Source organism: Agrococcus sp. KRD186 (genome assembly GCF_017168255.1).
GTDB lineage: Bacteria > Actinomycetota > Actinomycetes > Actinomycetales > Microbacteriaceae > Agrococcus.
In genome coordinates this window covers 1,526,152-1,581,590 of record NZ_JABFAP010000001.1, presented here as the reverse complement: position 1 = coordinate 1,581,590, position 55,439 = coordinate 1,526,152, and the positions used below count along the sequence as shown (strand labels likewise).

Annotated in this window: 48 protein-coding genes, 1 tRNA gene and 1 pseudogene; 33 read left to right on the top strand and 17 right to left on the bottom strand. The window is 71.7% G+C overall.

Annotated elements, in window-relative coordinates:
* Positions 1-153: 153 nt before the first annotated feature.
* From J1M46_RS07590 to J1M46_RS07580, 3 genes are all read right to left on the bottom strand, one after another.
* A complete protein-coding gene (locus tag J1M46_RS07590) occupies positions 154-1,377 on the bottom strand; it encodes a pyridoxal phosphate-dependent aminotransferase (protein WP_274606913.1) in 1,224 nt (407 codons plus the stop codon).
* 79 nt (positions 1,378-1,456) lie between these two features.
* Positions 1,457-2,320 carry a PfkB family carbohydrate kinase gene (locus tag J1M46_RS07585; protein ID WP_206447261.1) on the bottom strand — a complete coding sequence of 288 codons (864 nt, stop codon included), beginning with the start codon at positions 2,318-2,320 and terminating at the stop codon, positions 1,457-1,459.
* Positions 2,321-2,360: 40 nt separating this feature from the next.
* On the bottom strand, positions 2,361-2,585 hold the full coding sequence (locus J1M46_RS07580) for a hypothetical protein (protein WP_206447260.1): 225 nt from the start codon (positions 2,583-2,585) through the stop codon (positions 2,361-2,363).
* A gap of 206 nt (positions 2,586-2,791) precedes the next feature.
* On the opposite strand from J1M46_RS07580, the gene J1M46_RS07575 reads away from it, so the two are divergent.
* The 7 genes from J1M46_RS07575 (at position 2,792) to J1M46_RS07545 (ending at position 13,595) form a co-directional block, all read left to right on the top strand.
* Complete coding sequence (locus tag J1M46_RS07575; RefSeq protein ID WP_206447259.1) at positions 2,792-3,376, top strand: TetR family transcriptional regulator; 585 nt, start codon at positions 2,792-2,794, stop codon at positions 3,374-3,376.
* Entirely contained in the window at positions 3,376-6,354 is a 2,979-nt protein-coding gene (locus J1M46_RS07570) for an MMPL family transporter (protein ID WP_206447258.1), read from the top strand. Before J1M46_RS07575 ends, J1M46_RS07570 begins: the two co-directional genes overlap by 1 nt.
* Complete coding sequence (locus J1M46_RS07565) at positions 6,351-8,564, top strand: YhgE/Pip family protein (RefSeq protein ID WP_206447257.1); 2,214 nt, start codon at positions 6,351-6,353, stop codon at positions 8,562-8,564. Before J1M46_RS07570 ends, J1M46_RS07565 begins: the two co-directional genes overlap by 4 nt.
* 310 nt (positions 8,565-8,874) lie before the next feature.
* Positions 8,875-9,957 carry a 3-oxoacyl-[acyl-carrier-protein] synthase III C-terminal domain-containing protein gene (locus tag J1M46_RS15340; protein WP_206447256.1) on the top strand — a complete coding sequence of 361 codons (1,083 nt, stop codon included), beginning with the start codon at positions 8,875-8,877 and terminating at the stop codon, positions 9,955-9,957.
* Positions 9,954-10,802, top strand: coding sequence for a glycosyltransferase family 2 protein (locus J1M46_RS07555; RefSeq protein WP_342384315.1), 849 nt, complete (start codon positions 9,954-9,956; stop codon positions 10,800-10,802). Before J1M46_RS15340 ends, J1M46_RS07555 begins: the two co-directional genes overlap by 4 nt.
* Positions 10,803-10,815: 13 nt before the next feature.
* Positions 10,816-12,024, top strand: a complete 1,209-nt coding sequence (locus tag J1M46_RS07550) for a cytochrome P450 (protein WP_241249056.1) — start codon at positions 10,816-10,818, stop codon at positions 12,022-12,024.
* A gap of 2 nt (positions 12,025-12,026) precedes the next feature.
* Positions 12,027-13,595, top strand: coding sequence for a class I adenylate-forming enzyme family protein (locus J1M46_RS07545; RefSeq protein ID WP_206447255.1), 1,569 nt, complete (start codon positions 12,027-12,029; stop codon positions 13,593-13,595).
* A gap of 107 nt (positions 13,596-13,702) precedes the next feature.
* Here the strand turns inward: J1M46_RS07545 and J1M46_RS07540 are convergent, their stop codons facing one another.
* On the bottom strand, positions 13,703-14,545 hold the full coding sequence (locus J1M46_RS07540; protein ID WP_206447254.1) for a sugar phosphate isomerase/epimerase family protein: 843 nt from the start codon (positions 14,543-14,545) through the stop codon (positions 13,703-13,705).
* A gap of 100 nt (positions 14,546-14,645) precedes the next feature.
* Between J1M46_RS07540 and ilvD the strand changes: the two genes are divergently transcribed.
* The 6 genes from ilvD (at position 14,646) to J1M46_RS07510 (ending at position 22,381) form a co-directional block, all read left to right on the top strand.
* Entirely contained in the window at positions 14,646-16,343 is a 1,698-nt protein-coding gene (gene ilvD / locus J1M46_RS07535; protein ID WP_206447253.1) for a dihydroxy-acid dehydratase, read from the top strand.
* A 29-nt stretch (positions 16,344-16,372) separates the two neighbouring features.
* A complete protein-coding gene (locus J1M46_RS07530; RefSeq protein WP_206447252.1) occupies positions 16,373-18,160 on the top strand; it encodes an acetolactate synthase large subunit in 1,788 nt (595 codons plus the stop codon).
* Positions 18,160-18,678, top strand: a complete 519-nt coding sequence (ilvN, locus tag J1M46_RS07525) for an acetolactate synthase small subunit (protein ID WP_206447251.1) — start codon at positions 18,160-18,162, stop codon at positions 18,676-18,678. Before J1M46_RS07530 ends, ilvN begins: the two co-directional genes overlap by 1 nt.
* 75 nt (positions 18,679-18,753) lie before the next feature.
* Positions 18,754-19,779, top strand: coding sequence for a ketol-acid reductoisomerase (gene ilvC, locus J1M46_RS07520; protein WP_206447250.1), 1,026 nt, complete (start codon positions 18,754-18,756; stop codon positions 19,777-19,779).
* A gap of 81 nt (positions 19,780-19,860) precedes the next feature.
* Positions 19,861-21,327: an FAD-dependent oxidoreductase gene (locus J1M46_RS07515; RefSeq protein WP_206447249.1), complete on the top strand. Its 1,467-nt coding sequence runs from the start codon at positions 19,861-19,863 to the stop codon at positions 21,325-21,327.
* Positions 21,328-21,391: 64 nt separating this feature from the next.
* Positions 21,392-22,381, top strand: a complete 990-nt coding sequence (locus tag J1M46_RS07510; RefSeq protein WP_206447248.1) for a DUF2332 family protein — start codon at positions 21,392-21,394, stop codon at positions 22,379-22,381.
* A 91-nt stretch (positions 22,382-22,472) separates the two neighbouring features.
* Here the strand turns inward: J1M46_RS07510 and J1M46_RS07505 are convergent, their stop codons facing one another.
* Genes J1M46_RS07505 through J1M46_RS07495 form a run of 3 tightly spaced genes read right to left on the bottom strand, consistent with a single transcriptional unit; the run spans position 22,473 to position 26,133 of the window.
* Positions 22,473-23,507: an ABC transporter ATP-binding protein gene (locus J1M46_RS07505; protein ID WP_206447247.1), complete on the bottom strand. Its 1,035-nt coding sequence runs from the start codon at positions 23,505-23,507 to the stop codon at positions 22,473-22,475.
* Entirely contained in the window at positions 23,504-25,045 is a 1,542-nt protein-coding gene (locus tag J1M46_RS15760; RefSeq protein WP_206447246.1) for an ABC transporter permease subunit, read from the bottom strand. The genes J1M46_RS07505 and J1M46_RS15760 overlap by 4 nt, the downstream gene beginning before the upstream one ends.
* Before the next feature lie 35 nt (positions 25,046-25,080).
* Positions 25,081-26,133 carry an extracellular solute-binding protein gene (locus J1M46_RS07495; RefSeq protein ID WP_241249055.1) on the bottom strand — a complete coding sequence of 351 codons (1,053 nt, stop codon included), beginning with the start codon at positions 26,131-26,133 and terminating at the stop codon, positions 25,081-25,083.
* A gap of 118 nt (positions 26,134-26,251) precedes the next feature.
* Between J1M46_RS07495 and J1M46_RS15330 the strand changes: the two genes are divergently transcribed.
* Entirely contained in the window at positions 26,252-26,656 is a 405-nt protein-coding gene (locus J1M46_RS15330; protein ID WP_241249054.1) for a hypothetical protein, read from the top strand.
* A complete protein-coding gene (locus J1M46_RS07485; protein WP_206447243.1) occupies positions 26,653-27,027 on the top strand; it encodes a hypothetical protein in 375 nt (124 codons plus the stop codon). Before J1M46_RS15330 ends, J1M46_RS07485 begins: the two co-directional genes overlap by 4 nt.
* 30 nt (positions 27,028-27,057) lie before the next feature.
* Here J1M46_RS07485 and J1M46_RS07480 read toward each other — a convergent pair whose 3' ends face one another.
* A complete protein-coding gene (locus J1M46_RS07480; protein WP_241249053.1) occupies positions 27,058-27,453 on the bottom strand; it encodes a DoxX family membrane protein in 396 nt (131 codons plus the stop codon).
* A gap of 66 nt (positions 27,454-27,519) precedes the next feature.
* Positions 27,520-28,005 carry a YbjQ family protein gene (locus tag J1M46_RS07475; protein ID WP_206447241.1) on the bottom strand — a complete coding sequence of 162 codons (486 nt, stop codon included), beginning with the start codon at positions 28,003-28,005 and terminating at the stop codon, positions 27,520-27,522.
* 122 nt (positions 28,006-28,127) lie between these two features.
* Here J1M46_RS07475 and serA point away from each other — a divergent pair, with 122 nt between their 5' ends.
* Entirely contained in the window at positions 28,128-29,720 is a 1,593-nt protein-coding gene (gene serA, locus J1M46_RS07470) for a phosphoglycerate dehydrogenase (protein ID WP_206447240.1), read from the top strand.
* Positions 29,721-29,733: 13 nt separating this feature from the next.
* Here the strand turns inward: serA and J1M46_RS07465 are convergent, their stop codons facing one another.
* On the bottom strand, positions 29,734-30,279 hold the full coding sequence (locus J1M46_RS07465; protein WP_206447239.1) for a TetR/AcrR family transcriptional regulator: 546 nt from the start codon (positions 30,277-30,279) through the stop codon (positions 29,734-29,736).
* A 61-nt stretch (positions 30,280-30,340) separates the two neighbouring features.
* Between J1M46_RS07465 and J1M46_RS07460 the strand changes: the two genes are divergently transcribed.
* Both J1M46_RS07460 and J1M46_RS07455 read left to right on the top strand, forming a co-directional pair.
* Positions 30,341-31,861, top strand: a complete 1,521-nt coding sequence (locus tag J1M46_RS07460; protein WP_206448631.1) for an MFS transporter — start codon at positions 30,341-30,343, stop codon at positions 31,859-31,861.
* A gap of 56 nt (positions 31,862-31,917) precedes the next feature.
* Positions 31,918-32,634 (top strand): alpha/beta fold hydrolase, encoded by a 717-nt coding sequence (locus J1M46_RS07455; RefSeq protein WP_206447238.1) that lies wholly within the window; start codon positions 31,918-31,920, stop codon positions 32,632-32,634.
* A gap of 26 nt (positions 32,635-32,660) precedes the next feature.
* Here J1M46_RS07455 and J1M46_RS07450 read toward each other — a convergent pair whose 3' ends face one another.
* Positions 32,661-34,583, bottom strand: a complete 1,923-nt coding sequence (locus J1M46_RS07450; protein WP_206447237.1) for an amidase — start codon at positions 34,581-34,583, stop codon at positions 32,661-32,663.
* Complete coding sequence (locus tag J1M46_RS07445) at positions 34,580-35,605, bottom strand: agmatine deiminase family protein (RefSeq protein WP_206447236.1); 1,026 nt, start codon at positions 35,603-35,605, stop codon at positions 34,580-34,582. The genes J1M46_RS07450 and J1M46_RS07445 overlap by 4 nt, the downstream gene beginning before the upstream one ends.
* An 86-nt stretch (positions 35,606-35,691) precedes the next feature.
* Here J1M46_RS07445 and J1M46_RS07440 point away from each other — a divergent pair, with 86 nt between their 5' ends.
* The 3 genes from J1M46_RS07440 to J1M46_RS07430 all read left to right on the top strand — a co-directional run bounded on the left by J1M46_RS07440 (position 35,692) and on the right by J1M46_RS07430 (position 39,341).
* On the top strand, positions 35,692-36,315 hold the full coding sequence (locus tag J1M46_RS07440; RefSeq protein ID WP_206447235.1) for a TetR/AcrR family transcriptional regulator: 624 nt from the start codon (positions 35,692-35,694) through the stop codon (positions 36,313-36,315).
* Between the two features lie 80 nt (positions 36,316-36,395).
* The gene (locus J1M46_RS07435; RefSeq protein ID WP_206447234.1) at positions 36,396-37,757 is read left to right on the top strand and encodes a flavin monoamine oxidase family protein; all 1,362 of its coding nucleotides are present in this window, start codon (positions 36,396-36,398) and stop codon (positions 37,755-37,757) included.
* A 27-nt stretch (positions 37,758-37,784) separates the two neighbouring features.
* Complete coding sequence (locus J1M46_RS07430; RefSeq protein ID WP_206447233.1) at positions 37,785-39,341, top strand: APC family permease; 1,557 nt, start codon at positions 37,785-37,787, stop codon at positions 39,339-39,341.
* A gap of 89 nt (positions 39,342-39,430) precedes the next feature.
* Here J1M46_RS07430 and J1M46_RS07425 read toward each other — a convergent pair whose 3' ends face one another.
* Positions 39,431-39,688: a DUF6458 family protein gene (locus J1M46_RS07425; protein WP_206447232.1), complete on the bottom strand. Its 258-nt coding sequence runs from the start codon at positions 39,686-39,688 to the stop codon at positions 39,431-39,433.
* 173 nt (positions 39,689-39,861) lie between these two features.
* On the opposite strand from J1M46_RS07425, the gene J1M46_RS07420 reads away from it, so the two are divergent.
* The 5 genes from J1M46_RS07420 to J1M46_RS07400 are packed head-to-tail and all read left to right on the top strand — an operon-like array spanning position 39,862 to position 43,901.
* Positions 39,862-40,920 (top strand): 3-isopropylmalate dehydrogenase, encoded by a 1,059-nt coding sequence (locus J1M46_RS07420; RefSeq protein ID WP_206447231.1) that lies wholly within the window; start codon positions 39,862-39,864, stop codon positions 40,918-40,920.
* Positions 40,917-42,005 (top strand): branched-chain amino acid aminotransferase, encoded by a 1,089-nt coding sequence (locus J1M46_RS07415; protein WP_206447230.1) that lies wholly within the window; start codon positions 40,917-40,919, stop codon positions 42,003-42,005. Before J1M46_RS07420 ends, J1M46_RS07415 begins: the two co-directional genes overlap by 4 nt.
* Positions 42,005-42,778 (top strand): fumarylacetoacetate hydrolase family protein, encoded by a 774-nt coding sequence (locus J1M46_RS07410; RefSeq protein ID WP_206447229.1) that lies wholly within the window; start codon positions 42,005-42,007, stop codon positions 42,776-42,778. The genes J1M46_RS07415 and J1M46_RS07410 overlap by 1 nt, the downstream gene beginning before the upstream one ends.
* A 53-nt stretch (positions 42,779-42,831) precedes the next feature.
* Complete coding sequence (locus J1M46_RS07405; RefSeq protein WP_206447228.1) at positions 42,832-43,524, top strand: DUF937 domain-containing protein; 693 nt, start codon at positions 42,832-42,834, stop codon at positions 43,522-43,524.
* 50 nt (positions 43,525-43,574) lie between these two features.
* Positions 43,575-43,901 carry a helix-turn-helix transcriptional regulator gene (locus J1M46_RS07400; protein WP_206447227.1) on the top strand — a complete coding sequence of 109 codons (327 nt, stop codon included), beginning with the start codon at positions 43,575-43,577 and terminating at the stop codon, positions 43,899-43,901.
* Here J1M46_RS07400 and J1M46_RS07395 read toward each other — a convergent pair.
* Positions 43,870-44,577, bottom strand: coding sequence for a permease prefix domain 1-containing protein (locus J1M46_RS07395; protein ID WP_206447226.1), 708 nt, complete (start codon positions 44,575-44,577; stop codon positions 43,870-43,872). The two genes, J1M46_RS07400 and J1M46_RS07395, sit on opposite strands and share 32 nt — an antisense overlap.
* Before the next feature lie 18 nt (positions 44,578-44,595).
* Here J1M46_RS07395 and gltX point away from each other — a divergent pair, with 18 nt between their 5' ends.
* From gltX to J1M46_RS07375, 4 genes and pseudogenes are all read left to right on the top strand, one after another.
* A complete protein-coding gene (gene gltX, locus J1M46_RS07390) occupies positions 44,596-46,086 on the top strand; it encodes a glutamate--tRNA ligase (RefSeq protein ID WP_206447225.1) in 1,491 nt (496 codons plus the stop codon).
* Positions 46,086-46,997 (top strand): NAD(P)/FAD-dependent oxidoreductase, encoded by a 912-nt coding sequence (locus tag J1M46_RS07385; protein WP_206447224.1) that lies wholly within the window; start codon positions 46,086-46,088, stop codon positions 46,995-46,997. Before gltX ends, J1M46_RS07385 begins: the two co-directional genes overlap by 1 nt.
* Positions 46,998-47,114: 117 nt before the next feature.
* Positions 47,115-47,189 (top strand) — tRNA-Gln (locus J1M46_RS07380).
* 524 nt (positions 47,190-47,713) lie between these two features.
* Positions 47,714-48,941: pseudogene (locus J1M46_RS07375) on the top strand (IS256 family transposase).
* A 501-nt stretch (positions 48,942-49,442) separates the two neighbouring features.
* On the opposite strand, the gene J1M46_RS07370 reads toward J1M46_RS07375, so the two are convergent.
* Both J1M46_RS07370 and J1M46_RS07365 read right to left on the bottom strand, forming a co-directional pair.
* The gene (locus J1M46_RS07370) at positions 49,443-50,792 is read right to left on the bottom strand and encodes an APC family permease (protein WP_206447223.1); all 1,350 of its coding nucleotides are present in this window, start codon (positions 50,790-50,792) and stop codon (positions 49,443-49,445) included.
* A 23-nt stretch (positions 50,793-50,815) separates the two neighbouring features.
* Positions 50,816-52,189: an ISL3 family transposase gene (locus J1M46_RS07365; protein WP_206447222.1), complete on the bottom strand. Its 1,374-nt coding sequence runs from the start codon at positions 52,187-52,189 to the stop codon at positions 50,816-50,818.
* A gap of 503 nt (positions 52,190-52,692) precedes the next feature.
* Between J1M46_RS07365 and J1M46_RS07360 the strand changes: the two genes are divergently transcribed.
* Genes J1M46_RS07360 through J1M46_RS07350 form a run of 3 tightly spaced genes read left to right on the top strand, consistent with a single transcriptional unit; the run spans position 52,693 to position 53,975 of the window.
* Positions 52,693-53,277, top strand: coding sequence for a hypothetical protein (locus J1M46_RS07360; protein ID WP_206447221.1), 585 nt, complete (start codon positions 52,693-52,695; stop codon positions 53,275-53,277).
* A gap of 9 nt (positions 53,278-53,286) precedes the next feature.
* A complete protein-coding gene (locus tag J1M46_RS07355; RefSeq protein ID WP_206447220.1) occupies positions 53,287-53,658 on the top strand; it encodes a hypothetical protein in 372 nt (123 codons plus the stop codon).
* Positions 53,658-53,975: a hypothetical protein gene (locus tag J1M46_RS07350; protein WP_206447219.1), complete on the top strand. Its 318-nt coding sequence runs from the start codon at positions 53,658-53,660 to the stop codon at positions 53,973-53,975. Before J1M46_RS07355 ends, J1M46_RS07350 begins: the two co-directional genes overlap by 1 nt.
* A 202-nt stretch (positions 53,976-54,177) precedes the next feature.
* Here the strand turns inward: J1M46_RS07350 and J1M46_RS07345 are convergent.
* A protein-coding gene (locus tag J1M46_RS07345) for an IS3 family transposase (RefSeq protein ID WP_206447218.1) occupies positions 54,178-55,370 on the bottom strand; the annotation gives its coding sequence in 2 pieces (ribosomal slippage) (positions 54,178-55,083 and positions 55,086-55,370; 1,191 coding nt in all).
* Positions 55,371-55,439 lie beyond the last annotated feature (69 nt).

The following is a 55,439-nucleotide window of genomic DNA, read 5'->3' as shown; positions in this document are numbered from 1 at the left end:
GGCCAGGGGCATCCCGCAGGAGGGCAGTTCACGAACGAGCCCCGCCCGCCCGCTGCGTGAGATCCCCAAGCCTCCTGAGTCCTCCCCGTGCGCACAGCGGGGTACTTGACGACGGGGATGAGTGCGGCGCTGTGCGGCAGGCTCGGTCAAGGGCTACTGCCGGTAGGAGGCCAGGAAATTGCCGATGCGCTCGACCGCGTCCTCGAGGTCGCGCTTCCACGGCAGCGTCACGATGCGGAAGTGGTCGGGGGAAGGCCAGTTGAAGCCGGTGCCGTGCGTGACGAGGATCTTCTCCTCGCGCAGCAGGTCGAGCGCGAACTGCCGGTCGTCGTGGATCTCGTGCACCTCGGGCTCCAGCCGCGGGAAGAGGTAGAGCGCGCCCTTCGGGTTGACGACGCTCACGCCCGGGATGCGCCGCAGCCCCTGCACCGCCGCGTCGCGCTGCTCGAGCAGCCGCCCGCCGGGCAGGATGAGCTCCTCGATCGACTGGTGGCCGCCGAGGGCCACCTGGATGCCGTACTGCGCCGGCACGTTCGGGCACAGGCGCGTCGAGGCCATCAGCATCAGCCCCTCGAGGAAGCCGGCTGCGTGCGCCTTCGGGCCCGTGATCGCCAGCCAGCCGGCGCGGAAGCCCGCGGCGCGGTAGGTCTTCGACAGCCCGTTGTACGTCAGCGTCAGCAGGTCGGGCGCGAGCGTCGCGATCGAGATGTGCTCGGCATCGTCGTAGAGGATGCGGTCGTAGATCTCGTCGGCGAGGATCAGCAGCGAGTGCTTCCGGGCCAGGTCGACGATGCCCTGCAGCGACTCGCGCGTGTAGACGGCGCCCGTCGGGTTGTTGGGGTTGATGACGACGATCGCCTTCGTGCGGGGCGTGATCTTGGCCTCGATGTCGGCCAGATCCGGCACCCAGCCGTTCGCCTCATCCGTCAGGTAGTGCACGGGCGTGCCGCCGCCGAGCGAGGTCATCGCGGTCCAGAGCGGGTAGTCCGGCGCGGGGATGAGCACCTCGTCGCCGGCATCCAGCAGCGCCTGCATCGTCATCGTGATGAGCTCCGAGACGCCGTTGCCGAGGAAGACGTCGTCGACGCTCAACGGCGGGAAGCCCGCGACACCCTCGTAGCGCGTCACGACCGCGCGGCGGGCGGAGAGGATGCCCTTCGAGTCGGAGTAGCCCTCGGCGAGCGGCAGGTTGGCGATCATGTCCTGCACGATCGTGTCGGGCGTCTCGAAGCCGAACGGCGCGGGATTGCCGATGTTGAGCTTCAGGATGCGATGCCCCTCGGCCTCGAGTCGCGCGGCCTCGGCGGCCACCGGGCCGCGGATCTCGTAGAGGACGTGCTTGAGCTTCGAGGACTGATCGAGCGACTTCAGGGCCATCACCCCATGCTAGGCGCGCCGGGCGTGCCACTCCGGCGTACGTGGCTCCGCGCGCCGGGGCGGTCGGCGCTGCGCCCGGTCAGGCGGGCAGTTGCAGCAGCCCGCCGGCCGCGCGCGTGGTGGCGGCCGCGACGGCCATCGCCCGCCCGAGCGGGCCAGCCCATCCGCCTTCGTGGTCTCCTGTGATGACGGATGCGGTGAGGGAGGCGAGCACGCTGTCACCGGCGCCGATGGTGTCGACGATGGGCGCCGCCAGCTCGGGCACGAACGCGGAGACGTAGGTCTCCGGCGTCGTGATGAGCGCACCGTCTGGGCCGCGGGTGATCGCGACCGCGCGGGCGCCGGCGTCGAGCCAGCGGGAGGCGGTCTCGCTCGCGTCCTCGCCGTAGACCAGCTCGGTATCCTCGTCGCTCACCTTCACCAGCAGCGCCCGGGCAGCCAGCCGGTCGAGGCCGGCGGCGAAGCGCTCGCGCGCGCCCTCGGCCTGCAGGTAGCCGGGCCTGGCATTCGGGTCGATCAGCAGCCGCTGGCGAGAGTGCGACAGCCCCAGCAGCGGCGCGATCTGCGCTGGGTGCTCGAGCGCCAGGCAGGAGACCACCACGAGCGGCGCCGCCTCGAGCAGGTGCTCGAGCCCGGCCAGCTCGACGAAGCGCGCGGTGCCCGCCGGGTTGAACTCGTAGTGCATGGTGCCACCGACGCGCGCGGCGCTCGCCACCGCGGTGCCGTGCGGCGCATCCGTCGCCAGCAGCTCGACGCCGTGCGCGGCGCAGTGCTCGCGCACCAGCCGGCCGGGGGCGTCGTCGCCGACCATGGCGATCAGCCGCGCGGGCACGCCCAGTCGGGCGAGCCCGACCGCCACGTTGAGCGCCGCGCCGCCGACGATCGACGCGCCGTCGACCTCGTCGACCAGCGCGTCGCCGATCACGACGACGGCCTCGGTCACGGGCAGCCGGCCGAGCGGGCGGCCGCGAGGGGTCTGCGGCTCACTTGCCCTTGGCAGCCTTGCGCAGCTCGCGCTCGAGCTCGTCCTGACGGATGCCCTCCTCGCGCTGCTTCACCGCGCCGAGCGCGAGCGCCACGCCGATGCCCCAGCTCGCCCACAGCAGCGCCAGCCGCCAGTCGCGCGGGCCCGATCGGGTCGCCTTGACGACGGCCATGCCGCTCGTGATCGAGCTCAGCACTCCGGCGTTGAACAGGTACTTGCGCATCTCGCCTCCTCGTCGCGACCAAACCTACTGGCGCTGGCTGAGCGCCGCACGCGGGCGGTGGAGCTCTTCGCTCGAGATCCTTTCGGATCTCGAGCGCGACCCCAGCGCCGATGCCCGTCTCGGGCATCGGGCCGACCCTGCGCATCCGCATCGCATCCTGACCGATCGGTCGACTTCTGACCGATCGGTCAGTACAGTGGTGTCACGTGACCACTCGCGATGAGATCCTCCAGGCCGCGCTCGAGCGCTTCGCCCGCTACGGCTACCTCGGCAGCTCGATCCAGCAGATCGCCGACGATGTCGGCACCTCGAAGTCGTCGGTGCTCTACCACTTCGACTCGAAGGAAGCGCTGCTCGAGGCTGCGATCTCACCCGCTATCGACGCGCTCGAGGGGCTGCTGCAGCAGGTGCCGACCCGCGACCAGCACGCCGCGTTCCGTCGCGACGACCTGGTCGCGATGGTGACGGCGTTCATCGACCTGCTGCTCGCTCACGCGCGCGCCGTCGCGATCTTCGTCAGCCAGCGCGGCGCCCTGCTCGAGGTACCGGTCATCGCCCGCGCGAACGCGCTCGTCGCCCGCTTGGCGGCTGTGCTCATGGCCGAGGCACCCGCGACGCCCGAGATCATGCGACTGTCGATCGGCCTGGCCGGCGCCGCGTTCCTGATCGGCGACAGCGACCGCGACGACCTGCCCGAGTTCGACCGCGAGCTCACGCGCCGCGTGCTGATCGACACGATCGTCGACCTCTGCCCGCCGCTGCCCGCCGAGCGCAACGGGAAGGGCGCCTGATGGCCACCTGGCTCTCCCGCGTCGGCGCCGCATCCATGCGCCGCGCCTGGTTCGTCATCATCGCGTGGGTGGTCGCCCTCGGCGGCGTGCTCGGCGGCGCGGTCGCGCTGGGCCCGAACATGCAGGAGTCGTTCGACATCCCCGGCACCGAGTCGCAGGAGGCGCTCGACCACCTCGGCAGCGTCTTCCCGCAGGTCGCGGGCAGCTCGGTGCAGGTCGTGCTCTCCGCCGAGGGCGGCATCGAGGCGCACCGCGACGCCATCGAGCGGCAGGCCGAGGCGATCGGCGACATCTCCCTGGTGGCGCAGGCGGTCGACCCGTGGAGCGAGTTCGCGAACGACCAGATCTCCGCCGACGGCACGGTCGCCTACACGCTCGTGCAGTTCGAGCCCACCGACGGCGCGAAGCCGACGACCCTCGACGAGGTGGTGGCGACGGCGGATGCGCTGCGCGCGTCGGGCGTGCAGGTCGAGTTCGGGGGTCAGGTCTTCCAGTCGCAGTCGGTCGGCGTCACCATCGTCGAGGTGTTCGGCGTGGTCTTCGCCGGCATGGTGCTGTTCGTCACGTTCTGGTCGCTGCTGACCGCCGGCATGCCGCTGCTGACGGCGCTCGTCGGCGTCGGCATCACCATGGGCGGCGTACTGGGCGCCTCGGCGCTCGTCACCGTCTCGAACTCCGCGCCGCTGATGGCGCTGATGATCGGCCTCGCGGTCGGCATCGACTACGCGCTGTTCATCCTCTCCCGCCACCGATCGCAGCTGGCGCGCGGCATGGGCGTGATCGCGTCGGGCTCGCTCGCCGTCGGCACATCGGGCACGGCGGTGGTCTTCGCGGGCATCACGGTGATCGTGGCGCTCGTGGGCCTGCTGATCGTGAACATCCCGTTCCTGTCGGTGATGGCGATCGGCGCCGCCGGCTCGGTGGCGGTCGCCATCGCCGCGGCCACCACCCTGCTGCCAGCCATCATGGCGCTCGCCGGCGAGCGGCTGCGGCCGAAGACGGGCAGTCGCGCGCACCGGCTGGCGCTGCGCGACGTCGACGCGCAGCCGACGCTCGGCATGCGCTGGGTCACCGCCATCTCGAAGCGCCCGCTGCTGGCCATCCTGGGCGTCGTCGCGGTGACCGTCGTGGCGGCGCTGCCGGTCGCCTCGCTGCAGCTGGCGCTGCCCGACAACGGCCGCGAGGCAGCCGGCAGCACGCAGCGCATCGCGAACGACACGCTGCAGGAGGCCTTCGGCGACGGCACCACCGGGCCCTTGGTGGTGATGCTCGACATCACGCAGGTCACCGACGTCATGGGCACGATCGACGCGGTCGCCGACGAGCTCGAGCAGGTGCCGGGCGTCGACCGCATCGCCGGCGCCTTCCCCGACGCGACCGTCGACACGGCCATCATCCAGGTGATCCCGACGACCGGTCCTGCCGATCCCGCGACGGTCGAGGTGGTGCACGCGCTGCGCGAGCTCGCGCCAGCGATCGAGGCCGAGCACGGCACGCCGATGGCGGTCACCGGCATGACCGCCGTGCAGATCGACCTCTCGCAGCGCCTCGCCGACGCGCTCGTGCCCTTCGGCGCCGTGGTCGTCTCGCTCTCGGTGCTGATCCTGCTGCTGGTGTTCCGCTCGATCCTGGTGCCGCTCACGGCGGCGCTCGGCTTCGTGCTCTCGGTGCTGGCCGCCTTCGGCGCGACCGTGGCGATCTTCCAGTGGGGCTGGGCCGCCGAGCTGCTGCACTTCGAGGCCGGTCCGATCCTGTCGTTCATGCCGGTGCTGACGATGTCGGTGCTGTTCGGGCTGGCGATGGACTACCAGATGTTCCTCGTCAGCGGCATGCGCGAGGCCTACGCCCACGGGCACCCGTCCGATCCCGACAGGGCGAGGAGCGCCGTGCGGCACGGCTTCGCCGCCAACGCCCGCGTCGTCACCGCGGCGGCGCTGATCATGTTCTTCGTCTTCTTCGCGTTCGTGCCGGAGGGCATGGCGATGATCAAGGCCATCGCGTTCGGGCTCGCATTCGGCGTCGCCATCGACGCCTTCCTCGTGCGCATGACGCTCGTGCCGGCGCTCATGACCCTGATGGGCGAGCGCGCCTGGTGGCTGCCGAGGTGGCTCGACCGCATCTTGCCGAACATGGATGTCGAGGGCGAGAGCCTCGGCCGGCACCGCGCGGCATTGGCCTGGGCGGCGGATGCGGGCGGTCACCTCGCGCTCGAGCGCCTGCGACCGGAGCTGGGGCACGACCTGCCGGGCGAGCAGTCCTGGACGCTCACGGCCCCGCGCGGCGCGGTCGTGCGCCTCGGCGGCTCCTTCGCCGAGCGGCAGCGGCTCGCACACGCGCTGCTGAGCGACATCGGCGCGACCGGCAGTGCCCACCTCGGCGGCGCCGCCCTGCCCGGTGACGCGGCGACGATCCGGCAGCGGATGGCGCTGGTCGATCTCGACCTGGCGGGTACCGGCAGCCACCAGGAATCTGCCCACCAGGCCGCGCGGGCAGCGCTCGCGCTGCGCTCGCCCTTCGCGATCGGCACGGTGCTCGACCGCCGGGCGAGCACCCTTGTCGAGCGCGCCGGCATCGCGGCGGGCACGCCCATCGACGCCGCGGCGCCCATGGCGCGCCTCGCGCCGCTCGCGCGCGCCGCCGTGCTGCTGGCCATCGCGATGGAGCGCACGCCGAGCCTGCTCTGGATCGACGCCGCCGGCGGCGCGCCCACCGGCGCCGCCGCGATCGCAGCGCGGCTGGGCGGTGACGACGTGACGATCGTGACCAGCGAGGCATCGCCGGAGGCGCACGGCCGGGCGGCGATCGAGCTCGCGCCGGCCAGTGCTGCAGCTGAAGACCGTGCTGCAGCGCAGGACCGCCTGGACGAGCAGCGCGTGGCCGAGGCCGCCCACCCACCGACCGAAGCCGCATCCGCCCACCCACCGACCGACAGCGACGCCTCCGCGGGCGATCTCGCGACCACGGGAGCAGACCGATGAGCGCAGTGTCCACTTCCTTCGGGTTCACGCCCTCTGGGCTGAAGAAGGCCGTCGCGCTGACCGCGGCAGCCGCCACCCCCTTCGCGATCGCGGCCTTCGCGGCCTGGTCGTTCGGCCCCGCCGCCGACGGCGAGCGCGACGTGCCGGCCGCCGTCGTGAACCTCGACGAGATGCTCACGACCACCGGCGCCGACGGCACGGAGTCGACCATGTTCGCCGGGCGCCAGGTGGTCACCGACCTGGTCGCCGACGAGGACGACGGCTTCGCCATCCGCATCCTGAACGAGGAGGATGCCGCCGAGGCGCTCGCGGCCGGCGAGGTGCAGGCGGTCGTCACGATCCCCGCCGACTTCTCGCAGCGGGTGCTGAGCCTGCAGGGCGACCAGCCGCAGCAGGCGGGCATCCGCATCGTCACCGACGCGAGCTCGAGCGGGCTCGCGACCAGCCTCGCGACCGAGACCGGCGAGGCGATCATGGCCTCCTTCGGCGATGTCGTCACGACCGGCTTCATCTCGGGCATCTACGGCGGCATGGGCACGATGGCCGAGCAGCTCGGCGGCGCGGCGGAGGGTGCGGATGCGCTGGGCGCGGGAGGCGCGGAGCTCGCCTCGGGCCTCGGCGAGCTCGCCGGCGGCATCGATCAGCTCGCCGACGGCGCCGGCCAGTCGCAGGAGGGCGCCGCGCAGCTCGCGGACGGCGGGCAGCAGCTCGCCGTCGGCCTCGGCACCGCGCAGGACGGCATCGGGCAGCTCGCCGACGGCTCGGCGCAGCTGCGCGACGGCGTCGCCCAGTACACCGGCGGCGTCGACCAGCTCGCCGGCGGCGCCGCGCAGCTGAGCGACGGCGTCGACCAGTACACCGCGGGCGTCGACCAGTTCGCCGGCGGCGTGCAGCAGGCGAGCGCGCAGCTCGGCGCGGGGCTCGACCAAGCGATCGAGGCCGGCGGCATCCAGCAGCTCGAGACCGCCATCGGGCAGTCGAGCACGGGCGCGGCGCAGCTGCTCGCGGCGCTCGAGGCCGACCCCGCCACCGACCCGCAGGCGTTGGAGGCCGCGCGGCAGCTGGCCGGCGGGCTCGAGCGGCTGGATCAGCAGGACCTCGCCGGGCAGCTCACCGCCGGCCTGGGGGAGGCCACCGCCGGCCTCGACCAGCTCGACGCCGGCGCGACGCAGCTGATCGCCGGCGGCGCTGGCCTCCGCGACGGCGCATCGCAGCTCGCCGACGGCGCGGCGCAGGCCTCGGCGGGCTCGCCGGCGCTGCGCGAGGGCGCATCGCAGCTCGCCGACGGCCTCGGCCAGCTCGACGGGCAGTTCGGCGCCTCCGTCTCCGGGGCGCAGCAGCTCGCCGACGGCACCGGCGAGCTCGCCGGCGGCCTCGGCCAGCTGGAATCGGGCGCCGTGCAGCTCGCCGCGGGCGCGCGCTCGGCCCAGAACGGCGCCGTGCAGCTCGGTGACGGCGGCACCGAGCTCGCCGACGGGCTGCGGGAGGGCATCGCGCAGATGCCGCAGCTCAGCGACGCCGAGCTCGAGCAGCTCTCCGACGTCGCGACGAACCCGGTCGGCTTCGACCTCGCCCAGCAGCACACCGTGCCCACCGGCGAGGCGCGCGTGGCGACGATCGCCGTGCCGATCGGCCTGTGGCTCGGCGCGCTGGCGCTCGTGCTCGTGCTGCTGCGCGCTGCCCGGCGCACGCTCGCCTCGGCGGAGTCCGACGGCCGCGTGCTCACGACGCTGCTGATCCGCTCCGCGTGGGTGGTCGGCTTGCAGGCGGTGCTCGCGACGCTCGTCGTGCACGCGATCGGCGGGGTGGCCTGGGCCTCAGCGCCGGCGACGCTCGGCATCGCGCTGCTGTTCGCGGCGGTCGCGACGCTGCTGCACGTTGCCCTGGTCGCCTGGTGGGGGCCGGTCGGTGCGGTCGTCTCGCTCGTGCTGCTCGCGCTGCAGACGGTCGCCGCGGGCGGCCTGGTGCCGCGCGAGGTGCTGGGCGAGGGCTTCGCCGCCATCGCGCCGGCGCTGCCGATGACGCACGCGGTCGATGCGCTGCAGGCGGTGGCGGCCGGCACCGGCGGCGCCGGCGGCGCGGTCGCGATGCTGCTGCTGTTCGCCGGGTTCGGGCTGCTCGCCGCCTACCTGGCGGTGCGCTCGGCGCGGCGCCGCGAGACGGGGGAGCGCGTCCGCGCGCTCGACGCGCTGGCGCCCGCCGCCGCCTGACACCCCGCTGGGCGCCGCGGTCGCGGCCGGGTGCCGCCGTCCCGCGCTCGCGCCCGCCGCCGCCTGACACCCCGCTGCGCGCCGCGCTCGCGCCCGCCGCCGTCCCGCGCTGCGCGCACCCTTCCGAATAAGCGGTACCGGATGGCCGGTTCGGGCCGGCGATAGCGGCCATGCGGTACCGGTGATTCAGGGCTGCGCGAAGCGAGCGCAGCGGGTGGCCTGCCTCACGTCCGGGTCGGGCCGCTGACCGCCCGGGCGGCACGAGCGCGGCGCAGCGAGCCCGGCTGTCGAGCCGGATACGCTCACGCTTGTGCCGACCACCTCTGCCATCGCCGCCGTCGGCACCCACCTCCCGCGACGCATCCGCACGACCGAGCAGACCGAGCGCCGGCTGCGCGACGAGAACCCCGGGGTGGCCCTGCCGGTAGGGCTGATCCGCCGCATGACGGGCGTCGACCGGGTGCACGAGCGCGAGGAGGGCCAGCAGGCCTCCGACCTCGCCGTCGCCGCCGCCCGCGAGGCACTCGCGGCATCGCCCGCGCCGGTCGACCTGCTCATCTTCGCGAGCGCCAGCCAGGACCTCATCGAGCCCGCCACCAGCCACATCGTGAACGACAAGCTGGGCCTGGGCGTGCCCGTGCTCGACGTCAAGAACGCCTGCAACTCGGTGCTCAACGCCATGCAGGTCGCGCACGCCATGATCGTCAGCGGCCAGGCCGGGCGCGTGCTCATCGCCAGCGGCGAGACGCCCACGAGCGCTGTGCGCTGGCGCGTCGCCGACCGCCGCCAGTTCGTGCGCTCCTTCCCCGGCTACACGATGAGCGACGCGGGGGCCGCGCTCATCCTCGAAGCGACGGATGCGTCAGCACGGCCGGGCGGTGCCGGTCCCGCGGGCGCCGGTGCCGCAAGCGCTGGTCCGGCGGGCGCCGGCCCTGCCGCCGCCGGCGCCGGCATCGTCGAGATGGCCTTCTCCGCCGCCAGCCACCACTGGTCGATCGGCACGCTGCCGATGGGCGGCTCGATGCGGCCGCGCGATCCCGACGCCACCTACTTCGACATCGACGGCCACGGGCTGCAGCGGGCCTTCCTGGCGCTCGGGCCAGAGCTCGTCACCGGGCTGCTGGCGCGCAACGGCATCGCGCTGGCCGACCTCGACCTCGTGCTCATGCACCAGGTCGCCGAGCCGCACCTGGCGCCGATCGCCGAGCGGCTCGGGCTCGGCGTCGAGAAGATCCTGCCGACCGTCGCGCAGCACGGCAACCTCGCCTCGGCGACGTTGCCGATCCAGCTGCGCACGGCGCTCGATCGGGGCCTCGTCGGCCCGGGCAGCCTCGTGCTGCTCGTCGGCCTCGCTGGCGGCATCAGCCTGGGCGCGGCGGTGGTGCGGCTGTGAGCGCCGGGGACGGCGCGGGTGTGAGCTCGGCGGGCGGCACGGCTCGGCGCGGGGATCCGCGACCGACGGATGCCCTGGGCCGGCTCGCGGTCGTCGTCCCCGTCTACGACGAGGCGCGCGGCATCACCCCGACGCTGCGGCAGCTGGCGGCGCAGCGCGACGCCGACTTCGACGCCGTCTTCGTCGACAACGGCTCGACCGACGGCTCGCGCGCGGTGATCGAGGCCTTCGCCCGCGAGCGCGGGCTGGACCGCTGGCGCGTCGTCGACGAGCAGCAGAAGGGCACCGGCGCGGCCGCCGACACCGGCATGCGGGCGGCCATCGCGGCCGGTGCGACGATGCTCGCGCGCACCGACGCCGACTGCATCCCGCGGCTCGACTGGACTGCACGCATCCGCCACGCCCTCACGCCCCGCGAGCAGGGCGGCCTCGGGCTCGAGCTGGTCGCGGGCAGCCTCGTGCCCCGGCACGACGAGGGGCTCGGGCCGGTGCTGCGCGCGCTGCTGACGGGCGCGGTGCACGTGGCGGATGGGTTCGGCGTCGTCAGGCCCGACAACAACGGGCCGCAGTTCCACGGCCCGTACGTCATGGCGCCGGGCTGCAACCTGGCGATCACCGCGGCGATGTACGTCGCGGCGGGCGGCTTCCCGCGCACCGCGATCGAGGAGCTGCACGAGGATCGCGCGATCGTGAACGCCGTGCGCAGGCTGACCGGCAACTACGCGCGCCGGCGCGACGTCGTCGTGCGCGGCTCCTCGCGACGGGTGCAGGCATGGGGGCTGAAGAACACGCTGCTCTGGTACAAGGATCACGCCTACCGTCCTGAGCACGTGGACATCCGATGAGCGCGGCCTGGCGATGAGCGCGGCTGCCCTGCGCGGATCGATGACGGCGGACGACCGCCGCCGGCGACTGGCGCTCGCGATGCGCCGCGACGAGCGCCTGATGCGCGCCGTGCATCCCATCGGCTACCCGCTGCTGCAGGCAGTGCCGGGGCCGGTGCGGCGGGTGCCGGGGCTGGGCGTCGTCGTGAAGGACGCCGCGCTCGCGCGGCAGGTGCTGCTCGATGGCGATGGCTTCTCGAAGCAGGGCAAGGGAGCCTCGAGCGACCTGTGGACGCCGGTGCTCGGTGCCCGCGTGCTGGTGAACATGCACGGCGAGGACCACCGGGCGCTGCGGCGCCGGCTCGCGCCGATCTTCTCGCCCTCGTTCGTCGAGCCGCTCGTGCAGCAGAGCCTCGGGCCCGGGGCCGCAGCGGTCGAGCGGCGGCTGCTCGCGGGGGAGCGCGTCGACCTGGCCGCCCATGCGCGGCGGTCGGCGAGCGCCGCCATCGCGCTGCTGGTCGGGCTCGAGCGCGAGGCCGTCGACGACCGGCTCTTCCGGCAGATCGCCGGCATCACCGGCATGGTGCGGCTCACGCGGCCGACGCTGAGCCCCGCCCAGGTGCGCAGCGCGCGAGCGGTGCTCGACTCGCTCGGCGAGCACGCGGCCGCCGCCTACCGCGGCGACGAGTCGACCCTGCCGGGGCGGCTGCGCGGGCTCGGCCTCTCGGAGGACGAGGCGCTGGGCGCCGTGGGCGCCTTCATCCTCACCGGCACCGAGACGATCGCCGCGGCGATCCCGCGCATCGTCGCGCTGCTGGCCGACAGCGGCACCCTGCGCGAGGCGCGCGATGAGGCCGGCGCCGAGCGGGCGATCGCCGAGGGGCTGCGCTGGACGACGCCGACGCCGGTCATGCTGCGCTCGACGATCGCCGAGCGCACGATCGGCGCGCTGCGGGTCGCGCCCGGCGATCGCGTCATCATCGGCACCTACGCGGCCGACCGCGCGGCCGGCGGCTTCGACCCCGCGAGCGACCGGGCAGCGAGCCTCAAGCAGCTGTGGTTCGGCGCCGGCGCGCACTTCTGCATCGGGGCGCCGCTGGCGATGGCCGAGATCCGGCTGGCGCTCGCGGCGCTGCGCCGCGTCGAAGCGACGGGGCGCACGATCGGCGTCGTCGCCCGCACGCCGGCTAGGGGACAGCTACTGCCCGGCTACGCGAGGCTCATCCTGGAGGCCCGCTCGTGAGCATGCTCGATGCCGTCCTGGCCGCCACCCGCGAGCACGCGGCGCTGGCGGCGATCACCGCGGGCGGCCGCACCCTGCGCTTCGCGCAGCTGGGCGAGCGCATCGAGCGTGTGGCGACGGGGCTGACGGATGCCGGCATGCGGCCGGGCGATCGGGTCGCGTTCTCGGTGCGGCCGTCGATCGACGCCGTGGTGCTGGCGCTCGCGGTGTGCCGGGCGGGCGGGCAGATCGCCTTCGTCGACCTGGGCGCCGGGCCCGAGCTGCTCGCCGCCAGGCTGGCGCTCGCGCAGCCGCAGTGGACCGCCGCCGAGTCGCTGCTGCACCTGGTCTCCGCCCCGGGGCTGCGCCGCATCGCCCGCAGCCGCGGCGTCGACCTGCCCGCCTACCGCGAGCTGCTGCCGCACGCCCGCCACATCGTCACCGGCCGCGCGCTGCCCGGCGCACCGCGCGGCGCGCTGCGGCTCGACCGGCTGGCGCGCACCGCCCCGCGCCCGCTGCCGCCCGCCGACCCCGCCGCTGACGCGCTGCTCATCTTCACCTCCGGCACCACCGGCGAGCCCAAGACCGTGCTGCACACGCTCGCCTCCCTCGGCGCCGGCCTCGCCGACATCCGCGCCGGCCTGGGGCTGGAGCCGGGCCTGCGCGTGCTCACCGACCAGCTCATGATCGGCCTGCCGGCGCTCATCGCCGGCAGCCACTGGACGCTGCCGCCGACCGGCCTCGACCCGGCCGCCTCGCCCGCGCGGTACCTGCCGCTGCTGGGCACGGCCGATGCCATCTTCGCCTCGCCCGCCGGGCTCGACGCCATGCTGCGCGAGCTCGACGAGCGACGGGCCGCGGGCGCTGAGCCATACGTGACGTCCGTGCGCCTGATCGCGCTGGGCGGCGCGCCGGTGCTGCCGCCGCTCATCGAGCGCGCGCTGACGCGCTTCCCCGACGCGCGCATCCGCTGCGTGTACGGGATGAGCGAGATACTGCCGGTGGCGATCGCCGACGGCGCCGAGAAGCTGCACGCGAGCGGCGAGGGCGACTACGTCGGGCGCGTGGCCGCGAGCGTCGAGGCCCGCGTCGACGACGGCGAGCTGGTGCTGGCCGGCCCCGGCCTGGCCCGCGCGTACGTGCACGAGCTGCCGCGCGAGCTCGCCGAGGTGCGCACGGGCGATCTGGCACGCATCGACGGCGACCGGCTGACGCTGCTGGGCCGCAAGAAGGACATGCTGCTGCGCGGCACCCAGAACATCTACGTCGGACTCTACGAGCCGGTCATCGCCTCGCTGCCGGGCGTCGCCGACGCGGCGATGGTCGGCGTGCCCGACGCGATCGGCGACGACCGCGTGGTGGTCGCCGTGGTGCCCGAGGGCGCACCCGAGGACCTCCCGCCCGACCCGACGCATCCGCTCGCCCGACGCGTCGCGGCGGCGCTGCCCGGGCTCATCGACCATGGCGCGCTGCCTGACCTGGTGGTGGCGATCGGCGCGCTGCCCAGACGGGGGCGGATGCGCAAGCCCGACCGGGGCGCGCTCGTCGCGCTGGTCGCGCCCCACGTCGAGGCCGCCGAGCAACAGGTATAGGGCGCGTTGCTCCCGCACGCGTCGGCGGAGAGCGGATCGCCCTATACCTGCGGCGCCCCTGGTGCGCGGCACAGGGCGCGCGGGGTTGGGCGCGCGGGGCGGACGGCTCAGGCGGAGGCGTCGGGGGCGGAGACCGACTCGGCCTCGGCCTCGGCCGGCTCGTCCACAGCGAGGTGCTCGCGCGCGAACTCGAGCGTCTCGGTCAGGAGGCGCAGCCGGTCGCGCTCGTTGCGCGCGTAGCGGGTCTTGATCTCGGCGATCACCTGGCCGCTCCACTGCTGCTTCGCGAGCATCTGCAGCACCTCGGCGACCGGCTCGTTGCCGTGGCCCGGGATGAGGTGCTCGTCGAACACGCGGCCCTCCTCGGCGGCGACGCCGTCGGTGAGGTGCAGGTGGCGCAGCCGCTCGCCCAGGTCGAGCGCGAGCTGCATCGAGTCGCGCTTGGCGAGCGCGCAGTGCGAGAAGTCGAGCGTGGCGTGGTCGACGTCCATCTCGCTCGGGTCGATGCCCGGCAGGTAGGCCTGCCGGTCGATGCCGCCGGCGGCCCAGGGGAACATGTTCTCGACCGCCACCTCGACGCCGTGCTTCTGCTCGGTCGCACGCACCGCATCCGTGAACGTCCTCGCGTACTTGCCCTGCCACCGGAAGGGCGGATGCACGACCACCGTCGGCGCACCCACATCGACCGCGAGCTGCGCCGAGCGGTCGAGCTTCGTGAACGGGTCGCGGCCCCACACGAAGGTGGTCAGCAGCACCACCGGCGCGTGGATGGCCATGATGGGCTGCTCGTAGCGCTCGGCGTACTCCAGCAGCTTCTCGGGGCTGCGGGTCTTCGCGTCGGTGGTGACCATCACCTCGACACCGTCGAAGCCCGCCTCGCGCGAGAGCCGGAAGCCGTCCTCGACCCCCTTGGGGAAGACGGAGATCGTGCTGAGGCCGACCTGGATCATGCACCCGACGGTAGACCCTTCCGCTGAACATGGCACAGCCAGAGGATGTCGATCCGGGTGGGAGAGAAATCTGACATCACCCGCGGCGTAGGATCGGGGCATGCCAGAGATCGACATCAAGCCGCGTTCCCGCGCCGTCACCGACGGCGTCGAAGCCACCACCAGCCGCGGCATGCTGCGCGCCGTCGGCATGGGCGACGGCGACTGGGAGAAGCCCCAGATCGGCATCGCGAGCTCGTGGAACGAGATCACCCCATGCAACCTCTCGCTCGACCGCCTCGCGCGCTCGGCGAAGGAGGGCGTGCACGGCGGCGGCGGCTACCCGCTGCAGTTCGGCACCGTCTCGGTCTCGGACGGCATCTCGATGGGCCACGAGGGCATGCACTTCTCGCTCGTCTCCCGCGAGGTGATCGCCGACTCGGTCGAGGTCGTCGTCAACGCCGAGCGGCTCGACGGCACCGTGCTGCTGGCCGGCTGCGACAAGTCGCTGCCCGGCATGCTGATGGCCGCCGCGCGCCTCGATCTCGCGAGCGTGTTCGTCTACGCCGGCTCGATCGCGCCGGGCTTCGCGAAGCTCGAGGACGGCACGATCCCCGAGTCGCTCACCATCATCGACTCCTTCGAGGCCGTCGGCGCCTTCAAGGCCGGCAAGATCTCCGCCGAGGATCTGCACCGCATCGAGTGCGGCTTCGCGCCCGGCGAGGGCGCCTGCGGCGGCATGTACACCGCCAACACCATGGCGTGCGTTGCCGAGGCGCTCGGCATGAGCCTGCCGGGCTCGGCGACCCCGCTGTCGGCCGACCGCCGCCGCGACTACTACGCGCGCCAGTCGGGCGAGGCCGTGGTCGAGCTGCTGCGCCGCGGCATCACCGCCCGCGACATCCTCACCAAGGAGGCGTTCGAGAACGCCATCACCGTCGCGATGGTGCTGGGCGGCTCGACGAACGCCGTGCTGCACCTGCTGGCGATCGCCCACGAGGCAGAGGTCGAGCTCACCCTCGACGACTTCCGCCGCATCGGCGCCCGCTCGCCGCACCTGGCCGACGTCAAGCCCTTCGGCGCCTACGTCGCGCAGGACTTCGACCGCGTCGGCGGCATGCCCGTCGTGATGAAGGCGCTGCTCGACGCGGGCCTGCTGCACGGCGACGTGCTCACCGTCACCGGGAAGACGCTCGCCGAGAACCTGGCAGAGCTCGACCCGCAGCCCATCGACGGCACCGTCGTGCGCGCGATCGACAACCCCATCCACGCCACCGGCGGGCTGACGATCCTGCAGGGCACGCTCGCCCCCGAGGGCGCGGTGGTGAAGACGGCCGGCTTCGACGCCGAGGTATTCGAAGGCCCCGCGCGCGTGTTCGACCGCGAGCGCGCCGCGATGGATGCGCTCACGGCCGGCGAGGTCAAGGCCGGCGACGTCGTCATCATCCGCTACGAGGGCCCGAAGGGCGGCCCCGGCATGCGCGAGATGCTCGCGATCACCGCCGCCATCAAGGGCGCGGGCCTCGGCAAGGATGTACTACTCTTGACCGACGGCAGATTCTCGGGCGGCACAACCGGCCTATGCATCGGCCACATCGCCCCTGAGGCGGTCGACTCCGGTCCGATCGCCTTCGTGCGCGACGGAGACCGCATCAAGGTCGACATCGCCGCTCGCTCGCTTGACCTGATCGTCGACGAGGCAGAGCTCGCCTCCCGGCGTGACGGCTGGGAGCCGCTGCCCCCGCGCTACACGCGCGGCGTCCTCGCCAAGTACGCGAAGCTCGTGCAATCCGCCGCCACCGGCGCGGTCACGGGCTGACGCATCCAGGCATCGAGCCCAGGAGAGCCATGACCATCACCCCACGGCCTGCGCCGCCCCGCAGCGCCGAGCCGACCATCCTCACCGGATCAGGCGCCGTCCTCAAGTCGCTCGAGCTGCTCGGCGTCACCGACGTCTTCGGCATCCCCGGCGGCGCCATCATCCCGTTCTACGACGAGCTGATGCAGCAGAGCGCCATCCGCCACATCCTGGTGCGCCACGAGCAGGGCGGCGGCCACGCCGCCGAGGGCTACGCCGCCGCCACCGGCAAGGTGGGCGTCTGCCTCGCCACCAGCGGCCCGGGCGCCACGAACCTCGTCACCGCCATCGCCGACGCCTACATGGACTCGGTGCCGATGGTCGCCATCACCGGCCAGGTCTTCAGCCACCTGATCGGCACGGATGCGTTCCAGGAGGCCGACATCACCGGCATCGTGATGCCGATCACGAAGCACACCTTCCAGGTGACCCGCCCCGAGGATGTGCCGGCCGCCATCAAGGCCGCCTTCCACATCGCCTCCACCGGCCGGCCCGGCCCGGTGCTGGTCGACATCACGAAGGACGCGCAGGCGGACAGCGCGCCGTTCGTGTGGCCCGACAAGCTCGACCTGCCCGGCTACCGCCCGGTCACGAAGGCGCACGGCAAGCAGATCACCGCTGCCGCGCAGCTGCTCTCCGAGTCGCAGCGCCCGCTGCTGTACGTCGGCGGCGGCGTCATCCGCGCGAAGGCCTCGGCCGAGCTGCTCGACTTCGCCGAGTCGACCGGCGCACCGGTCGTCACGACGCTGATGGCCCGCGGCGCCTTCCCCGACTCGCACCCGCAGCACCTGGGCATGCCCGGTATGCACGGCGCCGTGCCGGCGGTGCTCGCCTTCCAGGAGTGCGACCTCATCATCGCCCTGGGCGCGCGCTTCGACGACCGCGTCACCGGCAAGGTCGCCGAGTTCGCGCCCGGCGCGAAGGTCATCCACGTCGACGTCGACCCGGCCGAGATCTCCAAGATCCGCACGGCCGACGTGCCGATCGTGGGCGATGTGCGCGACGTGCTCTCCGACCTGTCGATCGCCTTCCAGGACCTCGCCGTGAGCGAGCGCCCGGATCTCACCGACTGGTGGGAGCGGCTGCAGGCGCTGCAGGAGCGCTTCCCGCTCGGCTTCACCGAGCCCACCGACGGCAAGCTCTCGCCGCAGCACGTCATCCAGCGCATCGGCGAGCTCACCGGGCCAGAGGCGATCTACGCCGCGGGCGTCGGCCAGCACCAGATGTGGGCGGCGCAGTTCATCAAGTACGAGCGGCCCAACGCATGGCTCAACTCCGGCGGCGCCGGCACGATGGGCTACGGGGTGCCTGCGGCGATGGGCGCGAAGGTGGCCGAGCCCGACCGCGTGGTGTGGGCGATCGACGGCGACGGATGCTTCCAGATGACCAATCAGGAGCTCGCGACCTGCACACTCAACGACATCCCGATCAAGGTCGCGATCATCAACAACTCGTCGCTCGGCATGGTGCGGCAGTGGCAGAGCCTGTTCTACGAGGGCCGGCACTCCTTCACCGACCTGGAGACCGGCTCCGACGCCAAGATGATCCCCGACTTCGTGAAGCTCGGCGAGGCCTACGGCTGCCTCTCCATCCGCGTCACGAAGCCTGAGGAGATCGACCCGGCGATCAAGCTCGCGCTCGAGACCAACGACCGGCCCGTGGTGATCGACTTCATCGTCTCGAAGGACTCGATGGTCTGGCCGATGGTGCCGCAGGGGGTCTCGAACTCCTTCGTGGAGTATGCGAAGGATCACAGCCCGGTGTGGGAGGAGGAGTGATGAGCACCCACGTCCTGTCCCTCCTGGTGGAGGACAAGCCGGGTCTGCTGACCCGCGTCGCCGGGCTGTTCGCCCGTCGCGGCTTCAACATCGACTCGCTCGCGGTCGGCCGCACCGAGGTGCCGGGCCTCAGCCGCATCACGGTCGTCGTCGACGTCGACCGGCTGCCCCTCGAGCAGGTGACGAAGCAGCTGAACAAGCTCGTCAACGTCGTCAAGATCGTCGAGCTCGAGCCCGAGCAGTCGGTGCAGCGCGAGCACCTGCTGATCAAGGTGAAGGTCGACAACGCGACCCGCTCGCAGATCCTGGAGGCCGCGACGCTGTTCCGCGCCAGGGTCGTCGACGTCACCACCGACGCGCTCGTGATCGAGGTCACGGGCGACTCGCCGAAGTGCCAGGCGCTGCTGAAGCTGCTCGAGCCCTACGGCATCAAGGAGATCGCGCAGTCGGGCCTGCTGGCCATCGGCCGCGGCGGCAAGTCCATCAGCGAGCGCGTGCTCAAGGGCGACCGCGCCTGAGGCCCTCGCATCGGTGCGTGCGCGCCCGCGCAACGCACCGCATCCGCAAGACTGACATCACGAAGAGGAGAGACCATGACTGAGGTCATCTACGACGACGGTGCCGACCTCGGCATCATCCAGGGCAAGAAGGTCGCCATCATCGGCTACGGCTCGCAGGGCCACGCGCACGCGCAGAACCTGCGCGACTCGGGCGTCGACGTGCGCGTCGGCCTGCAGCCGGAGTCGAAGAGCCGCCAGAAGGCGAGCGAGGCCGGCTTCGAGGTGGGCACGCCCGCCGAGGTCGCCGCATGGGCAGACGTCGTCGTGCTGCTCGCGCCCGACCAGTTCCAGCGCCACATCTACAACGACGAGGTCGCGCAGCACATGACCGAGGGCAAGACCCTCCTCTTCAGCCACGGCTTCAACGTGCGCTTCGGCTACATCGACGCGCCCAAGGGCATCGATGTCGTGCTCGTCGCGCCCAAGGGCCCGGGCCACACGGTGCGCCGCGAGTTCGAGGCCGGCCGCGGCGTGCCCGTGATCGTCGCCGTCGAGTCGGATGCGTCGGGTTCGGCCTGGCAGACGGCCTGGTCGTACTCGAAGGCGATCGGCGGCCTGCGCGCCGGCGGCATCAAGACCACCTTCACCGAGGAGACCGAGACCGACCTGTTCGGCGAGCAGGCAGTGCTCTGCGGCGGCGTCTCGCAGCTCGTGCAGTACGGCTTCGAGACCCTCACCGAAGCCGGTTACCAGCCGGAGATCGCCTACTTCGAGGTGCTGCACGAGCTGAAGCTCATCGTCGACCTCATGTGGGAGGGCGGCATCGCCAAGCAGCGCTGGTCGGTCAGCGACACGGCCGAGTACGGCGACTACGTGTCCGGCCCGCGGGTGGTCGACCCGAGCGTCAAGGAGAACATGCAGGCGGTGCTGAAGGACATCCAGTCGGGTGCCTTCGCCGAGCGCTTCATCGGCGACCAGGACGCCGGCGGCCCCGAGTTCAAGGCGCTGCGCGCCAAGGCCGAGGGCCACCCCATCGAGGCGACCGGCAAGAAGCTGCGCGGCCTGTTCGCGTGGGAGCAGCCCGACTCCGACTACGTCGACGGCAGCGCCCAGCGCTGACCGCACCTCGCGAGGGGCGAGGATCCAACCCTGGATCCTCGCCCCTTGCGCGTTTCGCCGCTGCCGCGTTGAGTGGGGGACATGCGCTCCCTCTGGCAGGCGACCGGCCCCACCATCGGCTTCGACGAGCAGGCGCCCAGGCGCACGGAGGTCGCCGTCGTCGGCGGCGGCATCACCGGGCTGATTACGGCGGCGCTGCTCGCCCGGCGGGGCATGGGCGTGGTCGTGCTCGAGGCGCGCGAGGTCGGCGCGGTCGCGACCGGCAGCACCACCGCCAAGCTGAGCCTGCTGCAGGGCGACCGGCTGCACCGCATCCTGGCGCTGGCATCGGCCGAGGCGGCCCAGGCCTTCGTCGACGGCTCACTCGAGGGGCAGCGACGGCTGCTCGAGCTGCTCGCCGAGCGCGGCGAGCCGGCGCAGACGATGCCGGCGGTGTCGTACGCCTCCGGCAGTGCGGGCGCCGAGGCGCTCGAGCGCGAGCTGGAGGCGGCGCGCAGCCTCGGCCTGCCGGTCGAGCGGGGCGGTGCCGAGTCGCTGCCGTTCCCGGTGGCCGGCGCGATCAGGCTCGAGCAGCAGGCGCAGCTGCAGCCGATGGCGGTGCTCGCCGTGCTCGCACAGGAGCTGCGGGAGCGCGGCGGCCGCATCATGCGCGCGGCCGTGCGCGGTGTGCACGCGACGGCCGAGGGCGTGCGCCTCGACACCGACGCGGGGCAGTGGCACGCCGAGCTCGCCGTGCTCGCCACCGGCGCCCCCGTGCCTGCCAGGGGCACGACCGCGCTGCTCGAGGCGCACCGCTCGTACGCCGCCGCCTACCGCGTGGCCGGGGCGCTGCCGCAGGTGATGGCGCTCAGCGTCGATGCGCCCTCCCGATCGCTGCGGACCGCGACGGTCGACGGCGAGACGCTGCTGGTCGCCGGCGGCGTCGGCCACGCAGTGGGTCGTCATCCCGACCCGCGCCGGCTGCTGGCCGAGCTCGACGCCTGGGTGCGGCAGCACTGGCAGGGCGCGGAGCGCACGCACGCGTGGAGCGCGCAGGACTACCGCACACCGGATCGGCTGCCGTGGATCGGCGCCAGGCCCGGCTCGCGCGGCCGCGTGCTGCTGGCCACCGGATTCGACAAGTGGGGCATGACCGGCGGCGCGATGAGCGCGCTCGCACTGACCGGCCGCATCGCCGGGCGGGAGCCCGAGTGGGCGCGCACGCTGCGGCGGCGCGGCACGACGCCTGCCGCAGTGGGGCACCTCACGGGCACGCTCGGCGCAGTCGCGAGCACGCAGGCCCGCCGGCTGGCGGCTGCGCTCGCGCCGGCGTCGACCCCGGCCGAGGGCGAGGGGCGCGTCGGCCGAGACGGCTTCCGCCTGGTCGCGACCTCGACGGTCGACGGAGCGACGCGGCGCGTCTCGGCGCACTGCCCCCACGTCGGCGCGCTCGTGCGCTGGAACGCCGAGGAGCGCAGCTGGGACTGCACGGCGCACGGCTCCCGCTTCGCGCCCGACGGCACCCGGCTGGAGGGCCCGGCGGCCTGCCCGCTGCACGCGCTGCGGTGAGCGGCGGCCCAGCGCGCAGCCGGTCGCGGCCCGAGCCCAGACCCGAGGTGGCAGGCTGGTGCGGGTGGAGAGCGTGAGCGACGACAAGAAGGTCAGCGATGCCTACCTGCGCTGGGCGCAGCTGGAGGCCGACGACCGCTCGCCGCGCTACGCCGAATGGGCGCGCGGGATCGCAAACGATCCCGTCCTCTGCGAAGCGATCGCTCAGCTCGAGCCGATCAAGCGGCAGGCGAACCTGCTCTTCGCCGCCGCCCGCTTCGAGGGTGTGCCGCTGCAGCCGTGGAGCGACGTGCGCGACATGATCGCCGGCAGCTGGAACCGCATCCGCTCGACCATGCTCGCCCGCATGACGCAGACCAACGAGGCGCGCCGCATGGCCACGCTGCTGCCCGCGATCGCGCACCTGCAGGGGCCGATCGCGCTGGTCGAGGTGGGCGCCTCGGCCGGCCTGTGCCTCTACCCGGATCGTTGGCGCTACCGCTTCGGCGCCGGCAAGTACGTCGGCGACGCGGCGCTGCCGCTGCTGGAGACGGTCGCCTCGCCGTCGACCCCGCTGCCCGAGCGGCTGCCGGCGATCGCGTGGCGCGGCGGCCTCGACCTGCAGCCGCTCGACCCCGACGAGCCCGACACGAAGGCGTGGCTCGAGGCGCTCGTGTGGCCGGATGCGTCGGGTGGCGTCGACGGGGCATGCGTCGACCGGGTGCGCACCGCGATCGCGATCGCCCGGCGGGAGCCCGCGCACGTGCGCCGCGGCGATCTGACGGTGGACACGCGCGCGGTGGTCGAGGAGGCGGCGCGGCATGCGCCGACGGTCGTGGTGTGGCACTCGGCGGTGCTCGCCTACGTCTCTGCCTACGAGCGCGCCGCCTTCGCCGACCTGATGGGCGAGCTGCCCGTGACCTGGGTGGCGAACGAGGGCATGACGCTCGAGATCGGCCCGCCCGCTCCGTGGGCGCAACCGGGCGACTTCGTGCTGCGTCGCGACGCGCAGCCGCTCGCGGTCACCGACCCGCACGGCGGCGCCATCACCTGGCTCGACGACATCCCGCGGTAGTGCTCCCGGCGGCACCTCGGCCCAGCGGCGCTCAGGCCAGCGGCGCTCAGGCCAGCGGCGCTCAGGCCAGCGGCGCTCAGGCCAGCGGCGCTCAGGCCAGCGGCACCGCGTGGGGCGTCCCGTGGATGCGCACCGGCATCACGGCACCGCGCACGATGCCGACGGCGGACGGCATCCGCATGAGGACCGTGCCCGGCACGCCGTCGGCCGATGCGAGCAGCAGGCGGTCATGGCCGGAGTACTCGACGTCGTGCACGGTGATCGGTGCGCCTGCCGCGTAGGGTTTCAGCTGCTCCGGCCTCACGATCAGCAGCGCCCGCTCGTCGCCGACGGCCCCGGGCGCCGCGGGCACCGGGCCGAGCGGTGTCGCCCATGCGTCGCCCTCGCGCGTGGCAGGCACGAGGGTCGACTCACCGAGGAAGGCCGCGAGCCAAGCCGAGCGCGGCCGAGCGAAGAGCTCCTCGGCTGTGCCGGTCTGCTCGAGGCGGCCCTCGCGCAGCACCGAGACGCGGTCGGCGAGCGCGAAGGCCTCCTCCTGGTCATGCGTCACCAGCAGCGCGGTCGCGCCCGCCTCGCGCAGGATCCGCCCGATCTCGCGCCGAAGCCCCACGCGCAGCGAGGCGTCGAGCGCCGAGAAGGGCTCGTCGAGCAGAACGATGCCCGGCGCCGGGGCCAGCGCGCGGGCGAGCGCCACGCGCTGCGCCTGACCGCCCGAGAGATCGGCGGGGGAGCGGTCGCCGAACCCTGTCAGCTCGACCAGCTCGAGCATCGACCGAACGCGCTCTCCGTGCGGGTCGCGCTGCCCGCGCGGCAGGCCGAACGCGATGTTCTGCGCGACGCTCAGATGCGGGAAGAGCGATGCGTCCTGCGGCACCCAGCCGACGTCGCGGCGCTCGGGGGGCACCGTGCGGCGCGGGCTGGAGATCACGTCGCTGCCGACAGCGATCTCACCGGTGCGCAGTGGCAGCAGGCCTGCGATCGCCAGCAGCAGCGTCGACTTGCCCGAGCCGGAGGCGCCCAGCACCGCGTCGACGCCGCCCACCGGCACCTCGAGCGAGACCTCGTGCACGACGTCGCCGCTGCCGGGGTGGCCGATTGTGGCGTCGGAGACGCGAAGCCCGCTCATGGTGCCGCGCTCCGATCGGTGAGGTCGATGTCCTGATCCCGCTCCACGGCGGTCGCGAGCACCAGCATGGCAGGCACGGCGGCGCACGCGACGAGCACCAGGGCGAACGGCGCGGCCGCTCCGTACTCAGAGACGTCGGTGCGCGCCCACAGCGCAGTGGCGAGCGTGTCGACGCCGGTGGGCCGCAGCAGCAGCGTGGCGGGCAGCTCCTTGAGCGCGGCGACGGCGGCCAGCAGCGCGGCCACGCCGACACCGCCGATCGCGATGCGGCCGGTGGTGCTCGAGAAGGCACGCGCGGGGCGGCGGCCGAGCGATCGCGCGAGCTGCTCGTACCGCACCGGCACCCGCTCGATCGCGGCGCGCACCCCGCCGACGGCGCGCGGTGTGGCGAGCAGCGCGTAGGCGGCGATGAGCACGCCGATCGTCTGGTAGGCCCACGGCACGAGGGCGAGCGAGAGGAACACGAGCGAGAGCCCCACGACGATGCCCGGTAGCGCATGAGCGATGGTCGCGGCTCCCTCGAGCGTGCGGCTGACGGGTGACGGATGCCGTGCGGCGAGCAGCGAGATCGGTGCGGCCAGCAGGATGGCGAGGATACCGGCGACCAGCGCCAGCGACACGGAGGTGCCGGCGGTCTGCAGCAGCTCGGCCCATTCGATGGAACGCACAGCTTGGGCGTGCAGCGCGCGTGCGACCAGCGTTGCCACCGGCACGCCGATGGCCACGAGCGGTGTGATGAGCACCGTCGCGATGGCGAGCGGAGCCCAGCGGCCGGCGCCGAGTCGCAGCGGGGCGGCGGAGCGCACCCGCGCTGCCGGAACGGCGCGGCGCACCCGCTGCTCGAGCAGCACCAGCGCGATCGCGGCGGCGACCAGCACGAGGCCGAGCAGCGCCGCGTAGGAGCGGTCGAAGCCGGCGCCCATCGCCCGGGCGATGCCGGTCGAGAGCGTCTCGACCCGCATGAGCGAGACGACACCGAAGTCAGCCAGGGCGTAGAGGCCGGCGAGCAGCGCGCCGGCGGTCGCTGCGGGTCGCACGATCGGCCAGGTCACCTGCCGCAGCGCGGCGATGGGTCCCCGCCCGAGCGAGCGGGCCGCGATCTCGAGGCCGGCGGGCGCCGAGCGCAGCGCCGCATAGACGGGCAGCGTGACGTAGGGGGTGGAGACGATCGTCAGCTGCAGCCACGCCGCCCAGAAGCCCTGCATCGAGGGCACCAGGCCGAGCCAGCCGAAGGCGGCGACATACGAGGGCATCGCGAGCGGGAGCGCGGCGAGCGCGAGCAGCACGCGCGGGGCGGGCAGCCGCAGCCGGGCGAGCAGCAGCGCCTGCAGCGTGCCGAGCGCACCGACGGCCAGTGCGACGAGGAGCGCGAGGCCGAGACTCGTCAGCAGCAGCGCGCCGGTGCGCGGTCGCAGCACGAGCGGCAGCGAGGCGAGCGGGTCGGCGCCGAGCGCACGCACCACGAGGTAGACGACGGGTGCCGCGAGCAGCGCGACCGCCAGCGTGCCCAGCATCGCCAGCACGCGCGCGCCGCCCACCAAGGGACGTCGAGCGCGTGCCGGCGCGCGCTGCACTAGAGGAGGCCGTGCTTGGCGAGGAGCGCCTGCGTGTCGGCGAGGGAGGCGAGGTCGGCCAGGTCGAGGCCGTCGATCGCGAGCGAGTCGATCGCCGGCAGCTCCGGAGCCGCCTCGACGCCGTCGACGAGCGGGTACTCGAAGGTCTCGGTGACGAAGTACTCCTGCGCCTCGGGCGAGACGAGGTGCTCGATGAACGCGAGCGCATCCTCGTCGCCCGCTGCGCCCGTGAGGAGCCCCGCGCCGGTGACGTTGACGATGCCGCCGGGGTCGCCGGGCAGGAACTGCAGCTGTGCGCGCATGCTCTCGGCGCCGAGCTCGTTCGCGTCCTCGAACCAGTAGTAGTGGTTGATGAGGCCGAAGTCGGCCTCGCCGGACTGCACGAGGTCGAGGGTCTGGCCGTTCGACTCGGTGAGGATCGGGTCGTTCTGCGCCACCGCGGCGACCCAGGCGTCCGCGGCTTCCTCGCCCTCGAGCACGCGCATCGCGGTGACGAACGACTGGAACGACGCGTTGCCAGGGGCGAACGCGACGCGGCCGGCGTAGGCGGGGTCGGTCAGCTCTGCGATCTCGGTGGGCAGCTCGGTCTCGGCGACATCCTCGCTGTCGTAGGCGATCACGCGGGCGCGGCCCGTGACACCCACCCAGCTGCCGTCGACCGAGCTGAAGTCGGCGGGCACGAGCCCGGTGATCTCCTCCGGCAGCGGTGTGAACATCCCTGCGGCCGCGACAGCGCCCAAGCTGCCGGCGTCCTGTGACCAGAACACGTCGGCGGGGCTGCGGTCGCCCTCCTCGAGCAGCAGCGCCTCGAGCTCGGTCGAGGAGGCGTACCGCACCTCGACGTCGATGCCCGACTCCGCCTCGAACGCTGCGATGAGCGGCTCGACGAGGTCTTCGCTGCGGCCCGCGTAGAGCGTGAAGGCGCCGTCGGCGGCGCTGCTCGCGCCGTCGCTCTCCGACGTCTGGGGTGCGGCGGATCCGCATCCGGTCAGCACGAGGGCGAGTGCGGCGACGGCGGCGGGCACGGCCGCGCGCGAGAAGGAACGGTGCAAGAGTGGCTCCAGGTGTGTGGCATCCGATCGGGCACAGCGCGCCCGGTTCGATAGGTAAGGGTACCCTAAGTCACCACCGCCGCACGCACATGCCGCAGCCGTCGGTAGGCTCGATGCGATGAACCGCGATGAGGATGCCCTCCACTGGAACGGCGACGACGAGCTCGATCGCCTGTCTGTCGTCGACGACGAGGAGGAGGCCGACGGCGCTGCCGGGGCCACCGCATCCGCCCCCGTGGCGCGCGAAGCGCGGCACCGCGGCCCGCTCGGCTGGCTCATGCTGGTGCTCGCGGTCGCCGCGACCGCCGGCTGGATCGTGATCCTGGTCGCGAACCCGGTGCAGCAGCCGAGCCTGATCGCGCTCGCCATGTACCAGCTGGGCGAGCTGCTGGCGGTGCTGACGCCGCTGCTGTGGTGGTTCGTCGTCGACCGCGTCGCGCCGCTGCCGCGCCGGGCGCTGTGGTGGCTCGCCGGGCTGGTCGTCACCGCGCCGTGGCCGCTCGTCGCAGGGGTGCTGGCGTGAGCGCCGGTGATGGCGTGACGGCCGCCGCGGCGCGCGAGCCGCGGGAGGAGCGCCCCGGCGACAGCTGGATCATCGCGCTGCTGTTCGCACTCGCCTTCGGCTACGACGTCGTCGAGGCGGTCGCGAACCTGCAGCAGCTGCCGCTGCTCTACCTCGGCAGCGCCATCGAGGGCGCCACCCCGTGGTGGCTGCTCTACGCCGGCATCGCGGTGCCGGTGCTGCTGTTCGCGGCGGCGCTGTGGGTGGGGCGGCGGATGCGGCTGGTGCCGAAGGCGGGCGTGCTGCTGATCGCGCTCGGCGTGAGCGCGCAGCTGAGCCTGCTCGCCGAGCAGCTGGCGCGCCAGATCGCCCTCACCGCGCTCGGTGGATAGCGGCAGCAGGCGCCGCGGCGTCGGCCGGCGCTAGATCACGGCGACGAGCAGCAGCGCGCCGAGCACGACCTGCCCGATCGCGCGCGGCACGAGCGGCATGGCCACGGAGCCGAAGCGCTTCGGGTTCTTCGCGGCCTCGGCGTTGGCCGGGAACACCGCGACCAGCAGCGCGATGAGCGCGAGCCCGGCGGCGAAGCGCACACCCCACCAGGGCGCGAGCAGGCCGATGCCGCCGAGGATCTCGGCGACGCCGGAGATCGTGACCAGCGGCAGCGCGCGCTTGCGCTCGGGGCCGGCGAATCCAGCCGGGATCATGGCCGCCATGGTGCGGCGCACGCGGGGCAGGAAGTGGGTGACCCCCATGCCGATGAAGACGGCGGCGAGGATGATGCGCAGCACCAGCTGCACGATTGCGAAGGCGTCCATCGTGACCATTCTCCCGCATTCGCCGGCTCGCTCGCGCCAGGCCGGGCGGGCTATGATTGGGGCGGACTACAGGCGGGGCGGCAGCCCGAAGGGGTCTGGCGCGCCCGGCGGCACCGGCGGCACGTCGGCCGGCGGCGCGAAGGCGCCCCCGGGCGCCGGGTGTTCGCCCGCGCGCCGCGGGAACCGTGCGGCGAGCTCTGCCGACTGCGGGGTCGCGCCCTCCTGCCCGTCCGGGATCGCCTCGATCACGACCGCGGTGCCGTAGGCGCAGATCTCCGTCCACTGCGTGGCGATCTCGCTGGCGTCGAAGCGCATGGCGACGATGCCGTTCGCCCCGCGCCGCTGGGCCTCGTCGACCATCCGCCCCATCACCTGCATGCGCGCCTCGTAGAGCATCTGCGTGAACTCGGGGATCTCGCCTCCGCCGATGGCGCGCCAGCCCGCCACCCAGTTCGTCGCGGCGTCGCGGCTGCGCACCGTGAGGCCCATCACCTCGCCCTGCACGGCCAGGATGCGGAAGCCCGGGATCTCGTTCGTCGTCACGATCAGCATGCATGCATCCTGGACCCGCGGCGCTGTAAGACGCACGGGAACGGCGGCGCACGCTCCGGTCGGTACGCTGGAGGCCTGGCACGACGACGTGCTGCCTGCCCCCACCCCGCAAGGAGTCCCGCATGTCCAAGCCCGTCGTCCTGATCGCCGAGGAGCTCTCGGCCGCCACCGTCGATGCCCTCGGCCCCGACTTCGATGTGCGCACCGTCGACGGCACCGACCGTGCGGCGCTCTTCGCGGCGCTCGCCGACGCATCCGCCGTGCTCGTGCGCAGCGCCACCAGGATCGACGCCGAGGCGCTCTCGCACGCGCCGAAGCTGCGGGTCGTCGCCCGCGCGGGCGTGGGCCTCGACAATGTCGAGATCCCTGCCGCCACCAAGGCCGGCGTCATGGTCGTCAACGCCCCCACCTCGAACATCGTCTCGGCGGCCGAGCTGGCCATCGCGCACCTGCTGGGCCTGGCCCGGCACATCCCGGCAGCGGATGCGTCGCTCAAAGCGGGCGAGTGGAAGCGCTCGGCGTACACGGGCGTCGAGCTGTACGAGAAGACGGTCGGCATCGTGGGCCTGGGCCGGATCGGCGTGCTGGTGGCCGAGCGGCTCGCCGCCTTCGGCACCAAGCTGATCGCCTTCGACCCCTTCGTCAGCCCCGCGCGCGCCGCGCAGCTGGGCGTCGAGCTGCGCGCGCTCGACGAGCTGATGGCCGAGGCCGACTTCATCACCATCCACATCCCGCGCACACCCGAGACGGTCGGCCTGATCGGCGCCGAGCAGTTCGCGCTCGCGAAGCCGAGCCTGCGCATCGTCAACGCCTCGCGCGGCGGCATCATCGACGAGGCCGCGCTCGCCGATGCGCTGCGCTCGGGTCGCATCGCGGGTGCCGGCATCGACGTGTTCGTGAACGAGCCGCCGAAGGACGACGCGCTCACCTCCGCCCCCAACATCCAGGTCACGCCGCACCTGGGCGCCTCCACCGACGAGGCGCAGGAGAAGGCAGGCGTCGCCGTGGCCCGCTCGGTGCGGCTGGCGCTCGCGGGCGACCTGGTGCCGGATGCGGTGAACGTCGCTGGCGGCGTCATCGACGAGTACGTGCGCCCCGGGATCCCGCTGGCGGAGCGGCTCGGCCAGTTCGCCGCCGGCCTCGCGGCCGGACCGGTCGAGGCCATCGACGTCGCGGTGCACGGCGAGCTCGCCGCCTACGACGTGAAGGTGCTGCGGCTCGCGGCCCTCAAGGGCTTCTTCTCGTCGATCGTGAGCGAGCAGGTGACGTTCGTGAACGCGCCGGTGCTCGCCGAGTCGCGCGGGGTGACGAGCGAGCTGACCGCCGACGAGCGCAGCGACGAGTACCGCAACGTGATCGAGATCGTGGTCGCGACGAGCGACGGGCGCCGCGTGACCGTCGAGGGCACGCTGACCGGACCGAAGCAGATCGAGAAGATCGTCGGCGTCAACGGCCAGTCGGTCGAGGTGCCGATGGCGCAGCACTTCATCGTCATGCAGTACGTCGACCGCCCCGGCGTCGTCGCCGCCTACGGCACGCTCTTCGGCGAGGCCGGCATCAACATCGCCGGCATGCAGATCGCCCGCAGGGAGGCCGGTGGCGAGGCGCTCTCGATCGTCACGATCGACCAGTCGGCGCCCGAGGAGCTGGTCGAGGCGCTCGGCAGCGCGATCGAGGCGAAGGCGATCCGGCAGATCGAGATCCGCGAGTTCTAGCGGCGGGGCTCGCTCACGACTGGGCCTTCCGCGCGAGCAGCTGCTCGAGCCACCGGATGACCTGCTCGACCGAGTCGGGCGGCAGCGAGCCGGCGCCGCCGATGACCGAGCGCAGGTAGATGCCGTCGCTCAGCCGCACGACCAGCAGCGCGAGGTCGCGATCGCCGAGGCTGGTCGTGAGCGCGGCGAGGTAGTGCTCGTCGAGTCGATCGAGGGCATCGCGCGCGGCGACGTGCTCGTCGAGCTGCCCGAGCTTCAGCAGCGCGACGAGCGTGCGATCGATGGGGTCCTCGGCCGCGAGCGACTCGCGCAGGAAGACGGTGACGGCATCGGGCATGGGGGAGAGGCGCTCCTCCTCGTGCTCGCCGAAGCGGTCGAGGCGCTCGGCGAGCCCGTCGACGAGCGCTCCCTTGGAGCCGAAGTGGTAGAGCAGGCCGCCCTTCGAGACGCCGGCGGCATCGGCGGTCGCCGCGATCGTGCCGGCGCGCTCGCCGGACTCGACCACCAGCCGCTCGAAGGCGTCCAGGATCCGCTCTCGGGTGTCATCCGCCTTGCTCATGCCCGCATCCTACCTCGACAACAAACCGTCCAGACGGTACAGTGATGCGGTGACGAACGAGATGAGCACCACGAGCCCCGCCGGATCGGCGACCCCGCGCGCTGGTGCGCGCGCCTGGGGTGCGCTCGCGGTGCTGATGCTGCCGGTGCTGCTGGTCTCGATCGACATCACCGCGCTCAACTTCGCGCTGCCCGAGATCGCGATCGCGCTGCAGCCCACCGCGGCACAGCAGCTCTGGATCATCGACGCCTACTCGCTCGTGCTGGCGACGCTGCTGGTCGCCATGGGCAACCTCGGCGACCGCATCGGGCGCCGCAAGCTGCTGCTGATCGGCGCGACCGGCTTCGCGGTGTTCTCGGTGCTCGCGGCGTTCGCGCCGACCGCAGAGATGCTTATCGCCGCGCGTGCCGCGATCGGATTCTTCGGCGCCACCCTGATGCCCTCGACCCTCGCGCTGCTGCGCTCGATCTTCCTCGACCGCCGGCAGCGGCGGCTGGCGGTGGCGATCTGGGCGACGGCCTTCTCGGCGGGCTCCGCCGCCGGGCCGATCGTCGGCGGCGCGCTGCTGGCGCACTTCCACTGGGGCGCCATCTTCCTGATCGCGGTGCCCGTGCTGGTGCCGCTGCTGGTGTTCGCGCCGCTGCTGGTCGACGAGTCGCGCGACCCCGCGCCCGGTCCCATCGACCCGATCGGCATCGCGCTGTCGATGCTGGCGCTGGGTGGTCTCGCCGCCGGCATCAAGGAGCTCGCCGTCGCAGGCGCCGATCTGCTCGGCATCGGCCTGGTGCTCGTGGCGGTGCTCGCCGGCTGGCTGTTCGTGCGACGGATGCGCAGGGTCGCCTCCCCGATGCTCGACGTGGGGCTGTTCCGCGTGCCGCAGTTCAGCGGCGCCCTGCTGGTCAACCTGCTCAGCGTGGTCGCGCTCACCGGCTTCCTCTTCTTCGTCACGCAGCACCTGCAGCTGGTCGAGGGGATGCCCGTGCTCGACGCCGCGCTCGTGCTGGTGCCGGGGGTGGTGGCGATGATCCTCGCCGGCCTGCTGGTGGTGCGAGTGGTGCGCTCGGTCGACCCCGGCGTCGCCGTGGTGGTCGCGCTCGGGTCATCGCTCGCCGCCTACGGCATGCTCGCGGTGCTGGGGGAGCACGTCAGCATCTTGGGCATCGCCGTGTCGTTCGCGCTGCTGGGGCTGGGCATCGGCGCCGCGGAGACGATCTCGAACGATCTCATCCTCTCGGCGGTGCCGCCCGCGAAGGCCGGTGCCGCATCCGCCCTCTCCGAGACCGCCTACGAGTTCGGGGCCGTGCTGGGCACGACGCTGCTCGGCGGCCTGCTGACGGCCGTCTACCGGGCGACGCTCGTCGTGCCGGCCGGCACGGATGCCGCGATGGCGCAGGCCGCGCGCGAGACGCTCGGGGGCGCGGTCGCCGTCACCGAGGGCGCAGGGCCCGCGGGGGAGCGGCTGCTCGAGGCGGCCCGCGTCGCCTTCGACCACGGGGTGATCGCCACGAGCATCTCCGGGGCGGTGCTCATGCTGCTCGCGATGGTCGTCGCGTGGCGCTCGCTGCGCGGCTCGGGCGACTGAACGACGCTGCGAGCGACCGCTGGCGCATGTCGGCGCCCGGCACTAGCGTCGCCGGCATGACGACTTCTCACGAGACCGGCTCTGCCCGCATCGTGCTCGTGCCCGGCTTCTGGCTGGGCGCGTGGGCGTGGGACGACGTGGCTGCGAGACTCCGCAGCCTCGGCCACGACGTCACGGCGCTCACCCTTCCGGGGCTCGAGCCCGGCTCCGACCCGAGCGGCGTCTCGCTCGAGGATCACGCCGCAGCGATCGAGGCCGCGATCGGCGACGGACCGGTCGTGCTCGTCGCACACAGCGGCGCGGCCCTTCCCGCGACGATCGCGATCGACCGCACCGTCGACCGCGTCACCCGATCGGTGTGGGTCGACACGGCGCCCGTCGTGGACGGCGCCGCGATGGACGCCTCGTTCGAGGGGGACGCGCTGCCGCTCGAGGCCAACTGGGACGAGGAGCTCGAGGGCGGCTCGATGCGCGACCTCACCGACGCGCAGCTCGAGGAGTTCCGCCGCCGTGCCGTGCCGCAGCCGGGCGGCACCGTGCGCGACGCTGCGAGCCTCACCGACGACCGACGGCTCGATGTGCCGGCGACCATCATCTGCACGGCGTACTCGGCCGAGGAGTACCGCTCCTACGCCGAGCAGGGCGCACCGTTCCTCGCGGGCGTGCTCGAGCACCGGGCGCTGACCATGGTCGATCTTCCGACTGGGCACTGGCCGATGTGGTCGAGGCCGGCAGAGCTGGCCGCGCTCATCGACGAGGTAGCGCGCGGCTGAGCCCCACGGCGCTCCGGGGCGCGAGGTCAGGCGCGCGCGAACGCGCCCGCGTCGCCGCCCTGCGCACGCACGAGCGCGACGACGAGCGTGCCCTGCCCGCGTGCGGTGAACGCATCCGCCTCGGCCTCGATCTCGGCCTGGACGCCGTCGATCCAGATCGCGATCGCGTCGCCGCGCGCGCTGCCCCGCAGCACGAGTCCGTCGCCGGTGCGTTCGGCCGTCAGCGTGAGCTGCGGCTGGCCGGAAGGCGCGGGCAGCGGGCTCCAGTCGGTCGCGGGCAGCGGCGGCGTCCGGGCGGGCTCGGTGCGCCGCGGCCGCAGCGCCTCGATCGCGAGCCCGAGCCGCAGCATGCGCTCGTCCTCGTAGGGCCTGCCCGCGATCGTCAGCCCCACTGGCATGCCGATGTCGGCCATCGTGCCCATCGGCACGGTGACCGTCGGGATGCCGAAGTGGCGCCAGACCAGGTTGCCGTTCGCGACCCAGGTGCCGTTGCGCCACGCGAGCCGCGCGGCGGTCGGCTCGGTGTCGGCATCGGCCGGCCCGACGTCGGCGAGCGTCGGCATGACGACCGCGTCGATGCCGTGCTCGTCGAGCCAGGCGTCCCAGTCCTGCTCGCGCGTGCGGTCGAGCCCCGCGAGCCCCTCGGCCATCGCGGGGATCGCCGCGAGCTCGGGCACTGGCAGCGCCGGCAGTGACGCGAGGTCGACCTCTGCGGCGAGCTCGAGCGCCGGTGGGCGCTCGTCGTAGCGGTCGCTGAGGGCGCCGGGCGGGTGCGGGAAGATGCGCTCGCCGTCGACGTCGGCCAGCCGCGGCAGCGCCGGGTCGCCGTTGCGGCGCAGGAAGCCGTCCCAGCCCCAGGCGGCCAGCTCGACCAGCTCGCTGCGCAGGAAGCGCTCGGGCACGAAACCGCGGCTCACGATCTCGGACGCGCCGTCGCGGTCGCCCTCGTAATGCGACACCAGCGGCAGGTCGGTCTCGATGACCGTGGCGCCGGCCGCTCGCAGGTCATCGGCCATCGCGCGCCACAACGCCAGCACGCTCTCGCGGGTGGCGATGGGGGAGCGGATGCCGTCGTCGGTGCCGATGTACATGCGCGGCACGGCGAGCGTGAGGCCGTCGAGCGAAGCGGGCTCGAGGCCGGCGAAGCCGCTTGGGCGCACGGCGTCGACCGGCGGGATGGGCAGCCAGGGCTGCTCGCGCCAGAAGTCACCGTCGGCGCGGCTGTCGGGCTGCACGAGCACGTCGAGGGCGGCCAGCAGGTCGGCCATCGACCGTGCGTGCGGCACCGCGACATCCATCGTCGGCACGAGCGGCCAGTTGCCGCGCATCGAGATCACGCCGCGCGAGGGCGTGTAGGCGACGAGCGCGTTGCAGCTCGCGGGCGCCCGACCCGACGACCAGGTCTCCTCGCCCAGCCCGATGACGCCGATCGAGGCACCGGTGGCCGAGCCCGAGCCGTTCGAGGAGCCCGAGCCGAAGGCGCTGGTGAGGAAGTCGCCGTTGTAGGGGCTCTCCGCTCGGCCGCGGAGGCCGCGCTGCATGCCGCCGTTGGCCATCGGGGGCATGGTGGTGAGCCCGATGAGCACGGCGCCGGCCGCCCGCATCCGCTCGATCGCGAAGGCGTCCTCGCCGGCGACGAGGTGCTCGAAGGCGGGGCTGCCGGCAGAGACGGTCATGCCGCGCACCGAATAGCTCTCCTTGGCGGTGTAGGGGATGCCGTCGAGCGCGCTCGCGGCCCGGCCGACGCGGATGCGCTCATCGGCGGCGCGGGCGGCGTCGAAGATGTCGGATGCCAGCACCGGCACGGCGTGCAGCCGCGGCCCCGCGACGTCGAACCGCCCGATGCGCGCGAGCGTCAGCGCTGCCAGCTCGGTCGCGGTCGTCGCGCCTGTGTCGAGGGCCGCGCGCAGCGTCGCGGCGCTCGCCTCATGCAGCTGCGGCGAGTTCACAGCGTGGCCTTCGGCTGTTGCTGCGTGATGCAGTGGATGCCGCCGCCGCGCGCGAAGATCTCGCGTGCGTCGACGGTGACGGCGCGGCGGCCGGGGTAGGCGGCCTCGAGCGCCGCGCGCGCGGCGGCGTCGGCGGCCGGGTCGTCGAAGCCGCAGGCGATGATGCCGTCGTTCACGAGCACGTGGTTGACGTACGACCAGTCGACCCAGCCCTCGTCGTCGCGCAGCGCGGCGGGCGCGGCGAGCGGGATGACCTCGAGCGCGCGACCGGCGGCATCGACCTGCTCGGCCAGCAGCCGGGCGATCTCGCGGGTCACATCGTGATCGGGGTGCTCCGGCGAGCCCTGCGCGTGCACGAGCACGCGGCCGTCGCCGACCAGCGTCGCGATCATGTCGACATGCCCGCGCGTGCCGTAGCGCTCGTAGTCGCGGGTGAGCCCGCGGGGGAGCCAGAGCGGATGGGTCGCGCCGATCGTGCGGGCGAGCTCGGCCTCGACGGCGGCGCGGGTGACGCCGGGATTGCGGCCGGGGTCTCGCTGCACGGTCTCGGTCAGCAGCACCGTGCCCTGCCCGTCGACGTGGATGGCGCCGCCCTCGTTGACGAGGGAGGAGGGGATGCGCTCGGCGCCGGCCGCCTCCGCCACGATGCCGCCGATCCGCGCGTCGTGCTCCCAGCTCGCCCAGTCCTGGCCGCCCCAGCCGTTGAAGACCCAGTCGATGGCGCCCAGCCTGCCCTGCTCGTCGAGCACGAAGGAGGGCCCGATGTCGCGCATCCAGGCGTCGTCGAGCCGCACTTCGAGGGTCGTGATGCCGCCGGCGAGCAGGCGGCGTGCGTCGTCGCGCTCGGCAGGATCGACCACCACGGTGACGGGCTCGAACTCGCTCGCCGCGTTCGCGACCGCCGCCCAGGCCTCGTGCGCAGCGGCCACGGCCGAAGCGTCGTCGCCGGCGTTCTCCCCGTGCGGGAACGCCATCCACAGCCGCTCGTGCTCCGTGCCCTCTGCCGGCATCGTCCAGGCCATCGCTGCTCCCACGTCGTCGTAGTTATTGACCGAACGATCAATAAGTCGGTCGGGAGAGACAATACTGTGGAGCTCGTGAGGACGCAATGACCGAGCGCAAGCGCATCCGGAAGAGCCCCGCCGTCCGCCGCGACGAGATCCGCGGCGCGGCACGGGCGATCGCGCTCGAGCAAGGGCTGAGCGCGGTGACGCAGCGCGCCGTCGCCGAGCGGGTGGGCATCGTGCCGGGGCTCGTCACGCACTACGTCGATCGCATGGAGCTGCTGGTCGCCGAGATCTTCCGCGAGATCGCGCGCGAGGAGCTCGAGCAGGTGCGCGGCGAAGTCGCGGGCGCCGGGGGAGACGTCGACCGGGTGCTCGTGCTGCTGCGCGAGCTGATCGGCGACTACCGCCGCGACGTGGCGCTCGTCTGGGTCGACGGCTGGAGCCTCTCGCGCCGCAACGATGACCTCGCGGCGGTGCTGACGGAGGAGGCGCGGGCGTGGGAGGAGTTCGTCGCCGCCGTGCTGGCGGATGGCCATCGCGCGGAGGCGCTCCACGCCCCCGACGCGCTCGCGCTCGCGCGCTTCGTGGTGGGCGCGACCGACGGGCTCAGCGCGCAGGCCGCGGTATGGGCGGGCTACGAGGCGGAGACGCTCGGCACCGTCGTGCGCACGGTCGCCGGCCTGCTTCGGATCCCGCGCGAGGAATTGACGCTCCGCGGCTATTGATCATTTGACCAATAGTGTGCGATAGTCGTCGCCAGCGATGTCGCGTCGGTGCGTCGTCCTGAGGCGGAGGAGCGCACACCATGGCGGAGCACACGGTAGACGTCGTCGTCATCGGAGCCGGGGCCGCGGGACTGAGCGCGGCGACGCGGCTCGCCAGGGCCGGCCACAGCGTGCACGTGCTCGAGGCGCGCGACCGTGTCGGCGGTCGCACCTGGACGCGCGAGATCGACGGCGCGATGCTCGAGATCGGCGGCCAGTGGGTCTCGCCCGACCAGACCGCGCTGCTGCAGACGCTCGAGGAGCTCGGGCTCGAGACCTACCTGCGCTATCGCGAGGGCGAGAGCCTCTACGTCGACCGCGCGGGCACGACCCACCGCTACACCGGCGACATCTTCCCGGCCGGCGCGCAGACCGAGGCCGAGATCGAGCGCCTCGTCGCCCTCGTCCACGGCATGAGCCTCGAGGTCGGCGCCGACGCCCCATGGGCCCACCCGCGGGCCGCGGAGTACGACGCCGTGTCGTGGCGCGCATGGCTGCGCGGCCAGTCCGATGACGAGACCGCGACCGACATCGTCTCGCTCTACGTCGCCGAGGCGATGCTGACGAAGCCCGCGCACTCGATCAGCCTGCTGCAGGCCCTGCTGATGGCCGCATCGGCCGGCGGCTTCGAGCACCTCGTCGACGAGGGATTCATCCTCGACCGCCGCGTGGTCGGCGGCATGCAGCAGGTCTCCGAGATGCTCGCCGCAGAGCTCGGCGACGCCGTGACGCTCGGTGCGCCCGTGCGCCGCCTCGAGCGCCGCGACGACGGCGTCACCGTCCACGCCGACGGCGGCATCGTGGTGCACGCCAAGCGAGCGATCGTCGCCGTGCCGCCCAACCTCTACAGCCGCATCGACTTCCAGCCGCCGCTGCCGCGCATGCGGCACCAGGCGCACCAGCACGTCTCGCTCGGCCTCGTCATCAAGGTGCACGCCGTCTACGACACGCCCTTCTGGCGCGAGGACGGCCTCTCCGGCACCGTCTTCGCCCCGTTCGAGGCCCTCTCCGAGGTCTACGACAACACCAACCACGACGACCCCAAGGGCACCCTGGTGGGCTTCATCTCCGACCTCGATGCGGATGCGTCGTTCGGCCTGGGCGATCAGGCGCAGCGCGCCCGGATCCTCCAGGGCCTTGCGGCCTACTTCGGACCGAAGGCGCTCGAGCCCGAGGTCTTCTACCTCTCGGACTGGGGCGCGGAGGAGTGGACGCGCGGCGCCTACGCCGCGAGCTTCGACCTCGGCGGTCTCTCCCGATACGGCGCGCTGCAGACGCAGCCCGAGGGCGTCATCCACTGGGCGTGCAGCGACATCGCGGCGGCCGGCTACCAGCACGTCGACGGCGCGATTCGCCGCGGCTGGGCGGCCGCCGACGAGGTGCTCGAGCAGCTGCCCGCCTGATCCTCAGCACGAACCCAGGAGTCAACGATGACCACCACAACCACCACCACCACCACCGATCCCGACACGGGCATCTCGCCGAAGGGCCTCTCGAAGGGCACCGTGACGGTGCTGGGCGCCGTCGTGATCGGCGTCTCGACCATCGCGCCCGCCTACACCTTCACCGCCGCGATCGGCCCGACCGTCAGCGCGGTCGGCCTGCAGGTGCCGGCGATCATCATCATCGGCTTCATCCCGATGCTGCTGGTCGCCTTCGGCTACCGCGAGCTGAACCAGGCCATCCCCGACGCCGGCACCTCGTTCACCTGGGGCACCCGCGCGTTCGGCCCCTACCTCGGCTGGATGACCGGCTGGGGGCTCGTGATCGCGACGGTGCTCGTGCTCTCGAACCTCGCGGGCATCGCCGTCGACTTCCTCTACCTGCTCATCGCGCAGCTCACGGGGGACGCGGCCATCGCCGAGCTGGCGGCGAACCCGTTCATCAACGTCGCCACGTGCCTCGCGTTCATGGCGATCGCCACCTGGGTCTCCTGCCGCGACATCTCCACCGCGCAGAAGCTGCAGCTCTTCCTGGTCGCGTTCCAGGTGCTGGTGCTGGTCGGCTTCGGCATCGCGGCGCTCGTGCAGGCGAACGGCGCCGGCGCGGTCGACCACACGCCGATCGACCTGTCCTGGTTCAACGTCTTCGATGCGCCCTCGCTGAGCGCGGTCGTCGCGGGCCTGTCCCTGTCGATCTTCATCTTCTGGGGCTGGGATGTCGTGCTCACGATGAATGAGGAGGCGAAGGACCCCAAGCGCACACCGGGTCGCGCCGCCGCCATCACGATCGTCATCGTCCTCGGCCTCTACCTGCTGCTGGCGATCGCGCTGCTGTCGTTCGCAGGCAACGGCGAGAGTGGGCTGGGGCTCGGCAACCCCGACATCCAGGACAACGTGCTCTTCCACCTGTCGAACCCGATCATGGGCCCGCTCGGCTGGCTGATCTCGCTCGCGGTGCTCTCGTCCTCGGCCGCCTCGCTGCAGTCGACCGCCATCTCGCCCGCCCGCACCCTGCTGGCGATGGGGCACTACGGTGCGGTGCCGAAGCGCTTCGCCGCCGTGCACCCGCGCTTCCTCACCCCCGTGTTCGGCACGATCATGTCGGCGGTCGTCGCCAGCACGTTCTACGCGGTCATGCGCTTCATCAGCGAGAACGTGCTGTGGGACACCATCACGGCGCTGGGCATGATGGTCTGCTTCTACTACGGCCTCACCGCGCTGAGCGCGGTCTGGTACTTCCGCAAGACCGCCTTCGGCGCCGCGCGCACGGCCTTCACACAGTTCTTCGCGCCGCTCATCGGCGGCGTGGTGCTCGTGGCGCTGTTCGTGCAGACGCTGGTCGACAGCTTCGACCCGGCCTACGGCTCCGGCTCCGAGATCGGGGGAGTCGGCCTGGTCGGCATCCTGGGGGTCGGGATGCTGGTGCTCGGCGTGGTCCTCATGCTCGTCATGCGGGTGGTGGCGCCGCCCTTCTTCCGGGGCGAAGTGCTGCCGAGAGGCTTCAACCGCGGCGGCCTCGATACCAAGGCGCACTTCATCACGTAGCGCGTTCCACCCCCGCCGATGGAGCCGCACGGCTCCGGCACGGAGAAGGGCGCCGATCCGCATTCGCGGACCGGCGCCCTTCCGGCTGCTCAGACGACGTCGTCGCGGCGCTCGGTGCGCTCGATGCGCGTGCCGGACTCGGGGTCGACGCTCGAGCGCGAGACCTGCGAGGTGCGGCCGCGGCTGGCCGCCATGATGATGCCGATGAGGGTGATGAGCGCGCCTGCGCCCAGGAGGATGTAGCCGATCAGCGCCCAGTTGGCGCCATCGACCTGCCAGAGTGCTGGCACTGCCCACGCGACGATCGCGCCGACGGCCATGAGGAAGATGCCGAAGCCGATGCTCAAGGTGCTCTCCATTCGTCGGGACGGCCAGGGACCAGGCCGACTCTGGTGCGAATGTACCCCGCAATGCTGGAAGCGGCGTGGAGATCTTGCGCGCGACTAGGCTGGAGCCCGCGGTCCGCACGGGTACGGCGCCGCTGGTAGACGGGTGCGCTGACGCACCAGGAGGAGGAAGTGTGGAGCAGCTGCGCCTCGCGGTCATCGCAGGAGACGGCATCGGGCCCGAGGTCACCCTCGAGGCGCGCAAGGCCATGCGCGCCGCGCTCGACGGCGTCGAGCTCGTCGAGACCGAGTACACCCTCGGTGCAGCCCACTACCTCGACACCGGCGAGATCCTGAGCGACGAGACGCTGGCGAGCCTCAGGCAGCACGACGCGATCCTGCTCGGCGCAGTCGGCGGCGACCCGGCTGACCCGCGCCTGGCCGGCGGCATCATCGAGCGCGGCCTGCTGCTGCGCCTGCGCTTCGCGTTCGACCACCACGTCAACCTGCGCCCCACCAAGCTGCACCCGAAGGTCGCCAGCCCGCTCCGCGAGCCCGGCGCGATCGACTTCGTGGTCGTGCGCGAGGGCACCGAGGGCCCCTACGTGGGCAACGGCGGCTCGCTGCGCACCGGCACCGAGCACGAGATCGCGAACGAGACCAGCGTCAACACCGCATTCGGCGTCGAGCGCGTCGTGCGATTCGCCTTCGAGCTCGCCGAGCAGCGCAGCAAGCGCCTGACGCTCGTGCACAAGAAGAACGTGCTCGTGCACGCGGGCGGCCTCTGGCAGCGCATCGTCGAGGAGGTCGGCCAGCAGCACCCGGAGGTGACGGTCGACTACCTGCACGTCGACGCCGCCACCATCTTCCTGGTCGAGCAGCCCAGCCGCTTCGACGTGATCGTCACCGACAACCTCTTCGGCGACATCCTCACCGACCTCGCTGGCGCCGTGGGCGGCGGCATCGGCCTCGCCGCATCCGGCAACCTCAACCCCGCAGGCTCGTTCCCGAGCATGTACGAGCCGGTGCACGGCTCCGCGCCCGACATCGCAGGCCGCGGCATCGCCGATCCGACGGCCGCGATCATCTCCGCCGCGCTGCTGCTCGAGCACTCCGGTCACCCCGAGGCGGGCCAGCGGATCAGGGACGCCGTCGACGGCGACGTCGACGCGCGCGACGGATCCCGCCGCACCACCAGCCAGGTCGGCGACGCCATCGTCGCTTCGATCACCGCTTCCAAGGAGCAAGCATGACTCTCGAGTTCGCGCTCACCCGCAACGAGCAGCCGGCGGCCGACGACGTCCGCCAGGGAGTGCTCGACGAGCCCGGCTTCGGCCGCCACTTCACCGACCACATGGTCTCCATCGACTGGACGGCGGAGGGCGGCTGGCAGCACGCGCGCGTCGAGCCCTACGGCCCGCTGCAGATGGACCCGGCCTCGGCTGTGCTGCACTACGGCCAGGAGATCTTCGAGGGCATGAAGGCATACCGGCGTGCCGACGGTTCGGTCTGGACCTTCCGGCCCGACCAGAACGCGCAGCGCATGCAGCGCTCGGCAGCCCGGCTCGCGCTGCCGCAGCTGCCCGAGGAGGACTTCCTCGAGGCCGTGCGGCAGCTCGTCGAGGTCGACGAGGCGTGGGTGCCCTCCGGCGGCGAGAACTCGCTCTACCTGCGACCGTTCATGATCGCGAACGAGGTCTTCCTGGGTGTGCGCGCGGCGCAGACCGTGCGCTTCATGGTGATCGCGAGCCCCGCAGGGCCCTACTTCGCCGGCGGTGTCAAGCCCGTCTCCATCTGGCTCTCGCGCGAGTACAACCGCGCGGGCAAGGGCGGCACGGGCGCCGCCAAGTGCGGCGGCAACTACGCCGCCAGCCTGCTGCCGACGCAGCTCGCCGTCGCGCAGGGCTGCGCGCAGGTGCTGTTCCTCAACGAGGAGGGCACCGACCTGGAGGAGCTCGGCGGCATGAACGTCGTACTGGTCACCTCCGACGGCACGCTCATCACCCCCGACTCGGAGTCGATCCTCGACGGCGTCACCCGCAACTCGCTGCTGCAGCTGGCGGAGGACGCCGGTCACACGGTCGAGCGCCGGCCCGTCACGCTCGCCGAATGGCGCGACGGCGTCGCCGACGGCACGATCACCGAGGCCTTCGCCTGCGGCACCGCGGCGGTGCTCACCCCCATCGCGGCACTGAAGAGCACCGAGGAGGTCATCGGTGACCCGGATGCGCCGGCCGGCCCCGTCGCGACCGCCCTGCGCGCGCAGCTCACCGACCTGCAGTACGGCCGCGCGGAGGACCCGCACGGCTGGATGGTGCAGCTCACCGAGGCACGCTGATGCGCGTCACCCGCTTCCTGCACGGCGACCGCATCGGCTACGGCGTGGTCGATGAGGACGCGCTCGTCGAGCTCGTGGGGGACCCGCTCGTCGCGGGCTTCGACACCACCGGTCAGCGCCTGGCGCTCAGCGACGTGCGGCTGCTGGCACCGGTCATCCCGCGCTCGAAGGTGGTCGCGGTGGGGCGCAATTACGCCAAGCACGCCGCCGAGATGGGCAACGAGGTGCCCACCGAGCCGCTCGTGTTCCTGAAACCCAACACCTCGGTGATCGGCCCCGGCGATGCCATCGTGCTGCCGCCGGAATCCGAGGACGTGCACTTCGAGGGGGAGGTGGCGATCGTCATCGGCCGCGTCGCCCGCAGGCTCACCCCGCAGAACGCGCTCGGCGCCGTCTTCGGGGTGACCGTCGCCAACGACGTCACAGCGCGCGACCTGCAGCGCCGCGAACCCCAGTGGGCGCGCGCGAAGGGCTTCGACACCTTCTGCCCGCTCGGCCCGGCGATCGAGACCGAGCCCAATTGGGACGAACTGCGGGTCATCACGCGCGTGGACGGCGAGGTCAGGCAGGATGGCCCCTCGACCGACTGGATCTTCGACGCACCGACCGTGCTCAGCTGGATCACCGCATCCATGACCCTGCTGCCCGGCGACGTCGTGCTGATGGGCACGCCCGACGGCGTGGGCCCGCTGCAGGCGGGCCAGAGCGTCGAGGTCGAGATCCCCGGCATCGGCACCCTGCGCAATCCTGTGGTGGCCCAGCAGGCCGTCTGAGTAGCATCGCTGGCATCGGCGGCGTGGGTCGCCGCGGGACTCGAGGAGGAGTCATGTCGGAGATCCAGCAGCTGATCGGGCAGATGCCCGTGCAGCAGATCGCACAGCAGGCCGGCGTCGATGAGGCCGAAGCACGGCAGGCGATCGAGGCGATCGTGCCAGCGCTCGTCGGCGGCATGCAGGCCAATGCCCACGACCCAGCCGGCGCGCAGTCGCTGATGGGCGCCCTCGGCGGCCATCAGGGCCACCTCGACGAGCGGCTGGCGGGCGACGTCGACGCCGCCGACGGCGAGAAGATCGTGCGCAACATCTTCGGCGACAACACCGAGCAGATCGCCCGTGCTGCCGGCGGGGGCTCGGCGCTGGGCGGGATCATCAAGAAGATCCTGCCGATCGTGGCACCGATCGTGATCGCCTGGATCGCCAACAAGTTCTTCGGCCAGGGCGCCGGTCAGCAGCGGGAGCCGCAGCAGCAGGCGCCGCAGCAGCAGGAGCCGCAGCAACCGGAGGGCGGCGGCTTCGACTCGCCCTTCGGGCAGGGCTCGCCCGGCTCGCGGCAGCAGGTGCCCACGCCCCAGCAGCAGGGGCCGCAGGGCCAGCAGCCGGAGCAGGGCGGCGGCTTCGGCCTGGACGACCTGCTCGGTGGCATCCTGGGGGGCGGCTCCTCGAGCCAACAGGGCGGCAGCGGTCCGCTCGGGCCGCTCGGCGACATCCTCGGTGGGCTGCTCGGCGGCGGCCGCCGCTGACGGCTGGAGGCTGTCTGCATATGCAGGCAGCCTCTCGCTAGACTGCCCGCATGGCTTCCCCCGATGCGCTCCGCGGCCACGTCGACGCGATGCTGCTCGCAGTGCTCGCCGACGGCCCAGTGCACGGCTACGGTGCGGTCGAGCGCATCCGAGAGCGATCGAGCGGGGTGCTCGACTTCCCCAGCGGCACCGTCTACCCGGCGCTCAAGCGGCTCGAGCGGCGCGGCCTGATCGAGGGGGAGTGGGCCTCCAGCGGCCGCTCGAAGCGGGTCTACCGCCTCACCGGCGCGGGCACCGAGGCGCTCGCCGATGAGCGGGCCGAGTGGACGGCGACGTCGTCGCTGATCACGACCGTGCTCGGCGCGGCTCGAGCCTGATCGCACCCCACCGCACCAGCACGCCCGCCGACGCGGCGACGAGCGCCGAGCCCAGCAGCACGGTCAGGGCGATCAGCGCGTCGAGCAGGCCCGCGCCCGCGGCGGGAGCCGTCGCAACGCCCGCCATCGCGATGGCACCGGCCACCAGCGCGCCGGCGAAGCCGAGCTGCAGCGCCGCGACCGTCGCGATGGCGGCGAGCGAGCCCGAGCGCCGGATGGCGATCCAGCCGGCGAGCCCGACGGCGACCACCAGCGGTCCCGCGACGTCGAGCGCCCGCGAGACCTGCAGCATCCACCCGTCGTCCGCAGGCACGCGGAAGCCGAGGCCCACGAGCGTCGTCATGCCGCTGAACCACGCGACGAGCAGCACCACCGAGCCCAGGGCGGTGAGCGAGGCGAAGCGCGTGCCCCGAGCGGCGAGCAGCTCGACCGACATCTCGGACGCCAGCGCCCGCACATCGCCGAACCCCGCGACCACGGCCATCGCGGCCTCGCGCTCGGTGGCTCCTGCCGCGACACGTGCGGCGGCGTCCTCGCGCAGGTCGCCCTCGATCTCGCGGGCGAGCTCTCGCCGGGTCCGCGCGCTCGCGACCACAGCGCCCTCGAAGCGGCCGACCAGGTCGGCGATGGGGTCGGCCGTGGCGTCGGGGGCGAGCATCGCAGGCCAGTCTCCCACGCCTAGGATGGAGCCATCATGAGCGTTCCCTTCTCGTCGGCCACTGGCAGCGATGTCGTCGTCCGCTTCTGCCCCTCGCCCACCGGCACCCCGCACGTCGGACTCATCCGCACGGCCCTGTTCAACTGGGCCTACGCCCGCCACCACGGCGGCAAGATGGTCTTCCGCATCGAGGACACCGACGCGGCGCGCGACAGCCAGGAGTCGTACGAGCAGCTGCTCGAGGCGATGCGCTGGCTCGGCATCGACTGGGACGAGGGCGTCGAGACCGGCGGCCCGCACGAGCCCTACCGGCAGTCGCAGCGCGGCGAGATCTACGCCGACCTCATCAGCCGACTCACCGCATCCGGTCACCTGTACGAGTCCTTCGCGACCGCCGAGGAGATCGAGGCCCGCAACCGCGAGGCCGGCCGCGACCCGCGCCAGGGCTACGACAACTTCGAGCGCGAGCTGACCGCCGAGCAGCGCGAAGCGCACCGCGCCGAGGGACGCGTGCCGAGCCTGCGCCTGCGCGTGCCCGACGAGGATCTCTCGTTCGACGACCTGGTGCGGGGCGAGATCACCTTCCCCGCCGGCTCCTTCAGCGACTTCGTGGTCGTGCGCCCGAACGGCGCCCCGCTCTACACCTTCGTCAACCCGGTCGACGATGCGCTCATGGGCGTCACGCACGTGCTGCGCGGCGAGGACCTGCTCTCGTCGACGCCCCGGCAGATCGCGCTCTACCGGGCGCTGGCCGAGATCGGCGTCGTGAGCGCCATCCCGCGCTTCGGCCACCTCCCGTACGTGATGGGCGAGGGCAACAAGAAGCTCTCGAAGCGCGACCCGCAGTCGAACCTCTTCCTGCTGCGCGAGGCGGGCTTCATCCCCGAGGGGCTGCTCAACTATCTCTCGCTCCTCGGCTGGTCGATCGCGCCCGACCGCGACGTCTTCACGCGCGACGAGCTGATCGCCGCCTTCGATGTCGAAGACGTCAACCCCAACCCCAGCCGATTCGACCCGAAGAAGGCTGAGTCGATCAACGGCGACCATGTGCGCATGCTCGAGGCCGACGACTTCGCCGAGCGTCTGGTGCCCTACCTCGGGCAGATCTTCGAGGGGGAGCCGAGTGAGGCCCAGCGCGCGCTGCTGGCCCAGGCGGCGCCGCTCGTGCAGGAGCGCATGCAGCTCATCGGCCAGGCCGAAGACATGCTGGGCTTCCTCTTCCTCGAGACAGAAGACATCAAGCACGACCCGGATGCGGTGGCGAAGCTGGGCGACGACGTGCTCGCGGTGCTCGAGGGCAGCCGCCGGGCGCTCGCCGAGCTCGAGACCTTCGACACCGCGTCGATCGAGCGGGTGCTGCGCGAGGTGCTCATCGACGGGCTCGGCCTCAAGCCGCGCCTCGCCTTCACGCCGCTGCGCGTGGCGGTCACCGGCCGCCGCGTCTCGCCGCCGCTGTTCGAGTCGATGGAGCTGCTCGGCCAGAGCGCGACCCTCGCCCGCATCGACCGGCTGGCATCGAGCGTCTGATGGATGTGGATGTCGTCGTCATCGGCGCCGGCCCCGCCGGTCTTGCCGCGACGCTGAATCTGGCGCGCCAGCAGCGCACGGTCGCACTGGTCGACTCCAACCGGCCGCGCCACGCTGCCACCCTGCGGGCGCACGGCTTCATCACCCGCGACGGCATTTCGCCGCTCGAGCTGCGCACCCTTGGCCGCGAAGAGGTGCTGCGCTACCCGACGGTCACGCACGAGCGCATGCTCGTCACCCAGATTGCGCGCGTCGACGATGGCTTCGCCGTGCAGGCCGAGCAGCCCGGCTCGCGCGCCGAGCGCGAGATCCGCGCATCCGCCGTGCTCATCGCCACCGGCCTCAGCGAGACGCTGCCGCTCTCGCAGCACGTGCGCCCCTGGTACGGCACGAGCCTGCACTCCTGCATGGATTGCGACGGCTACGACAAGCGCGGCCAGGCGCTCGCGCTGATCGGCGAGACCGACGACCTGGTCGAGCGGGCCTCCGTCATCCGCCGGCACACCGACGACCTCGCGGTGTTCACGAACGGGGCGGATGCGGTGAGTGCGGCCGGCGAGGCACGCCTGGCCGAGCACGGGGTCGCCCTGGTGCGCAGCCCGATCGCGGCCATCGAGGGCGACCGCGACGGCATGCAGGCGATCGTGTTGGAGGACGGTTCGCGCAGCATCCGCACGGGTGGCTTCGTGCGGCCCTGGTGGCACGCGCAGCTCGACTTCGCCGAGCCACTCTCGCTGCAGACCGACGACGACGGGCTCGTGCTCGTCGACCGCTCGCAGCGCACCTCGCTCGAGGGTGTCTACGCCGCGGGCGACATCACGCCGGGCTTCCGCCAGCTGGCGGTCGCCGCCGGCGAGGGCACGATCGCGGCCTCGGTCATCAACCGCGACCTCATCGCCCTCGGCCTGTAACCTCACCTCGGTCGTCGAGTAGGGCCGCAGGCCCGTATCGAGACGCCCGCAGTTGGCGCTCCAGCCCGCACTCCGCTATGCTCGACTCTTGGCCCGCTCACTTCGGTGCGCGACCATTGGGGTATGGTGTAATTGGCAACACGGAGGTTTCTGGTACCTTTGTTCTTGGTTCGAGTCCAGGTACCCCAGCCAGATGAACGTTACTCGAACCATGGTCAAATGAACTGATCATGGCTCTTGCAGGACTCTCCGCTTTCGAGCGGGGAGTCCTTTTTTGTTGCGCCGTGTGGGCCGCGCTGCCGCCCTGTGTCGCGTCGTTCAGCCCTCGGACGGCACGGTTACCCTTGCTGCGCGCTGCGGCCACCTCTGTACGCTCGTCGCGCACAAAGACGGCCAGGTGCTCGAAGTACGCCAGCAAGAGGTCTCGGCGCACCGTGTCGGATGCACGCTTGTAGAGCTCTTCCGGATTCGCCAGTAGGTCCATGAACGCCAGAGCTGTGTCAGCGCCGTACTGGAGCCGGTCGGCTGTCTGCTCGAGCTTCTCCTGCAGCGCTTCCTTCGCCAAGGTTGTGTGCTCGATGCGCTCGCGGATCTTGGTCACGTCCCCTGGGGTGGTGTAGTTCTCGGCTCGAGTGTCACGTCGTGAACGTGGTGAGCCATCGTGCGATGGTCAGTGAGAACTGTCTAGGAATCTCAACGTAAGGACACATCGCACGATGGCTCTTGACCAGTCTGCCCTCTTCGAGCTGCTCGGGGAACTCCAGCACACCGATCTGTCGGATCGGGTTCGTTCCGCGACCGAGAAGCTTTACCAGGAGCTGATTGACGCGGAAGCGACCGCGTTCATCGGCGCCGCCCCGTTCGAGCGCGCCGAAGGCCGCACGACGCACCGCAACGGCAGCCGCCCGCGCACGCTCACCACCACGGCCGGCCAGTTGGATCTGCGGATCCCGAAGCTGCGGCAGGGCTCGTTCTTCCCGTCACTGTTGGAGCGGCGCCGGCGCGTCGACCAAGCCTTGTTCGCGCAGGTGTCGGAGGCGTACGTGCACGGCGTCTCGACCCGCAAGGTCGATGACCTGGTGAAAGCGCTCGGCGCCGATACCGGCATCTCGAAGTCCGAGGTCTCGCGCATCTGCGCGGGCCTGGATGAGGACGTGGCCGCGTTCCGCGACCGACCGCTGGGCGATGCCACCTTCCCGTACGTGTTCGTCGACGCCACCTACTGCAAGGCGCGCGTGGGTCGATGCGTGGTCTCGCAGGCGGTCGTGGTCGCCGTCGGCGTCGCCGCTGACGGGCACCGGCAGGTGCTCGGCTTTGATGTCGGCGACACCGAGTCCGAGCCCTTCTGGACGGCCTTCTTCCGCTCCCTGAAGGCCCGCGGCTTGGGAGGGGTGAAGCTGGTCGTCTCGGACGCGCACGCCGGGCTGGTGGCCGCGATCCGGGTCGCGTTCCAGGGCGTGTCCTGGCAGCGCTGCCGCGTCCACTTCATGCGCAACGTGCTCGCCAAGGTGAATAAGACCGCCGGCCCCATGGTCGCCGCGATCATCCGCACCGTGTTCCGTCCCGCGCGGCAAGCGCGACCTGGTCGAGGCGCAGTTCGGCGAGGTCGTCACGCTCCTCGAGCGCTCGCATCCGGCAGCGGCCGAGATGCTCGATGAGGCCCGCGACGAGCTCCTCGCGTTCGCGGCCTTCCCGTCGCAGCACTGGCAGCAGATCTGGTCCACGAACCCGCTCGAGCGGCTCAACCGGGAGATCAAGCGCCGCACCGACGTCGTCGGCACCTTCCCCAACCCTGCCGCGCTGCTGCGGCTCGCAGGGCATGTTCTGATCGAGCAGCACGACGAATGGGACAGCGCCGACCGCCGCTACTTCAGCGAGAACTCCATGCGGCTACTTGACCTGATCCGAGAAGAGGTGCCCATCCCAGAACTCGCTGCTGCATAATCGAACCAGCTGACCCGCACGGTGTTGAGAAACTCCACCACTCAGCGGGACGTGACCGATTGTCCTCATCGAACACGGGCTGGATTCCATGGAATGATTGCACCTACGAGGTGTCCTTCCGGCTCGGCGTGAATCTGGCTTCAACACCCCCATTCTCCCCGGTCAGAAGGACATTTCGCTGCTCCCACACCCACGCGAAAGCGGACCCGCTCGGTGGATCAGGGCTGATTATGTCGACCTCACGACCGAGATCACCGCCACTGACCGGGCACGACGCGACCACATCGGCATAACCAGGAGCTCGGCATAAAACGGGTCGAGCGTCGCGATCTCCACCCGGTCGCGGAACGCAGGGCCACGATCGTGCAGCCACGACCGGTAGGCCTCGCCGGAGTGGCCGGGGACCAGATCCAGCAGCGGCGGGCCGTCTCCCACACAGCGATTCCATGCTGACCCGTCCGAGGCGAAGCGGTCGAGTCCCCGATCGTCGGGCAGCAGATGCTACATGTCCATGGTCTGGTCGTCTCCGGTGTGGGAGCGCATGAACAGGCGCTCCGCAACGACGAGCAGGACGATGCCAGCGGCAGCGACATAGATGCTGAGGGGATCCGTTGCGGCGGTCACTGACACGAACGCAGCCAGGACCACGACGTCCATGATGATCGCTGTGACAACAACGGCGGGGTTGAACGTGACCCGTTTCCGGAGGCGGCGCAGCAGACCCCAGTGGATTGCGATGTCCATGATCAGGTAGTAGATGGCGCCGAGGGCAGCGATCCTGCTCAGATCGAGCGTGGCCGCGAGGATCATTGCGAAAGCGACCGTGTACACCGTGGTGTGCATGCGCACCGTCCCCGGCATCCGAAAGTGACGGTGCGGTACTTGTTTCATGTGGCTGAGCATGCCCAACATGCGTGACGCGGCAAAGATGCTGGCCATGACACCAGAGGTCGTGGCCACGATCGCCAGGGCGACGGTGAACCAGACCCCGACGTCACCCAGCGCGGGTCGAGCAGCTTCAGCGAGGGAAAAGTCCTCAGCGGCGATGACCTGCGCCAGGCTGAGATTTCCGGCTACCACGATTGCCACTGCCAGGTAGACGGCGGTGCAGATGATGAGCGAGATCACGATCGCGCGGCCCGTGTTGCGGTGAGGGTTGACGATGTCGCCGCCGCTGTTGGTGATCGTGGTGAAGCCCTTGTAGGCGAGGATGGCCAATGCCACAGCAGCGGCGAAGCCCTGCACGGAGGCATCGACGCCAGCAGCGTCGGCACCATTGGTGAAACTGGCGGGTGAGACGAACCACAGGCCAACGATCGCAAAGAGCCCGAGTCCCAAGATCTTGATCGCGGCGAAGACGCGCTGACTGGCTTCTACGGCCTTGTTTCCAGCCACGTTGACGCCGAATGCTGCAGCCAGGAGTCCGACCGCAAGGGCGGGTACCCAGAACGCTACCGGTTCCAATGGAACGATCTGCAGCAGGTAGGTACCGAACGTGCGAGCGACCAGTCCCTGGCTGATGATCATCGACACGAACATCAAAATCGCAAACACGCCGGTGGCCGTACCTGGCCCGTACGCCTCTCGAAGGAATGTGGCCACACCGCCAGAGGATGGAAAGGATTGAGACATCTTGACGTAGGAGTAGGCGCTAAAAGCCACGACCACCGCGCCGACGATGAAGGCAACCGGGAACCAGTCTCCGGCCAATCGTGCAGTCTGTCCCGTGAGAGCAAAGATTCCGGCGCCGATCATCACACCGGTGCCCAGCGCGACCGCCCCTGTCAGGGTAAGAGATCCCGGATTGTCGTCAGGTGCGCGATCGGCCGGGTTGCTTTGGGGCTGTTCCATTCGAGTAGATCCTTTTCGGCTCTTCACACTTGAGCGTGGAGTCCTGCTCGAGGGTGGATTTGGGAGCGTCGGCGTGTCCGCCGGAAGCTCCTGACCAGGATACGGGACTGGTAGTTGGCCTGGTTGCGGAACCCGCGCCCAGTGCGCTTGATCTGCTTGACGGCGGTGTTCGCCGCCTCGGTCCGGGCGTTGGTGACGCGGGTGCGGATGAACACCTTGATCTCGACCCACCACCGCGCCACCGTCAGCGAGAGCCGGTCGGCCTCCGGTAGCTGCGCGGCGGCGACGGCCAGCTCGAAGTCGATCCGGGCGTTCTGGGCCTGGTCGATGCTCGGGGCGTTCAGAATCCGTCGCAGGTGCTCCTTGATGGCCCAGGCCGCGGCGACCTCCTCGAAGGCCTCCTCGTCCAGGACCGCCTCGAGCCGGTGGAGCCCGGCGTCGGTGAGCCGGTCCCCGGCCCGTAGCAGCAGCATCCGGTGCGCCCACACGGCATCCTGCTTCCGGCCCCGGCGGCCCAAGACCTCGCGCAGGACGCGTTGGCGGACGTCGGTGAGCATCTGGTTGCCCAGCTTGACCAGGTGGAAGTGATCCACGCTGATCTCCACCGCCGGCAGCACCTGGCGGATCGCGGTGCGGAAGGTCGCCGAGGGATCGATCGCCACCACCTCGAGCCGGTCCAGCCAGGCCGGGGAGCGTTGGCGTAGCCAGGTGGTGACGTTGCGGGAGGACCGGCCGTCCACGACCCCGAGGACGTGTCCGGTGTGGGCGTCCACGAAGGTGCTCATCCACGGCTCCACCCGGCACCAGGCGGCGGTCTCCGGGTGCTTGAACCACTTCGCGGTGGCGAACCGGTGCTCATCGATCCCGAGGGCCCGCACCGGGACCCGGTCCACCGCGGGCAGCACCAGGGCGGCGTCCACCACGGCGGTGTTGACGGTGCCCCAGGCGAGACCGTGGGCGACGGCGACCTCGGCGGTGGCCCGCCCGGAGTCCAGCACCGCGGCCACCACCGCCTCGCGCAGGCGGGTGGTGCATCGGGCCCGGGCCGGCAGTTGGTCCGTGGTCTGGGTGAAGGTCCAGCGCTCACAGGCGGTCTCGGTGCACACGAAGCGCGGCTTGACCACGATCACCTCGACCAGGGTGCCGCCGGCCGGGATGTCCTTCACCGACTGGCGAACCCGCTGGTGCACCCGGGAGGAGAGCACCCCACAGCTGGGGCACGCCCCCTCGGTGGCATCCGCGGTCACGATGATCCGGCGGCCGCCCAACGGCAGATCGACGGCGTCGTGGACGGTGTAGCCGTCCAGGTTGAACACCACCGAAGCCGGGCCACGAACAGGCTGTTCGGCGGTGGTGTGGGCAGGCAAGGGCAGGGCGGCGCGCGTACGCTGGGACATGGCTCGTGTCCTTCGTGATCGAGGGCAGATTCTTCGCAAAATCCATCCTCAAGCAAGGGCACGAGCCCCTTGACTCACGACACCCCCACGCTCAACTGGGAAGAGCCTGAAAACGAATGCGCTGCTGTTTTTTGGCTCGGCCCTGCTGGTGGGGGCCCAGTTGCTCGGGCCGACCGTCGCCCATGCTGCGGAGTCGCAGTACGCCTACGCGAAGTTGCGGACGGAGAATCAGTACGCGGCATCCAGTGTCGTGGGATCCCATACCGGCGGAAGAGGATTCGTTGCGGGCAATGCCTATTACCTGGATATCCATTTAGAAACGAGAAGCGCCACGAACTATGCCGTTCTGGCGAGCCAGAACGGGGCATATGGCGGACCGATCACGATGACACACACCAGGTTGGCGAGCACCTGGTCGCTCTGCAAGTGGAACATGAACGATGGCAAGACAACCTCCGGACAGCTAGCCGTTAGCTGCTGGCGCACTTACTGAGGAGACCGGGATGTCAGGAATCGGGAGAACGGCTTTGGTCGGCGTCGCCTTGGCGCTCGGGTCCGTAGCGCTATGGAGCAGCGTGAGTGTGGCGAATGAGAGCACTCGCGCCTCCCTGGGGGATGCACTGAAGGTGCATGCGAGGGCGCAGCAACCGGGGGATAAACCCACGTTTGCCGAGTTCAATGCGGCCGAGCACGGGATGGGCGGTCTCCGGGGAGAAACCACCCGACTGGTCGGGAAGGAGGGGGCCAACTCGTTTTTCAGCACGCAGGATGCCGTGGGCAATATCTGCTTGCTGGTGGTAAACGAGAGGGATGGACTGACGTCCTCAACATGCGGCCCGATAGATGCGGTGAGGGCCGCGGGGCTTCCCTTGAAGATGACGTACCTCGATGACACCACGGAGGTGTTCCTGGTTCCGGACGGAGTCACCGTCGACCTGCCGCGTTCCTGGGATCGAGTCGGTGAGAACGTCTTGGTCGTCAGGGACGAAAAGATGGTCGATATGACAGCAAAGGCCGCATTCGGCGACAAGGACGTCATCCTCAAGAGGTTCCCCGCAGTGGATAACACCTGGGCGCCGGAGCGCTAGGGGACTCGGATGAAAACACGACGCTCATTCGCCTCACTGATCTTGGCCCTCCTGGTGGTCTTCGGCATCTCGGCCGCCCCTGCTTTTGCCTGGTCCGAAGTGCGGTACGCGAATTATGAGCAACTGGGCTGGCAGGTGAAGAAGTACTCCTCGTCAAGCCGAATCGTCGGTGGGAGAATCCATCTGTCAGCCAGTAATTGGACCGTGGTCGTCCAAACGGTGCACACCGTCCTGAAACACCCGGTCTGGACCATCCAGGGAACCGGCGCAACGGCTGGAACCCACCCCGAGGTGACCACTGCCATGAGCCAGTGCTACTGGACCTACGGCACGAAGGTGAGCGGAACCGTGGCCACCTCTTGCTGGAAGCGCGTTCCCTAATGAATGCCCTCGTTGCGGACTCATCCCAGATGCACAGGCACTCGTCCGTCTCCGCCGTCCTCGGAGGACTGCTGGCGGGGGTCATCATCTCCCTGGGGATCGGGATCGCCACCCTCGTGGCCACGGGGCTCAACTTGGGGGTCATCTTGGGTATCGACGGCACAGCCCTGGCCGCCACCAATCCGATGCGGGCCTTCGTTCCGGGCCTGCTCGTCGCCATCGCCGCCGCCCTGCTCTTCTCTTCGCAGCGCGTGAGGTTTGGTGGAAGCGCCCGGTCGGGAGAGCTGTGGCCGGTGCGGTCGTTGGGGCGGTGGTGATCGCCGGCAGCCTAGGATTCGACGAAAACTTCCTCGCCACTATCCGGGGTTCCGCAGCTGGTAGGCATTTTCGGCCGCTCGGCGGTGGCTGATTCGCGTGATTCCGCGGTTCTTGGCGTCGACGAGCGGCAGATTCTGTAGGCACACGACTGTCGGAGTGTCGGACTGGGGGGTCTGCTGCACGGATAGGTGACAGTTCTAGTCACGCCGCGAGTGCGACGGTCGTGTTCATGATGGTCTCGAACTCGATGGGCGTCAAACGGCCCAGGGCTGCTTGTCGGCGACGCCGGTGGTAGGTTCGTTCGATCCAGGTCACGATGGCGGTGCGCAGCTGCTGTCGGGTGGTCCATGACCGGCGGTCGAGGACGTTCTTCTGCAGCAGGGCGAAGAACGACTCCATGGCGGCGTTGTCGCCACACGAGGCCACTCTCCCCATCGATCCGACCAGGCGGTGACGGGTCAGCGCGCGCAGGAACTTCCTGCTTCGGAACTGCGACCCTCTGTCGCTGTGAACGATGCAGCCTGCGACGTCACCGCGCATGGCGACGGCGTTCTCGAGAGCCCTCACCGCGAGGGACGACTTCATCCGGGAGTCGATGGAGTATCCGACGATCTTGTTCCCGAACACGTCCTTGACCGCGCAGAGGTAGAGCTTGCCTTCGGCGGTCTTGTGCTCGGTGATGTCGGTCAGCCAGAGCTGGTTCGGTCCATCGGCGGTGAACACATGTCGGGCACCTCCCTCCTCGTCGGTGACGACACAGAGGTCGTCATGAACGGCGGGGCCGGGCTTCTTGCCGTTCTTGCCCTTCTTCTTCCCGAACACCGACCACCAGCCGTTCGCGGACGTGATCTTCCACGCGGTCCGGTCCGACATCGCCTCGCCCTCCTCCCGGGCCTGGTCCGCGAGGAGACGGTGACCGAACTCGGGGTCGTCGTGGTGCGCGTCGAACAACGCATTCGCGCGATACGCCTCCACGGTCTCCGAGACGGTGATCGGGCCGGCCAGCCATCGGTAGTAGGGCTGGCGGGAGAGCTTGAGGACCCGGCACGTCACCGTCACGGGGATCCCCGAGGCAGCGAGCTCTGTCACGAGCGGGTAATACCTTTTCCCGGCAGATGCGCCTGCGCGAAATACGCCGCCGCACGACGGAGCACCTCGTTCTCTTGCTCCAGGAGCCGGTTGCGCTTGCGCAGCTCCCGCACCTCGTCGCTCCCCGCACGCGTCACGCCAGGCTGCTCGCCATCCTCGATGCGGGCTTGACGCATCCACTTGTCCAGAGTCCCGACATGGACGCCGAAGTCCTTCGCGATCTGCGCGAGCGTGACCTCGGGGTCACGGTGCTGCGCCACACGGACCACGTCGTCGCGAAACTCCTTGGGAAACGGCTTGGGCATGATGACATCCTTCCAGGCCAGCCCTCCGGGCTAGCCAACTCAGATGTCACCTATCCGTGCAGCAGACCC

Bases quoted from the DNA above. Each gene is read 5' to 3' on its own strand.
- J1M46_RS07590 (WP_274606913.1), bottom strand. From the start codon at position 1,377: ATGGCCCTGAAGTCGCTCGATCAGTCCTCGAAGCTCAAGCACGTCCTC.
- J1M46_RS07580 (WP_206447260.1), bottom strand. From the start codon at position 2,585: ATGCGCAAGTACCTGTTCAACGCCGGAGTGCTGAGCTCGATCACGAGC.
- J1M46_RS07570 (WP_206447258.1), top strand. From the start codon at position 3,376: ATGGCCACCTGGCTCTCCCGCGTCGGCGCCGCATCCATGCGCCGCGCC.
- J1M46_RS07565 (WP_206447257.1), top strand. From the start codon at position 6,351: ATGAGCGCAGTGTCCACTTCCTTCGGGTTCACGCCCTCTGGGCTGAAG.
- J1M46_RS07550 (WP_241249056.1), top strand. From the start codon at position 10,816: ATGAGCGCGGCTGCCCTGCGCGGATCGATGACGGCGGACGACCGCCGC.
- J1M46_RS07545 (WP_206447255.1), top strand. From the start codon at position 12,027: ATGCTCGATGCCGTCCTGGCCGCCACCCGCGAGCACGCGGCGCTGGCG.
- J1M46_RS07540 (WP_206447254.1), bottom strand. From the start codon at position 14,545: ATGATCCAGGTCGGCCTCAGCACGATCTCCGTCTTCCCCAAGGGGGTC.
- ilvD (WP_206447253.1), top strand. From the start codon at position 14,646: ATGCCAGAGATCGACATCAAGCCGCGTTCCCGCGCCGTCACCGACGGC.
- J1M46_RS07530 (WP_206447252.1), top strand. From the start codon at position 16,373: ATGACCATCACCCCACGGCCTGCGCCGCCCCGCAGCGCCGAGCCGACC.
- ilvN (WP_206447251.1), top strand. From the start codon at position 18,160: ATGAGCACCCACGTCCTGTCCCTCCTGGTGGAGGACAAGCCGGGTCTG.
- ilvC (WP_206447250.1), top strand. From the start codon at position 18,754: ATGACTGAGGTCATCTACGACGACGGTGCCGACCTCGGCATCATCCAG.
- J1M46_RS07515 (WP_206447249.1), top strand. From the start codon at position 19,861: ATGCGCTCCCTCTGGCAGGCGACCGGCCCCACCATCGGCTTCGACGAG.
- J1M46_RS07505 (WP_206447247.1), bottom strand. From the start codon at position 23,507: ATGAGCGGGCTTCGCGTCTCCGACGCCACAATCGGCCACCCCGGCAGC.
- J1M46_RS15330 (WP_241249054.1), top strand. From the start codon at position 26,252: ATGAACCGCGATGAGGATGCCCTCCACTGGAACGGCGACGACGAGCTC.
- J1M46_RS07480 (WP_241249053.1), bottom strand. From the start codon at position 27,453: ATGGACGCCTTCGCAATCGTGCAGCTGGTGCTGCGCATCATCCTCGCC.
- J1M46_RS07475 (WP_206447241.1), bottom strand. From the start codon at position 28,005: ATGCTGATCGTGACGACGAACGAGATCCCGGGCTTCCGCATCCTGGCC.
- serA (WP_206447240.1), top strand. From the start codon at position 28,128: ATGTCCAAGCCCGTCGTCCTGATCGCCGAGGAGCTCTCGGCCGCCACC.
- J1M46_RS07465 (WP_206447239.1), bottom strand. From the start codon at position 30,279: ATGAGCAAGGCGGATGACACCCGAGAGCGGATCCTGGACGCCTTCGAG.
- J1M46_RS07460 (WP_206448631.1), top strand. From the start codon at position 30,341: ATGAGCACCACGAGCCCCGCCGGATCGGCGACCCCGCGCGCTGGTGCG.
- J1M46_RS07455 (WP_206447238.1), top strand. From the start codon at position 31,918: ATGACGACTTCTCACGAGACCGGCTCTGCCCGCATCGTGCTCGTGCCC.
- J1M46_RS07445 (WP_206447236.1), bottom strand. From the start codon at position 35,605: ATGGCCTGGACGATGCCGGCAGAGGGCACGGAGCACGAGCGGCTGTGG.
- J1M46_RS07440 (WP_206447235.1), top strand. From the start codon at position 35,692: ATGACCGAGCGCAAGCGCATCCGGAAGAGCCCCGCCGTCCGCCGCGAC.
- J1M46_RS07435 (WP_206447234.1), top strand. From the start codon at position 36,396: ATGGCGGAGCACACGGTAGACGTCGTCGTCATCGGAGCCGGGGCCGCG.
- J1M46_RS07430 (WP_206447233.1), top strand. From the start codon at position 37,785: ATGACCACCACAACCACCACCACCACCACCGATCCCGACACGGGCATC.
- J1M46_RS07415 (WP_206447230.1), top strand. From the start codon at position 40,917: ATGACTCTCGAGTTCGCGCTCACCCGCAACGAGCAGCCGGCGGCCGAC.
- J1M46_RS07410 (WP_206447229.1), top strand. From the start codon at position 42,005: ATGCGCGTCACCCGCTTCCTGCACGGCGACCGCATCGGCTACGGCGTG.
- J1M46_RS07405 (WP_206447228.1), top strand. From the start codon at position 42,832: ATGTCGGAGATCCAGCAGCTGATCGGGCAGATGCCCGTGCAGCAGATC.
- J1M46_RS07400 (WP_206447227.1), top strand. From the start codon at position 43,575: ATGGCTTCCCCCGATGCGCTCCGCGGCCACGTCGACGCGATGCTGCTC.
- gltX (WP_206447225.1), top strand. From the start codon at position 44,596: ATGAGCGTTCCCTTCTCGTCGGCCACTGGCAGCGATGTCGTCGTCCGC.
- J1M46_RS07385 (WP_206447224.1), top strand. From the start codon at position 46,086: ATGGATGTGGATGTCGTCGTCATCGGCGCCGGCCCCGCCGGTCTTGCC.
- J1M46_RS07370 (WP_206447223.1), bottom strand. From the start codon at position 50,792: ATGGAACAGCCCCAAAGCAACCCGGCCGATCGCGCACCTGACGACAAT.
- J1M46_RS07365 (WP_206447222.1), bottom strand. From the start codon at position 52,189: ATGTCCCAGCGTACGCGCGCCGCCCTGCCCTTGCCTGCCCACACCACC.
- J1M46_RS07360 (WP_206447221.1), top strand. From the start codon at position 52,693: ATGTCAGGAATCGGGAGAACGGCTTTGGTCGGCGTCGCCTTGGCGCTC.
- J1M46_RS07355 (WP_206447220.1), top strand. From the start codon at position 53,287: ATGAAAACACGACGCTCATTCGCCTCACTGATCTTGGCCCTCCTGGTG.
- J1M46_RS07350 (WP_206447219.1), top strand. From the start codon at position 53,658: ATGAATGCCCTCGTTGCGGACTCATCCCAGATGCACAGGCACTCGTCC.